The organism is Micromonospora sp. NPDC047187, from assembly GCF_040643355.1.
Classification (GTDB): Bacteria; Actinomycetota; Actinomycetes; order Mycobacteriales; family Micromonosporaceae; genus Micromonospora; species Micromonospora salmantinae.
On the sequence record NZ_JBEYUF010000022.1, the window covers coordinates 1 to 57,671 of the forward strand.

The 57,671-nt window shown below is 71.2% G+C and carries 49 protein-coding genes, 1 tRNA gene and 3 pseudogenes (1 of these 53 running past the window's edge); 36 read left to right on the top strand and 17 right to left on the bottom strand.

Annotation, left to right across the window (positions count from 1 at the left end; translation table 11 throughout):
* Positions 1-156 precede the first annotated feature (156 nt).
* The 8 genes from ABZ794_RS26525 to ABZ794_RS26560 form a co-directional block, all read right to left on the bottom strand.
* Positions 157-324 carry a hypothetical protein gene (locus tag ABZ794_RS26525; protein WP_210786980.1) on the bottom strand — a complete coding sequence of 56 codons (168 nt, stop codon included), beginning with the start codon at positions 322-324 and terminating at the stop codon, positions 157-159.
* Between the two features lie 173 nt (positions 325-497).
* Positions 498-1,106 carry a hypothetical protein gene (locus ABZ794_RS26530; protein ID WP_238690470.1) on the bottom strand — a complete coding sequence of 203 codons (609 nt, stop codon included), beginning with the start codon at positions 1,104-1,106 and terminating at the stop codon, positions 498-500.
* A gap of 79 nt (positions 1,107-1,185) precedes the next feature.
* A complete protein-coding gene (locus ABZ794_RS26535) occupies positions 1,186-1,584 on the bottom strand; it encodes a Fur family transcriptional regulator (protein WP_091409697.1) in 399 nt (132 codons plus the stop codon).
* Positions 1,581-1,880: a metalloregulator ArsR/SmtB family transcription factor gene (locus tag ABZ794_RS26540; RefSeq protein ID WP_030338189.1), complete on the bottom strand. Its 300-nt coding sequence runs from the start codon at positions 1,878-1,880 to the stop codon at positions 1,581-1,583. Before ABZ794_RS26540 ends, ABZ794_RS26535 begins: the two co-directional genes overlap by 4 nt.
* Before the next feature lie 43 nt (positions 1,881-1,923).
* On the bottom strand, positions 1,924-2,790 hold the full coding sequence (locus ABZ794_RS26545) for a metal ABC transporter permease (RefSeq protein ID WP_210786984.1): 867 nt from the start codon (positions 2,788-2,790) through the stop codon (positions 1,924-1,926).
* 3 nt (positions 2,791-2,793) lie between these two features.
* Entirely contained in the window at positions 2,794-3,555 is a 762-nt protein-coding gene (locus tag ABZ794_RS26550) for an ABC transporter ATP-binding protein (RefSeq protein ID WP_091409689.1), read from the bottom strand.
* Positions 3,552-4,496 carry a metal ABC transporter substrate-binding protein gene (locus ABZ794_RS26555; RefSeq protein WP_210786993.1) on the bottom strand — a complete coding sequence of 315 codons (945 nt, stop codon included), beginning with the start codon at positions 4,494-4,496 and terminating at the stop codon, positions 3,552-3,554. Before ABZ794_RS26555 ends, ABZ794_RS26550 begins: the two co-directional genes overlap by 4 nt.
* A 54-nt stretch (positions 4,497-4,550) precedes the next feature.
* Positions 4,551-4,808, bottom strand: a complete 258-nt coding sequence (locus tag ABZ794_RS26560) for a hypothetical protein (protein ID WP_210786995.1) — start codon at positions 4,806-4,808, stop codon at positions 4,551-4,553.
* Between the two features lie 29 nt (positions 4,809-4,837).
* On the opposite strand from ABZ794_RS26560, the gene ABZ794_RS26565 reads away from it, so the two are divergent.
* The 4 genes from ABZ794_RS26565 to dusB all read left to right on the top strand — a co-directional run bounded on the left by ABZ794_RS26565 (position 4,838) and on the right by dusB (position 8,414).
* Positions 4,838-5,179 carry an antibiotic biosynthesis monooxygenase gene (locus ABZ794_RS26565; RefSeq protein WP_210786997.1) on the top strand — a complete coding sequence of 114 codons (342 nt, stop codon included), beginning with the start codon at positions 4,838-4,840 and terminating at the stop codon, positions 5,177-5,179.
* Positions 5,180-5,203: 24 nt separating this feature from the next.
* Complete coding sequence (locus ABZ794_RS26570; RefSeq protein ID WP_210786999.1) at positions 5,204-5,683, top strand: hypothetical protein; 480 nt, start codon at positions 5,204-5,206, stop codon at positions 5,681-5,683.
* 114 nt (positions 5,684-5,797) lie between these two features.
* Positions 5,798-7,177, top strand: a complete 1,380-nt coding sequence (locus ABZ794_RS26575) for a glycine--tRNA ligase (protein WP_091409675.1) — start codon at positions 5,798-5,800, stop codon at positions 7,175-7,177.
* 64 nt (positions 7,178-7,241) lie between these two features.
* Positions 7,242-8,414 carry a tRNA dihydrouridine synthase DusB gene (gene dusB / locus ABZ794_RS26580; protein WP_112677424.1) on the top strand — a complete coding sequence of 391 codons (1,173 nt, stop codon included), beginning with the start codon at positions 7,242-7,244 and terminating at the stop codon, positions 8,412-8,414.
* Positions 8,415-9,020: 606 nt separating this feature from the next.
* Here dusB and ABZ794_RS26585 read toward each other — a convergent pair.
* Positions 9,021-9,683, bottom strand: coding sequence for a C39 family peptidase (locus ABZ794_RS26585; RefSeq protein ID WP_357518080.1), 663 nt, complete (start codon positions 9,681-9,683; stop codon positions 9,021-9,023).
* Positions 9,684-9,969: 286 nt separating this feature from the next.
* On the bottom strand, positions 9,970-11,637 hold the full coding sequence (locus ABZ794_RS26590; protein WP_357518082.1) for a beta-N-acetylhexosaminidase: 1,668 nt from the start codon (positions 11,635-11,637) through the stop codon (positions 9,970-9,972).
* 316 nt (positions 11,638-11,953) lie between these two features.
* Here ABZ794_RS26590 and ppdK point away from each other — a divergent pair, with 316 nt between their 5' ends.
* The gene (gene ppdK / locus ABZ794_RS26595; RefSeq protein WP_357518084.1) at positions 11,954-14,662 is read left to right on the top strand and encodes a pyruvate, phosphate dikinase; all 2,709 of its coding nucleotides are present in this window, start codon (positions 11,954-11,956) and stop codon (positions 14,660-14,662) included.
* 42 nt (positions 14,663-14,704) lie between these two features.
* Here the strand turns inward: ppdK and ABZ794_RS26600 are convergent, their stop codons facing one another.
* Entirely contained in the window at positions 14,705-15,205 is a 501-nt protein-coding gene (locus tag ABZ794_RS26600; protein ID WP_210783881.1) for a roadblock/LC7 domain-containing protein, read from the bottom strand.
* 253 nt (positions 15,206-15,458) lie between these two features.
* On the opposite strand from ABZ794_RS26600, the gene ABZ794_RS26605 reads away from it, so the two are divergent.
* The 3 genes from ABZ794_RS26605 to ABZ794_RS26615 are packed head-to-tail and all read left to right on the top strand — an operon-like array spanning position 15,459 to position 17,981.
* Positions 15,459-15,812: a VOC family protein gene (locus tag ABZ794_RS26605; RefSeq protein WP_112590341.1), complete on the top strand. Its 354-nt coding sequence runs from the start codon at positions 15,459-15,461 to the stop codon at positions 15,810-15,812.
* 42 nt (positions 15,813-15,854) lie between these two features.
* Entirely contained in the window at positions 15,855-17,117 is a 1,263-nt protein-coding gene (locus ABZ794_RS26610; protein ID WP_357518087.1) for a deoxyguanosinetriphosphate triphosphohydrolase, read from the top strand.
* Positions 17,118-17,132: 15 nt separating this feature from the next.
* A complete protein-coding gene (locus tag ABZ794_RS26615) occupies positions 17,133-17,981 on the top strand; it encodes a siderophore-interacting protein (RefSeq protein WP_357518089.1) in 849 nt (282 codons plus the stop codon).
* Between the two features lie 7 nt (positions 17,982-17,988).
* Here the strand turns inward: ABZ794_RS26615 and ABZ794_RS26620 are convergent, their stop codons facing one another.
* Positions 17,989-19,194, bottom strand: a complete 1,206-nt coding sequence (locus tag ABZ794_RS26620) for a low temperature requirement protein A (protein ID WP_210783884.1) — start codon at positions 19,192-19,194, stop codon at positions 17,989-17,991.
* A gap of 113 nt (positions 19,195-19,307) precedes the next feature.
* Here ABZ794_RS26620 and dnaG point away from each other — a divergent pair.
* Positions 19,308-21,210 (top strand): annotated as a pseudogene (dnaG, locus tag ABZ794_RS26625) (DNA primase).
* Positions 21,211-21,747, top strand: a complete 537-nt coding sequence (locus ABZ794_RS26630; RefSeq protein WP_210783886.1) for a hypothetical protein — start codon at positions 21,211-21,213, stop codon at positions 21,745-21,747.
* Positions 21,748-21,756: 9 nt separating this feature from the next.
* Here ABZ794_RS26630 and ABZ794_RS26635 read toward each other — a convergent pair whose 3' ends face one another.
* Both ABZ794_RS26635 and ABZ794_RS26640 read right to left on the bottom strand, forming a co-directional pair.
* A complete protein-coding gene (locus ABZ794_RS26635; protein ID WP_357518091.1) occupies positions 21,757-22,776 on the bottom strand; it encodes a TAXI family TRAP transporter solute-binding subunit in 1,020 nt (339 codons plus the stop codon).
* A complete protein-coding gene (locus ABZ794_RS26640; protein ID WP_357518093.1) occupies positions 22,773-24,887 on the bottom strand; it encodes a TRAP transporter fused permease subunit in 2,115 nt (704 codons plus the stop codon). Before ABZ794_RS26640 ends, ABZ794_RS26635 begins: the two co-directional genes overlap by 4 nt.
* Before the next feature lie 309 nt (positions 24,888-25,196).
* Here ABZ794_RS26640 and ABZ794_RS26645 point away from each other — a divergent pair, with 309 nt between their 5' ends.
* Complete coding sequence (locus tag ABZ794_RS26645) at positions 25,197-26,129, top strand: ABC transporter ATP-binding protein (protein WP_238690478.1); 933 nt, start codon at positions 25,197-25,199, stop codon at positions 26,127-26,129.
* A gap of 173 nt (positions 26,130-26,302) precedes the next feature.
* Here the strand turns inward: ABZ794_RS26645 and ABZ794_RS26650 are convergent, their stop codons facing one another.
* Entirely contained in the window at positions 26,303-26,539 is a 237-nt protein-coding gene (locus ABZ794_RS26650) for a flavin reductase (protein WP_357518096.1), read from the bottom strand.
* A 252-nt stretch (positions 26,540-26,791) separates the two neighbouring features.
* Between ABZ794_RS26650 and ABZ794_RS26655 the strand changes: the two genes are divergently transcribed.
* The 13 genes and pseudogenes from ABZ794_RS26655 to ABZ794_RS26715 all read left to right on the top strand — a co-directional run.
* Positions 26,792-27,595, top strand: coding sequence for a helix-turn-helix transcriptional regulator (locus ABZ794_RS26655; RefSeq protein ID WP_357518098.1), 804 nt, complete (start codon positions 26,792-26,794; stop codon positions 27,593-27,595).
* Positions 27,586-27,777: a DUF397 domain-containing protein gene (locus ABZ794_RS26660; protein WP_357518100.1), complete on the top strand. Its 192-nt coding sequence runs from the start codon at positions 27,586-27,588 to the stop codon at positions 27,775-27,777. The genes ABZ794_RS26655 and ABZ794_RS26660 overlap by 10 nt, the downstream gene beginning before the upstream one ends.
* Positions 27,778-28,206: 429 nt before the next feature.
* Complete coding sequence (locus ABZ794_RS26665) at positions 28,207-28,995, top strand: ABC transporter permease (protein WP_238690481.1); 789 nt, start codon at positions 28,207-28,209, stop codon at positions 28,993-28,995.
* A 33-nt stretch (positions 28,996-29,028) separates the two neighbouring features.
* The gene (locus tag ABZ794_RS26670; RefSeq protein ID WP_238690482.1) at positions 29,029-29,838 is read left to right on the top strand and encodes an ABC transporter permease; all 810 of its coding nucleotides are present in this window, start codon (positions 29,029-29,031) and stop codon (positions 29,836-29,838) included.
* A gap of 64 nt (positions 29,839-29,902) precedes the next feature.
* The gene (locus ABZ794_RS26675) at positions 29,903-30,928 is read left to right on the top strand and encodes a YihY/virulence factor BrkB family protein (RefSeq protein WP_238690483.1); all 1,026 of its coding nucleotides are present in this window, start codon (positions 29,903-29,905) and stop codon (positions 30,926-30,928) included.
* 289 nt (positions 30,929-31,217) lie between these two features.
* Complete coding sequence (locus ABZ794_RS26680) at positions 31,218-32,396, top strand: ROK family protein (protein WP_210783894.1); 1,179 nt, start codon at positions 31,218-31,220, stop codon at positions 32,394-32,396.
* A 133-nt stretch (positions 32,397-32,529) separates the two neighbouring features.
* Positions 32,530-34,038 (top strand): sugar ABC transporter ATP-binding protein, encoded by a 1,509-nt coding sequence (locus tag ABZ794_RS26685; protein WP_238690682.1) that lies wholly within the window; start codon positions 32,530-32,532, stop codon positions 34,036-34,038.
* The gene (locus ABZ794_RS26690; RefSeq protein ID WP_210783895.1) at positions 34,035-35,162 is read left to right on the top strand and encodes an ABC transporter permease; all 1,128 of its coding nucleotides are present in this window, start codon (positions 34,035-34,037) and stop codon (positions 35,160-35,162) included. Before ABZ794_RS26685 ends, ABZ794_RS26690 begins: the two co-directional genes overlap by 4 nt.
* Positions 35,163-35,260: 98 nt before the next feature.
* Complete coding sequence (locus ABZ794_RS26695) at positions 35,261-36,313, top strand: substrate-binding domain-containing protein (RefSeq protein WP_357518104.1); 1,053 nt, start codon at positions 35,261-35,263, stop codon at positions 36,311-36,313.
* Between the two features lie 21 nt (positions 36,314-36,334).
* Positions 36,335-37,543: a Gfo/Idh/MocA family oxidoreductase gene (locus ABZ794_RS26700; RefSeq protein WP_210783897.1), complete on the top strand. Its 1,209-nt coding sequence runs from the start codon at positions 36,335-36,337 to the stop codon at positions 37,541-37,543.
* Between the two features lie 644 nt (positions 37,544-38,187).
* Positions 38,188-39,354, top strand: coding sequence for an inositol-3-phosphate synthase (locus ABZ794_RS26705; protein WP_210783898.1), 1,167 nt, complete (start codon positions 38,188-38,190; stop codon positions 39,352-39,354).
* A complete protein-coding gene (locus ABZ794_RS26710) occupies positions 39,338-40,297 on the top strand; it encodes an SCO3242 family prenyltransferase (RefSeq protein ID WP_210783899.1) in 960 nt (319 codons plus the stop codon). Before ABZ794_RS26705 ends, ABZ794_RS26710 begins: the two co-directional genes overlap by 17 nt.
* A pseudogene (locus ABZ794_RS26715) lies at positions 40,294-41,145 on the top strand (sugar phosphate isomerase/epimerase family protein); the annotation flags it as partial. The gene ABZ794_RS26710 and the pseudogene ABZ794_RS26715, both read left to right, overlap by 4 nt.
* Before the next feature lie 105 nt (positions 41,146-41,250).
* Here the strand turns inward: ABZ794_RS26715 and ABZ794_RS26720 are convergent.
* Positions 41,251-41,361: pseudogene (locus ABZ794_RS26720) on the bottom strand (hypothetical protein); the annotation flags it as partial.
* Positions 41,362-41,424: 63 nt separating this feature from the next.
* On the opposite strand from ABZ794_RS26720, the gene ABZ794_RS26725 reads away from it, so the two are divergent.
* The 9 genes from ABZ794_RS26725 to ABZ794_RS26765 all read left to right on the top strand — a co-directional run bounded on the left by ABZ794_RS26725 (position 41,425) and on the right by ABZ794_RS26765 (position 53,651).
* Positions 41,425-42,033 carry an EboA domain-containing protein gene (locus ABZ794_RS26725; RefSeq protein WP_357518107.1) on the top strand — a complete coding sequence of 203 codons (609 nt, stop codon included), beginning with the start codon at positions 41,425-41,427 and terminating at the stop codon, positions 42,031-42,033.
* Entirely contained in the window at positions 42,034-42,891 is an 858-nt protein-coding gene (locus ABZ794_RS26730) for a TatD family hydrolase (RefSeq protein ID WP_210783901.1), read from the top strand. It begins immediately after the preceding gene.
* Positions 42,891-44,090, top strand: coding sequence for a metabolite traffic protein EboE (gene eboE / locus ABZ794_RS26735; RefSeq protein WP_357518109.1), 1,200 nt, complete (start codon positions 42,891-42,893; stop codon positions 44,088-44,090). Before ABZ794_RS26730 ends, eboE begins: the two co-directional genes overlap by 1 nt.
* Entirely contained in the window at positions 44,087-45,502 is a 1,416-nt protein-coding gene (locus ABZ794_RS26740; RefSeq protein ID WP_357518111.1) for a nucleotide pyrophosphatase/phosphodiesterase family protein, read from the top strand. Before eboE ends, ABZ794_RS26740 begins: the two co-directional genes overlap by 4 nt.
* Positions 45,499-46,566, top strand: a complete 1,068-nt coding sequence (locus ABZ794_RS26745) for a polyprenyl synthetase family protein (protein WP_210783904.1) — start codon at positions 45,499-45,501, stop codon at positions 46,564-46,566. The genes ABZ794_RS26740 and ABZ794_RS26745 overlap by 4 nt, the downstream gene beginning before the upstream one ends.
* A 219-nt stretch (positions 46,567-46,785) precedes the next feature.
* On the top strand, positions 46,786-49,641 hold the full coding sequence (locus ABZ794_RS26750) for a PQQ-dependent sugar dehydrogenase (protein WP_210783905.1): 2,856 nt from the start codon (positions 46,786-46,788) through the stop codon (positions 49,639-49,641).
* A gap of 75 nt (positions 49,642-49,716) precedes the next feature.
* Complete coding sequence (locus ABZ794_RS26755) at positions 49,717-51,822, top strand: ThuA domain-containing protein (protein WP_210783906.1); 2,106 nt, start codon at positions 49,717-49,719, stop codon at positions 51,820-51,822.
* Positions 51,823-51,927: 105 nt separating this feature from the next.
* The gene (locus ABZ794_RS26760) at positions 51,928-52,431 is read left to right on the top strand and encodes an ATP-binding protein (protein ID WP_238690492.1); all 504 of its coding nucleotides are present in this window, start codon (positions 51,928-51,930) and stop codon (positions 52,429-52,431) included.
* 212 nt (positions 52,432-52,643) lie between these two features.
* Positions 52,644-53,651 carry a sugar phosphate isomerase/epimerase family protein gene (locus tag ABZ794_RS26765; protein WP_030488695.1) on the top strand — a complete coding sequence of 336 codons (1,008 nt, stop codon included), beginning with the start codon at positions 52,644-52,646 and terminating at the stop codon, positions 53,649-53,651.
* A 64-nt stretch (positions 53,652-53,715) separates the two neighbouring features.
* On the opposite strand, the gene ABZ794_RS26770 is transcribed toward ABZ794_RS26765, so the two are convergent.
* Positions 53,716-54,120, bottom strand: a complete 405-nt coding sequence (locus ABZ794_RS26770) for a hypothetical protein (protein ID WP_091409037.1) — start codon at positions 54,118-54,120, stop codon at positions 53,716-53,718.
* A 261-nt stretch (positions 54,121-54,381) separates the two neighbouring features.
* Here ABZ794_RS26770 and ABZ794_RS26775 point away from each other — a divergent pair.
* The 3 genes from ABZ794_RS26775 to ABZ794_RS26785 all read left to right on the top strand — a co-directional run.
* A tRNA-Asn gene (locus ABZ794_RS26775) sits at positions 54,382-54,454 on the top strand.
* Between the two features lie 107 nt (positions 54,455-54,561).
* Positions 54,562-56,679: an MMPL family transporter gene (locus ABZ794_RS26780; RefSeq protein ID WP_357518115.1), complete on the top strand. Its 2,118-nt coding sequence runs from the start codon at positions 54,562-54,564 to the stop codon at positions 56,677-56,679.
* On the top strand, positions 56,669-57,671 hold the 5' portion of the coding sequence (locus ABZ794_RS26785; protein WP_357518117.1) for an FAD-dependent oxidoreductase. Its footprint extends 236 nt past the window's final position; the window shows 1,003 of its 1,239 coding nt (coding positions 1-1,003); its start codon is at positions 56,669-56,671; its stop codon lies off the right edge, out of view. The genes ABZ794_RS26780 and ABZ794_RS26785 overlap by 11 nt, the downstream gene beginning before the upstream one ends.

Here is a 57,671-nt window from a genome sequence, read left to right on the forward strand (position 1 = left end):
CCGCGCCGACCGGCCTGCCGCCACGCGGGCGGGCCGCCACGCGGGCGGGCCGCCACGGGGGCTGGCCGCCACGCGGGCTGGCCGCCACGCGGGCCGGGCGGTGCGCGGGCCGGGCGGTGCGCGGGCCGGGCGGTGCGCGGGCCGGGCGGTGCGTGATCAGCGGGAGACCGCCCAGGCCAGCACTCCCGCCAGGATCAGACCGTTGAGCCCGGCCAGGGCCAGGTACGCAGCGGGTGGGATCTTCTTGCCCCGGCGGACGAAGTAGACCAGGACGGCGGCGTAGCCGAGCAGCAGGACGGCGATGACGACGAGGAAGTAGAACACCCGACGACCTTAACGACACCTTCGTCGGGCTGACCCTGCGCCCGGCCTGCTCGCGCTCCGCGATCTTGCACTTGCTGTCCCGACGAATGGGGCATCCCACTCATGTCGACAACCGAAACTGCAAGATCGGCGCGGCGGGGGATGCCGCAGGGGCGTGCCGGCGGACGGGGACCTTAGCGGCCCCGGCCGCGTAGGCCGAGTTGGCGCAGCTCCAGGGCGGCCAGGGCGTCGACTGTCGCGTCGTCGCCGCGCCGCCACGCCTCGGCGACATCCGGACCGATTCGGGTCAGTTTGCCCAGTGGCTGGGTGGCCAGCGCGCGCAGGGCGAGCAGGTCCCGGCCGGCTGGCCCGGCGGCCAGCTTCGTCGCCGATCCGGCCCGGCGCATCCAGCGGACCCGCAGCGGCAGCCAGCCGAACAGCACGATGCCGAGCGGGAAGATCAGCACCGCGATGGCGAGGGCCAGGGCGAGCTGGTCGACCAGCTGCTGCTGGTCGCGGCCGGCGTCGGCGAGCGACCGGGCGGCGTCGGCGGCGCGCTGGAACGGTGCGGTGAGTTCGTCGCCGACCAGTGGCACCCGGCCGACCTTGCTGCCGGCGTCGCCCAGGTTGTCGGCGAGCCCGCTGCCGGCGCCCTCCAACTTCTGCCCCGGCACGGCGAGCTTCTGCACCAGGTCGTGCAGCCACAGCGCGCCGCGGATCGCCGCGTACACCCAGGCGACGACGAGCAGGTCGGTGAGCAACTGACGGGCGGCGGTCGGAAACCGATCGGCATAGATTTTCACGCCGGCCAGCGTGCCACGAACGCCTGGCCCGGTGTAGCCGTGAAGTGAGCCCGGATCGCGACCGACAGGGCGCTGGTGGTCAGCGCGGGCAGGTCGGGCAGGTGCCGAAGATTTCCAGGGTGTGGCTGACGTCGGCGTAGCCGTGCTGGGCGGCCACCCGATCGGCCCAGCTCTCCACGGCCGGGCCGGCCACCTCGACCGTGCGCCCGCACACCCGGCAGACCAGGTGGTGGTGGTGCCCCTCGCTGCACCGGCGGTAGAGGTGCTCGCCGCCCGGCGGACGCATCACGTCGATCTCACCGGCGTCGGCGAGCCCCTGGAGGGTGCGGTAGACGGTGGTCAGGCCGACCCGCTCGCCGCGCTGCCGCAGCATGGCGTGCAGGTCCTGGGCGCTGTGGAAGCCCTCCATCTCGCCCAGCAGCGCGCTCACCGCCGAACGCTGCCGGGTGTTGCGTACCGCGGCGCTGCTCTCGCTCATGATCCCTCCCCGGCGTGGCTGACCGCGTCCGCCACGATGTGCGCGACGTGCTCGTCGACCAGGCTGTAGGCGATCTCCCGGCCTCGGCGGGAGCCGCGCACCACGCCCGCTCCGCGCAACACCCGCAGGTGCTGCGAGACCAGTGGTTGCGCCGCGCCGAGCTTCTCCACCAACTCGTGCACGCACCGCTCGCCGCCGGCCAGCTCACTGACGATGGCCAGTCGAATGGGAGCGGACAGGGCGCGGAGCAGCTCGCTGGCCCCGTCGAACCCGTCGTAGCCCGTCGCGCTGGTCATCCTGCAACGGTAACCAATACCACCGAGGTCGCGCTGAGCAGGCTCAGCTCAGCACGACCTCGTGAGGTTCCGGTGTCGGTGCGGCGGTCGGCGTCGTCCGACGGCGCACGGCCCGCCAGACGGCGCCGGCCACGGCCACCACCAGGAACGACGCGATCGCCACCAGCACCACCGAGGCGCCCGGTGCGGTGTCCGCCGTGGCCGCCACCCAGACACCCGAGCCGGCAGCGAAGAGCCCGAGCGCCATCGCGGCGGCCATCGTGCTGCGGAAACCCCGGGTGACCTGCTGGGCGGTGGCGACCGGCACCACCATCAACGCGCTGATCAGCAGCACGCCGACGGCCCGCATGGCGATGGTCACGGTGACCGCTGTGGCGACCGCGATCAGCAGGTTCAGGGTGCGGACCGGCAGGCCGGAGACCCGGGCGTACTCCTCGTCGTGGCTGACCGCGAAGAGTGCCGGCCGCAACCCGATCATCGTGACCAGGATCGCCGCGCCGAGCACCGCGATGGTGGTCAGGTCGGCGGGCGAGATGGTGGTCAGCGACCCGAACAGGTAGGCGTTGAGGTTCGCGCTGGTCGCGTCGGAAAGGCCAACCAGGAGTACGCCGCCCGCGATGCCGCCGTAGAAGAGCAGGGCCAGAGCCAGGTCACCGGAGGTACGCCCACGGGCCCGGACGATCTCGATGGCGATCGCGCCGATGGTGGCGGCGATCACCGCGACCAGCACCGGCGAGCGGTTGAGCAGCAGCCCCGCGCCGACGCCGGTCAGCGCCACGTGCCCCACACCATCGCCGATCAGCGCCAGCCGGCGCTGCACCAGGTAGATGCCGAGCGCCGGCGCGGCCAGGCCGATCACCAGCGCGCCGATCAGGGCGCGCTGCATGTAGGGGTACTGGAAGAGTTCCATCTGTCAGTTGCTCCACAGCCCGGCGGGCTCGTCGTAGCAGTGCGGGTGCACGTGGTCGTGGTCCGGCTCCGCGTGATGGCCGGCCGGGTCCGGCACCGCGCCGTCGTGGGCGATGCGACCCTCGTGGACGACGACGGCCCGGCTGATCACCGGTCGCAGCGGGCCCAGCTCGTGGGCGACGAGAAGCACAGTTCCGCCGTCGCCGACGAAGTCGCGCAGCGCGCCGGCGAACGCCTCCTGGCTGGCCGCGTCCACCCCGGCGGTGGGCTCGTCGAGAACCAGCAGCTCCGGCTGGCCGGCCAGGGCGCGGGCGATCAGGGTGCGCTGCTGCTGGCCGCCGGAGAGCGTGGACACCGGGTCACCGGCCCGGTCGGCGAGCCCGACCGCGCCCAGCGCGGCGTCGACGGCGGACCGGTCGGCTCGACCCGGCGGACGCAGCACCCCGCGACGGGCCAGCCGGCCGGAGGCCACCACCTCGCGGACGGTCGCCGGTACGCCGCCGCCGGCTCCCAGGCGTTGCGGGACGTACCCGATGCGTGCCCACTGCCGGAACCGGCGCAACGGCCGGTCGAAGAGGGTGACCGAGCCGGCGCTGATCGGCACCAGCCCGAGCACGGCGCGGATCAGGGTGGACTTGCCCGAGCCGTTGGCGCCGAGGATCGCGACCACCTCGCCGGCGGTCACCGTGAGCGAGATGTCCCGGAGCACGGGGCGGCCGTCGTAGCCGACCACCCCGTGCTCGACGGTGATGACAGGTGAGGTCACGAGCAGCTCAAGGCCGTCTGCAGGGTCCGCAGGTTGGTGCGCATCACCGAAAGGTAGTCCCCGTTGCTGCCGGCGGCGAGCCCTTCGATCGGGTCGAGGACCGCGGTCTTCGCGCCGACCTGACCGGCGATGGTCTCGGCCACCTTCGGGCTGACCAGGGTCTCGAAGAAGATCGTGGTGGCCTGGTGCTCCTTCGCCTCCTCGATCACGTGCGCGAGGCGCTGCGGCGAGGGCTCGACGTCCGGGCTCAGCCCGGTGATGCCGACCTGGTCCAGCTGGTAGCGGTCGGCGAGGTAGCCGAACGCGGCGTGGCTGGTCACGATCTCCCGCCGCTGACAGGTCGCCAGACCGTGCTTGAACTCGCCGTCCAGGGTCGTCAGGTCGGCGCGCAGGGCGACCGCCCGGGCGGTGTAGTCGGCGGCGTGGTCCGGGTCGGCCTTGCCGAGCCGCTGGGCGAGTTGGTCGCCGATGCCGGCCAGTCGGGTCGGGTCGAGCCAGACGTGCGGGTCCTTGCCGCCGCTCTCCTCGGCGTGCCCCTCCTCGCCCTCGTGGTCGTGCCCGCCGGCGGACGCGTCCAACAGCGGCTGGACGCTGGTCACGTCGAACGCCCGGTCGCCGCCGTTCTGGGCCACGGCGTCGTCCACCGCCGGCTGGAACCCCTTGAGGTAGACGATCAGCTCCGCCTCGCTGACCTCACCGACCTGGCTCGGGTTGAGTTCCAGGTCGTGCGGCTCGGCGCCGGGCTTGGCCAGGTTGGTGACCCGGACCGCGTCGCCGCCGATCCGTTCGGCCAGGAACTGGAGGGGGTAGAACGCGGCCACCACGTCGACTCGCTGGGGGTCGGCGCCGGCGGCGCCGCCGGTGGAGCAGCCGGCCCCGGCGCCCAGGGCGAGGAGGGCGGTCGCGGCGGCCAGGACACGGTACGTGGCGCGGTTGGTCATGTCGTCAACTGTCCGTGGCAACGATAATGATTGTCAAAAACGCATGATTGCATGTCAGAGGAGCTTCGCGAGGCCCACAGTCACCAGCAGGGCGAGCATCACCAGTCGGATCAGCCGGGTCTGTGGCGCCTGAACCGCCCAGGTCGTCGCCAACAGGGCGATCAGGACCCCGGCGAGCGCGAGCGTGAGCAGCCCGCCGATCACCCCGGGCGTGAAGAACGCCACCAGCACCACCACCAGGGTGAGCAGGAACACCGACGTCGGGTTCGCCCCGGCCAACCGGGCGAGCAGAGGGCGCTGCGTACGCTGCATCCCACAGACTCTACGAGGAGGAACCCCCGGTGCTGGTGACCAACCGGTTCGTGGTCGACGTCGATGCCGCCGACGGCTTCACCGAACGGGCGCACGCCGCCCTCACCGCGCTGGCCGCCCGGCCCGGCTACCTGCGCGGCCAACTGGTCCGGGCGCTGGACGACCCCCGGTACTGGTCACTGGTCACCGAGTGGGAGTCGGTCGGCACGTACCGGCGGGCGCTGGGCGCCTTCGAGGTCAAGGTCAGCGCCGTGCCGCTGCTCGCCGAGTCCGTCGACGAGCCCTCCGCCTACGAGGCGCTGGCCACCGCCGCCCCCGGCGGGGCCGTGGTCGTCGCCGAGAGTGATCGGGCTGCGGGTCCTTACCGCTGAGCCGCCGGACACTACGCTGCTCCTATGACCGCACCCGCCCCGCCACCCGGTCCCGGGGTGGCTCCGCCGTTCGCCGCGCCGCCCACCGAGGGCCGCCGGACCCGGCTCTGGATCGGCCTCGGCGTCGGCGCGCTCGCCGTGGTGCTCTGCTGTGGCGGGGGTGGCACCGCCGTCGTCGGCCTGGCCGTCAGCGGAGTCCAGGCGATCCGGGAACAGGCCCGCACCGTGACCGGCGACTACTACCAGGCGCTGGTCGAGCGAAACTACGGGCGGGCGTACGACCAGCTCTGCGACGACGCGCAGCGGCGGGAGTCCCGGCCGGAGTTCGAGCGACGGGCCGCCGCCGAACCGCAGGTGACCGCGTTCCGGGTGGGTGAGGTGGACACCACCTACCTGACCGTGCCGGTCGACGTGACCCTCGACGGTGGCGACCGGGAGCGGCAACAGGTCAGCCTCGGCCAGGACGGGCAGAGCGGCGGCGTGGAGGTCTGCGAGGTCAGCTGACCCGTCCCCGGTATTCTGCTGGGCTCGGGGGGACGGTGGTCGTACCGTTGTCCCGAACCGACCGTTCCATCCACATCTCGCCCCCGCCGACCGCCAGCCGGCGTAGGAGGAAACATGCCAGCCGACCGTATCGATGCCGTCGTCAGCCTCGCCAAGCGCCGAGGCTTCGTCTTCCCCTCCAGTGAGATCTACGGAGGCACCCGATCGGCGTGGGACTACGGTCCGCTCGGCGTGGAACTCAAGGAGAACGTCCGCCGGCAGTGGTGGAAGACAATGGTCCAGCAGCGCGACGACGTCGTCGGCCTGGACTCCGCGGTGATCCTGTCCCGCAAGGTGTGGGAGGCGTCCGGCCACATCGCCGAGTTCGTCGACCCGCTCACCGAGTGCCAGTTCTGCCACAAGCGGTTCCGGGCGGACCATCTGGAAGAGGCGTACGCCGAGAAGCACGGCAAGCCGCTCACCTCACTGGCCGAGCTGAACTGCCCCAACTGCGGCAACAAGGGCACCTTCACCGAGCCGAAGATGTTCAACGGCCTGATGAAGACCTACCTGGGTCCGGTGGAGAGCGACGAAGGGCTGCACTACCTGCGCCCGGAGACCGCGCAGGGCATCTTCGTCAACTACAAGAACGTCGAGACGGTCGCCCGCAAGAAGCCCCCGTTCGGCATCGCGCAGACCGGCAAGTCGTTCCGCAACGAGATCACCCCGGGCAACTTCATCTTCCGGACCCGCGAGTTCGAGCAGATGGAGATGGAGTTCTTCGTCGAGCCGGGCACCGACGAGCAGTGGCACGAGTACTGGCTCCAGGAGCGCTGGAACTGGTACCTCGACCTTGGCCTCTCGGCGGACAATCTGCGTCTGTTCGAGCACCCCAAGGAGAAGCTGTCGCACTACTCGAAGCGGACGGTGGACATCGAGTACCGCTTCCAGTTCGGTGGCACCGAGTTCGCCGAGCTGGAGGGTGTCGCCAACCGCACCGACTTCGACCTCTCCACGCACAGCAAGCACTCCGGCGTCGACCTGTCGTACTTCGACCAGAGCAAGAGTGAGCGCTGGATGCCGTACGTCATCGAGCCGGCCGCGGGTCTGACCCGCGCGGTGCTGGCCTTCCTGTTGGAGGCGTACGACGAGGACGAGGCGCCGAACACCAAGGGCGGCGTGGACAAGCGCACAGTGATGCGGTTCGACCCGAGGCTCGCCCCGGTCAAGGTGGCGGTGCTGCCGCTGTCCCGCAACGAGGCGCTGTCGCCCAAGGCCAAGGACCTCGCGACCCTGCTGCGCAAGCGCTGGGTGGTGGAGTTCGACGACTCGCAGGCGATCGGGCGTCGCTACCGCCGGCAGGACGAGATCGGCACCCCGTTCTGTGTGACCGTCGACTTCGACACCCTGGACGACAACGCGGTGACGGTGCGCAACCGGGACACCATGGCCCAGGAGCGCGTCTCCCTGGACCAGGTCGAGCGCTACCTGATCGAGCGTCTCCCCGGCTGCTGAGACTCTGCGCACGGGGCCTCGGCCGACGCGATAAGCGCCGGTCGGGGCCCCGTACACTTGTCCGGTGACTGCCTCGACCGTGCCCGCGCTGCGCCCGCTGACTCTCGGCCAGCACCAGGTGTGGCCGCCGGTGGTGCTCGCGCCGATGGCCGGGATCACCAACATCGGGTTCCGTCGGCTCTGTCGCGAGCAGGGTGGCGGCATCTACGTCTGCGAGATGATCACCACCCGGGCGCTGGTCGAGCGCAACCCGAAGACGCTGCGCATGATCGCGTTCGGCGACGACGAGAAGCCCCGCAGTCTCCAGCTCTACGGCACCGATCCGGAGATCACCGCCGCCGCCGTGCGGATCGTCGTCGAGCGCAACCTGGCCGATCACATCGACCTCAACTTCGGCTGCCCGGTCCCCAAGGTCACCCGACGTGGGGGCGGCGCGGCGCTACCGTGGCGGCGCCGGCTCTTCGCACGACTCGTGCGGGCCGCGGTGGCTGCCGCGTCACCGTCCGGCGTGCCGGTCACTGTCAAGATGCGCAAGGGCATCGACGACGACCACCTGACGTACGTCGAAGCCGGGCTCGCCGCCCAGGAAGCCGGCGTGGCAGCGGTGGCCCTGCACGGGCGCACGGCGTCGCAGCGCTACTCGGGCACCGCCGACTGGGACGCGATCGCCACCCTGAAGCAGGCCCTCGACGTGCCGGTGCTCGGCAACGGCGATATCTGGGAAGCCGACGACGCGCTGCGCATGGTGGCCCACACCGGCGTGGACGGCGTGGTCATCGGGCGCGGCTGTCTGGGCCGACCGTGGCTCTTCGCCGACCTGGAGGCCGCCTTCAACGGTCGGCCGGAGCGGCGGCTGCCCACCCTCGGCGAGGTGGCGGTGACCATGCGCCGGCACGCCGAGCTGCTTGTCGACCAGTTCACGGCCGGTGCCCGCAACCCGGCCCGAGGTGAACGGGACGGCTGCACCGACTTCCGCAAGCACGTCGCCTGGTACCTCAAGGGCTTCCCGGTCGGCGGTGAGCTGCGGCGCTCGCTGGCGATGATCGAAAGCTTGGCGCAGCTCGACGACCTGCTCGGCAAGCTCGACCCGGCCGAGCCGTTCCCGGTCACCGCCCTGGGTCAGCCGCGCGGGCGTACCAACTCGCCCGGCAAGGTCTTCCTGCCCGAGGGCTGGCTGGCCAGTCGAGACGACGACACGGTCCCCGAGGGCGCCGAGATGGACGACTCCGGCGGCTGAGCCCTTGGCCGGTCGGCCGGAGGTGCCCCGCGACCATCCCTCCGGAACGCAGGCTCGCCGCGGAGTCGTGCCGGCGCGCCGGTCACCCTCGAGCCCTCGGGTCGTGGCACTTGGTCTTCCTCGCCACTCCGTGCGGGCTGGGCAGATGAGTTCGGCGCCCTATCGAGCTGATGTCGTGAACGAATCACCAGTTCGGCTCGGGCGGGCGGCCCTGCCTCTGATTCGTCTACGGCATCAGCTCCAAAGGACCCGTGGGCGCGGTCAGTGGGGTTGCCCGCTGTGGGGTTGCCCGCTGTGGGTAGGCGCGGCTTGGTCCGGTGGGCGGCGTGCCGGGGTGAGTGGCTGGGGTTGCCCGCTGTGGGGTGGCCCGCTGTGGGTCGGCGCGGCTCGGTCCGGTGGGCGGCTTGCCGGGGTGAATGGCTCGGTCGGCTCGGATGCCCGTCGACTTCGTTCGCGCCTGACGGCGGGCGCGTGGACTTGGCTCGTCGCGCTGCCCGTGCTGCCCGTGCTCGGCCGGCGGGGCTAGTGGCCCGGGCATGCCGAAGGGCCGGACCCTGGTGGGGGTCCGGCCCTTCGGTGTGTGCTGGGTGTGTGTGGTGCGGGGGGTCAGCTGGTGGCGTAGCCGCGGGTGGCGATCCAGTCCGCGAGGTGCTCCACGCTGATCCAGTAGGAGGCGGTGTTCGCATCGGCGGAGTCGGCGATCTTGACGGTGTTGCCGTTGTCGCGGTAGCCGACGACGCTGATGTAGTGCCCGCCTTCGTAGGAGTGGGTGACGCCGTCGGTGTCGGTGCTGGTGCCGGCGATGTTGGCGACCACGGCGCGGCCGTCGTCGACGGTGCGGACGATGTCGGCGCGCAGGGTGTCGGTCTGCTTGGTGTCGGCGGCGGGGGTGCTGATCTCGACGGACCGGTAGGCGTCGTTCTTACCGGTTTCCTTGTTCAGCACGGGGGTGATGTCGTTGATGGAGTTGGTGCCGGCCTCGGTGGTGCCCATCTCCTTGGCCATGTCGTCGACGTTGATGTTCTTGCCCTGCACGGACAGGGCGTTACGGGTCGCGGCGGGCCCGCAGTAGTAGAAGTTCGGCTGGGCCTCGTAGCGCACGCCCAGTTCCCGTTCGCCGTGGCCCTTGCGGTCGGTCTGGGTTTGCGCGGCCGGGGTGCTGGTGGTGGGTGCGGCGAACGCGGTGGTGACGGGGCCGGCGATGGCGCCACCGGTGAACGCGAGACCAGCGGCGGTCAGGGCGGTCTTACGGATCAGATCGGTACGCATGATGGCGTGCTCCTCTGCATCGGGGGTGCCCGCACCACACCCGGGGGTGGGTGGTGCGGGAAAGTTCGTGGCGACGCCGGCGATCCGGGGGGACCTGCTCGGGCGTTGCGGGGGATGTAACCGGGGCGGCCTGCCGGGTGTTCCCGGGCGGCTGCCGCGCCCCACGACCGGGACAGTCGCGGTGGTCTGCCAGGTATAACGACCCGGCCCGGCCCACGATTCCGCCACGGGGGTGCCCCCGACTACCCGACACCAGCGGTCAAACCGGACAACCCGAACGCCGGGGTCAGGGCTTGGCGGTGTCGGTTTGGGGTGTGGTGCGTTGTGTCGGGATGGTCGGTGCGGTGGGCCAGGGGATCTCGGGCGCGCGGTGGAAGGTGATCCCGGCCGTCGTCCAGCGCGGGCCCTGGCTGGCCAGGCGGTCGCGGAAGCCGGCCCAGTCGTGGCTTGCCCGGGGTGACCAGCCCAACTCGGCGATGGCCGGGAGGCGGGGCAGGAGCAGAAGTTCGATGTCGGCCAGCGAGGTGACCGATTCGGTCCAGAGTGGGGCCTCCACACCGAGAACCGCCTCGGCGGGTACGCCGGCGACGTGCATGCCCGGATCCCAGTCGTACGCCTTTCGCACGTCGATGAGGCCGGCCCAGTCGTGCCCGATCGGGGTGTCCGGGGCGTACTTCATGTCCAGGTAGGCGTGGTTGCCGGGGGAGACGATCAGCCGGGCACCCCTGCGTACGGCGTCGACGGTGGTGGGGTCTTCGCCGTTCGTGCCCCACCACTGCAGGACCCGCCCGTCGAGGTGGGCGGCCGGCGCGAGCTGGTGCCAGCCGACGACTGTCTTGCCGAGGTCGGCCACGATGCGCTGGACCCGCTCGACGAAACCGGTGTAGACCTCGCCCTTCACCTTGAACGCCTCGTCGCCGCCGATGTGCAGCCAGGGGCCGGGGGTGAGCGCGGCCACCTCGCCCAGCACGTCGGCGACGAAGTCGTACGTCCGCTCGTCGGCCGGGTCGACGTAGCTGAAGCCGACCTCGGTGCCGGTGTACGGCGGCGGCGCGGTCTTGTCCGGTGCCAGCTCCGGGTACGCGACCAGCGCCGAGTTGGTGTGCCCCGGGAGGTCGATCTCCGGGACGACGGTGATGTGGCGGGCGGCCGCGTAGGAGACGATCCGCTGGTAGTCGGCCTTCGTGTAGTGCCCGCCGGGGCCGCCGCCGACCTCGGTCGTCCCGCCGACGGTGGTCAGCTTCGGCCAGGAGTCCACGGCGATCCGCCAGCCCTGGTCATCGGTGAGGTGCAGGTGCAGGTGGTTGAGCTTGTAGCGGGCCAGGTGGTCGACCACCCGCAGCACGTCCTCCACGGCGAAGAAGTGCCGCGCGACGTCGAGCATCGCGCCCCGGTAGGGGAACCGGGGTGCGTCGGTGATGGTCCCGCCGGGCAACGCCCAGCGTTCGGTGACCGGGCTGGGGCTCTCGATGGCCGCCGGCAACAGTTGGCGCAGCGTCTGTACGCCGTAGAAGAGGCCGGTGCCGGTGGCGGCGGTGACGCGTACCCCGTCGGTGGCGATGTCGAGGCGGTAGCCCTCCGCGCCGAGGTCGGCGGTGTCGTCGAGCACCAGCGCGATGCCACCGGCGGGCTCCGGCGTGGTGGCGTCGGTGACCGGCAGCGGGTAGCCGGTGGCCGGACGCAGGAGCTGGGCGAGCTGCTCGGCGACCGCGAACGCGGCGGGGTCGGCGCTGGACACGATGACCGCTTCGGCCGGGAGCGCCCAGTCGGCGGTCGGGTCGGGCCGGGCCTGCTGTGGGGCGGGCACGACGTCGGTCAGCCGGTGCGGGGCCGCCGGGGCGAGCAACATGCCCGCGGTCTGCTCGGCCGTGCGGGCCAGCGTGGCCGCGTCCGGTTCCTCCGCCGACAGCGGCGCGGGGACGGCGGTGGGGCCGGGGGAGGGGGTGGTCGACACGGCGGCGACTCCGGGGGTGTATTCGCGTCGGTTATGGCAAAAGTGAGGTTCACCGGCTGGCGTGGCGTCAAGCGTACGACGCTCGGCCGGGATGCGTGATGGTGCGCATGGAAGCGTTCCCAAAAACCGGTACGAACACGGATAGTCGTGATGGCTGTGCCAATTGTCACCGAACGGTCCCAGGTCACTCGATGTTCGCTTAACCTTCGCCCACCGATCGACGTTGACCCCGGGATTACCGGTGGTCCGTCCCGGGGAAGAAGAAAACTGAACCTTCGTTAAGTGTCAATCCGGCGCGTGTGTTGTGGAGGCTCTGGTGGCAGCGCAAGAGACCGTCGATCACAAGTACGTCTACGACTTCTCCGAAGGCAACAAGGAACTCAAGGAGCTGCTCGGCGGCAAGGGGGCAAACCTCGCCGAGATGACCAACCTGGGCCTGCCCGTTCCGCCCGGCTTCACCATCACCACCGAGGCGTGCCAGGTGTACCTCGCGACGGGACGGGAGCCGGACGGGCTCGCCGGTCAGATCGAGGCACACCTGGAATCGCTGGAGCGCGCGATGGGCAAGCGCCTCGGTGACCCACAGGACCCACTGTTGGTCTCCGTCCGCTCCGGTGCCAAGTTCTCCATGCCCGGCATGATGGAGACGGTCCTCAACGTCGGTCTCAACGACCAGAGCGTGGTGGGGCTCTCTGCCCAGGCGGGACAGAACGACAGGTTCGCCTGGGACTCCTACCGGCGACTCATCCAGATGTTCGGCAAGACCGTCTGCGAGGTGCCGGGCGAGGAGTTCGAGCACGCGCTCGACGAGGCCAAGCACGCCAGGGGCACCCACAACGACCTGGATCTGGACGCCGACGACCTGCGTGGGCTGGTCGACGCGTACAAGAAGATCTTCTTGAAGCACACCGGTCGGGAGTTCCCGCAGCAGCCACGCGAACAGCTCGACCTGGCCATCCGGGCGGTCTTCGAGTCGTGGAACGCCGAGCGCGCGGTGCTCTACCGCCGCCAGGAGCGCATCCCGGCCGACCTCGGCACCGCGGTCAACGTGGTGACGATGGTCTTCGGCAACCTCGGCCCGGATTCCGGCACCGGGGTCGCGTTCACCCGTGACCCGGCCAGCGGGGCGCAGGGCATCTACGGCGACTACCTGGCCAACGCCCAGGGCGAGGACGTGGTCGCCGGCATCCGCAACACAGTGCCGTTGCAGGAGTTGGAGCAGCTCGACAAGGCCTCCTACGACGAGCTGCTCGGCATCATGGCCCGGCTTGAGGAGCACTACAAGGACCTCTGCGACATCGAGTTCACCATCGAACGCGGCAAGCTGTGGATGTTGCAGACCCGGGTCGGCAAGCGCACCGCCGCCGCCGCGTTCGTCATCGCCGGGCAACTCGTCGACGAGGGTCTGATCGACCTGGACGAGGCGCTGCACCGGGTCAACGGCGCGCAACTGGCCCAGCTGATGTTCCCGCGCTTCCAGCTCGACCACGAGTTCCAGCCGGTCGCCAAGGGCATCGGCGCATCGCCCGGCGCGGCGTCCGGCACCGTGGTCTTCACCTCCGCGCGGGCCGTCGAGCTGGCCGCCGAGGGGGAGTCGGTGATCCTGGTGCGCCGGGAGACCAACCCGGACGACCTGAACGGCATGATCGCCGCGAAGGGCATCCTCACCTCGCGCGGCGGTAAGACCAGCCACGCCGCGGTGGTGGCCCGGGGCATGGGCAAGACCTGCGTCTCCGGTGCCGACGAGATCGAGGTGAACGTGCCGGCGAAGCGGTTCACAGTGGCCGGGCAGACCGTCACCGAGGGCGACGTCGTGTCCATCGACGGCACCACCGGCAAGGTCTACCTCGGCGAGGTGCCGGTCATGCCCTCCGAGGTGGTGCAGTACTTCGAGGGCAGCCTCGACCCCGAGCACATCGACAACGCGCTGGTCCGGGCCGTACACCGGATCATGACGCACGCCGACGGGAAGCGGCGGCTGGCGGTCCGCACGAACGCCGACACCGGCGCGGACGCCGCTCGGGCCCGGCGCTTCGGCGCCGAGGGCATCGGGCTGTGCCGCACCGAGCACATGTTCCTCGGTGAGCGGCGGGAGCTGGTCGAGCGGCTGATCCTGGCCCGGGCCCCGGGCGAGCGGGAGTCGGCGCTGGCGGCGCTGCTGCCGTTGCAGCGGGCCGACTTCGAGGAGATCTTCCGCGAGATGGACGGCCTGCCGGTCACCGTCCGGCTCATCGACCCGCCGTTGCACGAGTTCCTTCCGCCGTTGGAGCAGCTCGCCGTCAACGTGGCGGTCGCCCAGGAACGCGGCGAGGACGTGGCCAAGGAGGAGGCGCTGCTCGCCGCCGTCCGGCGGATGCACGAGGAGAACCCGATGCTGGGGCTGCGGGGCGTACGCCTCGGCCTGGTCATCCCCGGCCTGTTCGCGATGCAGGTCCGGGCCATCGCCGAGGCGGCGGTCAGTTGCGCCCGCGACGGGGGCGTGGCCAAGCCGGAGATCATGGTGCCGCTGGTCGGTGCCGTGCAGGAGTTGGAGACGGTCCGCGCCGAGGCCGAGAAGATCATCGCCGAGGTGGTCGGGGACAGCGGCGTCGAGGTGCTGATCGGCACCATGATCGAGGTGCCCCGGGCGGCGCTGACCGCCGGGCAGATCGCCGAGGCCGCCGAGTTCTTCTCCTTCGGCACCAACGACCTGACCCAGATGGGCTGGGGCTTCTCCCGCGACGACGTCGAGGGCGCGTTCTTCTGGCGCTACCTGGAGTTGGGCATCTTCGGCATCTCGCCGTTCGAGTCGATCGACCGCGACGGCGTCGGTCGGCTGGTGCGGATCGCCGCCGAGGAGGGTCGGGCCGCCCGCCCCGGGCTGAAGCTCGGTGTCTGCGGTGAGCACGGCGGCGACCCGGACTCGGTGCACTTCTTCCACGAGGTCGGCCTGGACTACGTGTCCTGTTCGCCGTTCCGGGTGCCGGTGGCCCGGCTGGAGGCAGGTCGGGCGGTAGTGGAGACCGGCGGGTCGGACAGCCGCTGACGCACGTCGGCGGCGGCCTGGTCACCCGGCCGCCGCCGGCGCTCAGATCGGCGGACGACGCCAGGTGGGTCGGGACGAGCGGCGCAACTGCGCCGGCAGGGTCGCCATCGGGGTACGCGTGGCCAGCGGGGCGTGCGCGTCCGGTACGGAGGTCGCGCCGATGCCTCCGCCACGAACGTCCAGGAACGACCCGGCGCGGCGGGCCACCGCTCGCGCCTCCTCGTGCAGCGCCTCCAGGTCCCCGGCCGCCGAGATGGTGACGAGGGTCAGCAGGGCGCTGCGCCCGGCCGGATAGGTGACCACGCAGCCTGCTGTGGTGCAGACGAACGACTCCCGGAACTCACCCTGCCGGACGGTGTCGGCCACCCGGTGCCCGAGCCCGAAACTCGCGGCGGCGAGCGCGGCGAGATGGGTGGCGTCGGTGCTGGGTAGGTCGCTGGAGATGAGCAGGCCGTCCGTGCCCGCGAGCACCGTGCCGGCGATGTCGGGTCGGCGCTGGCGCAGCAGGCGTAGCTCCGTTCCCATCACCGTGTCTGCGTCCACGAGCGTTACCCCTCACCGGTCGGCTCTGCGTGTCAGTCGGCTGGCTACGTTCCGCGCTGGGAAGGCTACCGGTGGCGACTTCCGGCCGCGAGCCCGTAACCCTCGGCGATCGGTCGGCAACTGGGGGCCAATCGGTGGTTGTGCGCCCTTCATCGATGCGTCGTGAGCCTGTCGAGCAGTGCTGGCGGGCGTAATCTTGGCTCGCTCGCACACGGCCGATTGGGCGCCGCGTCGAACGGGAAGAGGTGACTGCATGACCAGTGTCTGGGAGAGCCTGACTGTCGACGCCCGCGATCCGGCCCGACTGGCTCGTTGGTGGGCCGAGGCGCTCGGCTATCAGGTCGTCACCGAGACACCGAGCGGAGTGGAGATCCGCCAGTCCCCGGACCAGTTGCCCGCCCTGTTCTTCGGCCCCGTGGCCGAGGGCAAGGAGCGCAAGAACCGGCTGCACCTCGACCTGCGCCCCGCCAATCAGGAGGCTGAGGTCGAGCGCCTGGTCGACATGGGCGCCCGGCACGTCGACATCGGTCAGGGCGACGTCGAGTGGACGGTGCTGTCCGACCCGGAAGGCAACGAGTTCTGCGTTCTCCGTGAACGCGAGGAGTGAGCCGGTCTTGCGAGCCCCGCAGTCGCGAACTATGGCGGCTCCGTGAACGCGAGGAGTGAGCCGGACGCGCGGTTGGTCGAGGAGCCGCCCAAGGACACCGGACATCGCCGGTCGCCGTACGAGCGCGACCGGGCCCGGGTGCTGCACTCGGCGGCGTTTCGCCGACTTGCCACCAAGACCCAGGTGCACACCGCCGGCACCGACGACTTCCTGCGTACGCGGCTGACCCACTCGTTGGAGGTGGCCCAGATCGCCCGGGAGATGGGTGCCCGGCTGGGCTGCGACCCGGACGTGGTGGACGTCGCGGGGCTCGCGCACGACCTCGGGCACCCGCCGTTCGGGCACAACGGTGAGGCTGCGCTGGATCTGCTCGCCACGCCGTGCGGTGGCTTCGAGGGCAACGCGCAGACCCTGCGGGTGTTGACCCGTCTGGAGGCGAAGGTGCTCGCCCCGGACGGCTCGTCCGCCGGGCTGAACCTGACCCGGGCGTCGCTGGACGCGATCGGCAAGTATCCCTGGCCGCGCCGGCCGGGGGAGCGCAAGTTCGGGGTGTACGCCGACGACGCGGCCGTCTTCGACTGGATCCGCGCCGGTGCGCCCGGCGACCGGCGCTGCCTGGAGGCCCAGGTGATGGACTGGGCCGACGACGTCGCGTACTCGGTGCACGACGTGGAGGACGGCATCCACGGTGGCTACGTCACGTTGCACCCGCTGCTCACCGACGCCGACGAGCGGGCCGCGCTCTGCGCCGACGTGGCCGCCGCCTACTCCGGGGAGTCCGCCGCGGACCTGGCCGAGGTGCTCGTCGATCTGCTGGCCGGTCCGCTGCTCGCCCCGTTCGCCGGGTACGACGGCAGCCATCGCGCGCAGGTCGCGTTGAAGGCCACCACCAGCGGGGTGACCGGGCTGTTCGTGTCCGCGGCGGTGGCGGCCACGGAGGAGCGCTTCGGTCCGGGCCCGCACCGCCGCTACGCCGCCGACCTGGTGGTGCCCCGCCTGGTACGGGCGCAGTGCGCGCTGCTCAAGGGCATCGCGCTGCGCTACGTGATGCGTCGCAGTGGCTTCCGGGGCCGCTACGAGCGGCAGCGGACGATGCTGGCGGAGTTGGTCGCCGCGCTGGTCCGGCGTGCCCCGGACGGGCTGGACCCGATCTTCGCCCCGCTGTGGCGGGCTGCCCCGGACGACCGGGCCAGGCTGCGGGTGGTGATCGACCAGGTCGCCTCGCTCACCGACCCGGCGGCGGTGACCTGGCACACCCGGCTGGTCGGCAAAGGGACACCCCCGGGTGATCACGAGCCAGCTTAGGCTAACCTAACTGACATGACGGAACGCTCCAGGAACGTCACCTCGGTCCGGGTGCTGCGCACCGAGCGGCCCACCCCGCACCTGATCCGGCTCGTCCTCGGTGGGGACGAACTGATCGGCCTGCCGGTGGGCGAGTTCACCGACCACTACATCAAGGTGGTGTTCCCGCAGTCGGGGGTCGCGTACCCGCAGCCGTTGGACCTCGCCGCGATCCGCCGGGACCTGCCCCGGGAGCAGTGGCCCCGGCTGCGCGCGTACACGGTGCGGCGCTGGGATCCGCTGTCCGGCGAGCTGACCGTCGACGTGGTGCACCACGGCGACGAGGGGTTGGCCGGCCCGTGGGCCGCCGCGCTGTGCCCCGGCGATCCGGTGCACTTCGTCGGCCCCGGCGGCGCGTACGCCCCGAGCCCGGACGCGGACTGGCATCTGCTGGTCGGTGACGAGAGCGCCCTGCCGGCGATCGCCGCCGCGTGCGAGCGCCTACCGCTGGGCACCCCGGCCCACGTCTTCGTGGAGATCGCCGACCCGGCGGAGGAGCAGAAGCTGCTCAGCCCGGGGGCCGTGGAGCTGACCTGGTTGCATCGCGGCGACCGCCCGGTGGGCCAGGCGCTGATCGAGGCGGTGCGGGCGTTGGAGTTCCCGGCCGGCCAGGTGCACGCGTTCGTGCACGGCGAGGCCGCCTTCGTCCGGGAGCTGCGCCGGCTGCTGCGCGGCGAGCGGGGCGTGCCCCTCGACCGGCTCTCCATCTCCGGCTACTGGCGGCGCGGCATGGACGACGAGGGCTGGCGCTCCACCAAGGCCGACTGGAACCAGCAGGTGGCGGCCGAGGAGACGGCCATCCCTCAGCCCGCCGCGGCGGCCTGAGCGCCGCTCACCCCTCGGGGGTGTTCATCTCCCTGCCGGCCCGGGCAAGGCGCCGGCTGAGCAGGACGGCGTACCCGACGACGGCCAGGGAGAGCAGCGACAGCATCACCTTCGGCTGGTGCACCGTCGCGGTGATCAGGCTGACCGAGAGCACCCCGTAGGCGGCGATCGCCAACCGGGCGGCGCTCGGTCGGGTCCACAGCCAGTACAGGGCGAGCCCGCAGGCCGTCCACACCACCATCGAGGCGCCCAGCAGCAGCCGCAGCTCCAGCGGCAGCCGGCTCGCGTTGTCGTCGACCAGCCGCACCACCTGCCCGAGCGACCAGCCGAGCAGCAGCAGCGCGCCGCCCAGCGGAATGTGCAGGTAGCTGTACGCCTGCCCGCCGCGCAGCCGGCTCTGGAGCAGCCGGGTGGTCACGAAGGTGGTGTAGACCCACCAGACCGCCGCCGGGATGAGGAAGGCCATCGCGGCGGTGAGGATCATGTGTGGCGGGGGGTGGTCCGGCACGGCGAAGAGCAGGCTGGCCAGCGCGCTACCCAGGACGATGATGGTGAACTGGCCGATCCGTTCCGGCAGGTGCCTGTTGTCCACCGGCCAGCGGTTGAGCCAGCGCACCCCCGCCCAGGGTGTGGCCAGTTCGATGACCATCGCGACGATCCACAGGACCGGGCGCAGCTCGGTGGGCACTGTCAGCGACACCAGCCAGATCAACCAGCCCGACCCGAAGCCGATCAGGTAGACAGTCGTCACCATTCGGGCCTTCGCGCTGGTCGGCCAGGCGCGCAGGTACAGCAGGAGCAGCACGCCCCGCACGATCAGGTACCCGACCGGCAGCAGCACGCTCTCCGGGACCTCGTCGACGCCGAGGGTCATCGCGCCCGCGCCGACCAACGCGACAAGCACCAGCAGTCGGTGCAACGCGTCGTCCGGATCGAACCGGGTGTCGTAGTACACCTGCCCCATCCAGGCCCACTGGATCACCACGAAGAGCCCGATCACGGCCAGCACGGCCCTCGGCGACGGGGACGGTTCGTTGCCCAGCCGGGCCACCACCGCCGCCAGCGCGTACACGAAGATGAGGTCGAGGAAGAGCTCCAGCCAGGTGGCGTGCCGGTGGCCGGCCTCGTCCGTCTGCGGGGTCTGCCCGGGTAGCCCCATCCGAGCGGCCAGCCATCTCGGCAGGCGGGGGGCTTCGGTCCGTACCCGGCGCATCTGGTCATGGTCCCCGTGCGGACCCGGCCTGCGGGCCGGAACCGCCCAGCCGGCAGCGGCCGCCGCCACACCGGCGTCCCCCGGCCGGCGTGTCGTCGGTCCGGCAGGGCAGGATGTACGGCGAGGGGGTGGCACATGGCTGGGCGGATCCGGGACGAGGACATCGCACTGGTCCGGGAACGCACCTCGATCGGGGATGTGATCTCCGAGACGGTCACCCTGAAGTCCGCCGGCGGCGGCAACCTCAAGGGCCTGTGCCCGTTCCACGACGAGAAGAGTCCGTCGTTCAACGTGTCCCCGGCCCGCAACGTCTGGTACTGCTTCGGCTGCGGGGCCGGCGGGGACGCGATCAAGTTCCTGATGGACGCCGACCACCTCAGCTTCGTGGAGTCCGTCGAGCGGCTGGCCGGCCGCGCCGGCATCCAACTGCGCTACATCGAGGACGACAAGGGCACCCCGCGCCCCCGCCCGCAGCAGGGTCAGCGGCAGCGCCTGGTCGCCGCGCACGCCGCCGCCGTCGAGTTCTACTGCGCGCAACTGAGCACCGCCGGCGCCCGGCCGGCACGGGAGTTCCTGGCGCGACGGGGCTTCGACAGGGCCGCCGCCGAGCGCTACGGCTGTGGCTTCGCGCCGGAGGGTTGGGACCCGCTCACCAAGCACCTGCGCCAGCAGGGCTTCACCCACCAGGAGTTGGTCACCGCCGGGCTGTCCCGGGAGTCCCGTTCCGGCACCCTGATCGACAGGTTCCGTCGCCGGTTGCTCTGGCCGATCCGCGATCTCGCCGGCGACGTGATCGGCTTCGGCGCGCGCAAGCTCTTCGATGACGACGACGGCCCGAAGTACCTGAACACCCCCGAGACGCCGATCTACAAGAAGTCGCACGTGCTCTACGGCATCGACCAGGCCAAGCGGGAGATCGCCAAGCAGGGTCGGGCGGTCATCGTCGAGGGTTACACCGACGTGATGGCCTGTCACCTGGCCGGGGTGACCACGGCGGTGGCGACCTGCGGCACCGCCTTCGCCGCTGACCACATCTCCGTCCTGCGTCGGCTCCTGTTCGACAGCGACGAGGTGGCCGGCGAGATCATCTTCACCTTCGACGGCGACGCCGCCGGGCAGAAGGCCGCGCTGCGCGCCTTCGAGGACGACCAGCGCTTCGTCGGGCGCACGTTCATCGCGGTCAGCCCGGACAACATGGACCCGTGCGACCTGCGGTTGGCCAAGGGCGACCTGGCGGTGCGTGACCTGGTCGCCCGCCGCGAGCCGCTGGTCGACTTCGCGCTGCGGCACGTGATCAGCCGCTTCGACCTGGACACCGTCGACGGCCGGGTCGAGGCGATGCGTCACGCCGCGCCGCTGGTCGCGCGCCTGAAGGACCGGGAGAAGCGCCCGGAGTACGTCCGTAAGCTCGCCATGGACCTCGGCATGGAGATCGAGCCGGTGCAGCGGGCGGTGCTCGCCGCCGGCAACACTCCGCCGTCCAGCGCCCGCGACGCGGCCCCCGCCGCCCGGCCCACCTCGGCCCGCCCCGAGCCGGCGGTGGACAGCCCGCAGTCGATGGTCGAGCGGGAGGCGCTCAAACTCGCCCTCCAGCAACCGGTCCTCGCCGGGCCGATGTTCGACGCGGTCGAGGCCACCGAATACCGCCACCCGGTGCACATCGCGGTCCGTACGGCCATCACCGCGGCCGGTGGTGCCGCGTCGGCGACCGGCGGCGCGGTCTGGATCGAGTCGGTCCGCGACGCCTGCGAGGACCTGGCGGCCGCGGCGCTGGTCGGTGAGTTGGCAGTCGAACCACTGCGGATCGACGGCGAACCGGACCCGCGCTACGTGTCGATCACGATGGCCCGGGTGCAGTTCGGGTCGGTGACCGCCCGGGTCCGGGACCTCAAGTCACGCATCCAGCGGATCAACCCGGTCAACAACAAGGACGAGTACTTCGCCGCCTTCGGTGAGCTGCTGTCCCTGGAGCAGCACGCCCGGGCGTTGCGCGAGCAGGCCGCGGGAGGCCTCTAGATGGGACTGTTCAGCCGCAAGCCGAAGCTGCCGCCGGCCGACCGGCCGCCGCTGACCGCCGACGAGCGGGTGCTGGCCTGGGCCGCCGCCGGCAACGGCGAGGGCGACGGGGTGGTGGTCGCCACCAACCTCGGGCTGTGGTTGCCCGGTCGAGGGCACCGGTTCGGTTGGCACACCATCCTCAAGGCGGTCTGGTCCGGCCGGGAGCTGACAGTCACCCCCGCCGAGCCGCTCGTCGAGCGGGACGGCTACACGGTGGTCGCTGACGGCCCGGCCGAGACGTACCTGCTGCTCGACCCGGGGGAGTTGCCGCACCAGGTGCGGGCCCGGGTGACCCGTTCGGTCGCGTACACCGAGCACCAGCCGGTGCCCGGCGGCGCGGCGCGGGTCGCGGCCCGGCGCGTGGCCGGAGTCGACGGTCTGACCTGGACGGTCCGACTCGACCCCGGCACTCCGACGGGCGACGAGGCAGTGCTCGCCGAGGCCGACCGGCTGGTCGGCGTGGCCCGCGCCGCCACCGCGCCGGCCGACGTCTGACCGGCCGGGTCAGTTCGCGCCCAGGTCCTTCAGCGCCTTCTCGGCGCCGCGGTGCAGCGGCACCGGCTCGGTCCTGCGGGCGGTCTCCAGCGAGATGCCCCGGGCCGCCGGGTTCGCCTGGGCCAGCGTGTCCCGCTTGTCGAAGACCGTCCGGGTGATCGCGCAGGCGACGTTGGCGTCCAGGTCCTTACGGACCAACAACACGTTGGGTACGACGATGGTCGGGGTGTCGGTCGCCGTCCGGTACGCGTCCCGGCCGATCGTCCCGGCCTGGTAGGCGGGGCTCAACGCGGTCATCTTCGGCAGCAACGGCGAGATGTCGACGAACTTCACCGAGTCGCCGGCAGTGGTGAACAGGTCGGTGAGGCCCCCGGTGGGCAGACCACCGGACCAGAAGAAGCCGTCGACGCTGCCGTCCTTGATCCCCTCGACGGTCTTGGTCAGGTCCAGTCGCTGCGCCCGGATATCCTTTGCCGGGTCGAGGCCGGCGGCCTCCAACAGCCGGTTGGCGATCACCTCCGTGCCGGACTTCGGTGAGCCGGTGGAGATCCGCTTGCCCCGCATGTCGGCCACCGAGGTGATCCCGGAGTCGTTGCGGACCACCACCTGGGTGTAGTTGTCGTAGATGCGGGTCAGCGCCTGCACCGGCTGCGGCGCGGTGAAGCTGCCCTTGCCCTCGACCGCGTTGACCGCCGTGTCGAACAGCGAGAACGCCACGTCGTACTGGCCGCCGACCAGTTGCTCGACGTTCTGCACCGAGGCGCCGGTCTCGGCGGCGGTGCCGGTGAGCTTGCCACCGGTCGCCCCGGACAACTGCCCGGCCAGGGCGTTGCCGACCACGTAGTAGACGCCTGTCGCGTTGCCGGTGGCGATGCCGACGCGGGTCTCCTTCGTCACCTCGCAGGTGACCTCGCTGGCAGTGTCGTCAGTGGCCGCGCCGCCCTGCTGACCTCCGCAACCCGCGGCACCGACCGTGACGAGGGCGAGCACGCTCAGGCCCGCCGCGAGCCGTACGTCGATTCGTCTCACAGTTGTTCCTCCACAGGATTGGCTGGTGATCCGGACGATGACCGGTTGGCGGCGCCGCGTCGGACGAACACGCCCGCCGCCGCGACGACGGCCAGCGCCGCGCCGACAGTGACCGGGACGGGTTCGAGCCAGAGCAGTGTGACGCCGGCGAGGGCGCCCAAGACCCGTTCCGGGGCGCCGGCCGGGCCAACGCCGGGCAGCCAGCCACCGGCGGCGACGGCGAGCACCGCCACGCTGAGCGCTGTGACTGCGGCGGCGAAGGCGATCCGCTGGACGCCACCGATGCCGAGCAGACCGAGCCCGGCCGGCGTGATGACGAACGCGATCGGGGTCAGGTACGCCGGCAATGCGTACCGCAGGGTCTGCCACATGGTCGGCACCAGCCGGCCGCCGGTGACCGCGGCGGCGGCCACCGCGGCGAGCGCTGTCGGTGGGGACACCTCGGACAGCACCGCGAAGTAGAAGACGAACATCGCCGCCGCCGGCGCGGCGACGCCCAGGTCGAGCAGGGCCGGACCGACGATCACCCAACCGATCACGAACGACGCGGTGACCGGCACGGCCAGGCCCAGCAGGCTGAGCGCGACGGCGGCGAGCAGCGCGGTGAGCACCAGCACCAGCGTCGGGTCCGAGGTGGCCGCCTGCGCCCCGCCGATCAGCAGCGCCGCCGCCTGCGGCCCGAGGCCGGTCTTCGTGGTGGTCGCCGTGATGATGCCGGCGGCGGCGCAGACAGCGGTGACGGCGAGGACGCCGCGTACGCCGGTGACGAGCGCGGTCACCAGCCGGCCCGGGGCGAGCCGGTGCGCGCGCTCCTCGTTCCTGGGGGCCAGGAACGACAACGCGACGGTGAGCACGACGGCGAAGACGACGGCTCTCGTCGCGGACACACCGATCGCGAGGAACACGATGATGGCGATCAGCGAGGCGAAGTGGTAACCGAACCGGGCCAGCAGCCGCCAGGGCGAGTCGACGTCGATCACCACGGGGCGCACGCCGGAACGGCGAGCGTCGATCTCCACGGCGAGCAGGATGCCGAGGTAGTAGAGCACCGTCGGTACCGTCGCCCAGCCCAGCACCTGGAGGTACGAGACGCCCAGGTACTCGGCGATGATGAACGCCGCCGCACCCAGAGTGGGCGGGGAGAGGATGGCGCCCACCCCGGCCGCGGCCAACATGCCGCCGGCCCGCTCCGGCGGGTAGCCGGCGCGGCGCAGCAGCGGCCAGGTGACCGCGCCGATGCTCACGGTCGTCGCCGCGCCGGAGCCGGAGACGGTGCCGAGCAGGAAACCCGAGGCCACCGCCGTCCGGCCGGCGGCGGTACGGGAACGTCGGAACGCCGCGGCCGACAACTCGACGAAGAACCGCCCGGCCCCGGACAACTCCAGCACCGCGCCGTAGATGGTGAACAGCACGATGTACGAGGCGGCCACGTCGAGTGGCGTGCCGTAGAAGCCGCTGTCGGAGTTGTAGAACGCGTCGACCAGCTGACTGAAGTCGAGGCCGGCGTGCGCGACGGGCCAGGACTGCGGCAGCAGGCCACCGTAGTAGCCGTAGCCGAGGAACAGCAGGCAGACCGCGGGCAGGATCCAACCGGTGGTACGTCGACACGCCTCGAGCAGCAGGAGCAGCAGGACGGTGCCCAGCACCAGATCCGTCGGCGCCAGCAGGCCCTGCCGGTCGAGGAACGCGTTGTAGCCGCCGCCACCGCTGCCGATCCGGATCGGCAGGACGGGGTAGAGACAGGCCGCGACGGCCAGGGCGCCCAGAGCCCAGTCGGTCACTGTGGGCCCCGACGACGCGAGTGCCGGGACGCGCCTGTCGCTCTCGGTGGTCTCGGCGTGGTTGGCGCGTCGTCGCCGGGCGCGGAGGCGGGCCGGTAGCCGCAGGTCGGCCGGGTAGGCGAGGAAGACCAGCGGGAGTACGCCGGCCAGGAAGATGATCAAGTAGTACTTGCTGCCCTGCGACAGCGGGCGGAACACCTGCCACAGGGCGAGAGCGCCGACCGCCAGCGCCGCCGTGGTGAGGAGCAGACCCGCCGGCCCGGAGAGCACCCGTCCCGGTTTCTCGTCCTCGAACTGGGCGGCCAGGTCCCGAGTCGTCCGCTCGGCCACGCCCGTCCCGCTCGCGTCTGGCCTGCTCGCGCCGGGCTCTGTCGGCTCGGCTTCCGGTCGTGGTCGGGGTGGCCCGCCGCCGGGGCTCGCTGCGGGCCCATCAACGGGAGAGTTGGCTGGTCGGGCAGGTGACGGCGAACCATCGGGCGAGCTGATGGGCGACACAAAAGGACGATACACGTCGATTGGCTGACGGGTGGGGCATCGATCGGCGTTTCGCCGCCGGTGGTACGGACACAGTGGCGGCCGACTGGTCGCCGGCGAATATTTGCGTGGAGGGCTGTCGGACCCGGCGGTTAGGGTCGGGCGGTGACTTCGGGGCGACCACTGATTCAGGCTCGCGGGCTGGTGAAGCGGTTCGGCGATTTCACCGCCGTGGCCGGCATCGACGTCGAGGTTCGCCCGGGTGAGGCGTTCGGCTTCCTCGGGCCCAACGGCGCGGGCAAGTCGTCCACCATGCGGATGATCGGCTGCATCTCCCCACCCAGCGGGGGTGAGCTGCGCATCCTCGACATGGATCCGGTGGCTGATGGGCCGGCGATCCGGGCGCGCCTCGGGGTGTGCCCCCAACTGGACAATCTCGATCCGGAGTTGACCGTCCGGGAAAACCTGACCGTCTACGCCCGCTACTTCGGCATCTCCCGCCGGGCGGCCCGGGAGCGCGCCGCCGAGCTGCTCGACTTCGTCCAGCTCACCGAGCGGGCCGACAGCAAGGTCGAGCCGCTCTCCGGTGGCATGAAGCGTCGGCTGACCATCGCCCGCGCGCTGGTGAACGATCCGGAGATCGTGCTGCTCGACGAGCCGACCACCGGGCTCGACCCGCAGGCCCGGCACCTGGTGTGGGAGCGGCTGTTCCGGCTCAAGCAGCAGGGCGTCACGTTGGTGCTCACCACGCATTACATGGACGAGGCCGAGCAGCTCTGTGACCGCCTGGTGGTGATGGACGGCGGCCGGATCGTCGCGGAGGGCTCGCCCCGCGCGCTGATCGAGCAGCACTCGACCCGTGAGGTGGTCGAGCTGCGCTTCGCCGCCGAGTCGCAGGAACCGTTCGCCGGCAAGCTCGACGGGTTGGGGGAGCGGGTCGAGGTGTTGCCCGACCGGGTCCTGCTCTACGTGCCCGACGGCGACGCGGCGGTCGCCGAGGTCACCGCGTTGGGGCTCCAGCCGGCGAACGTGCTGGTCCGGCGCAGCGGCCTGGAGGACGTCTTCCTGCACCTGACCGGCCGCACCCTGGTCGACTGACCGGCGCCCGGCCGTTCCTTGGCTGCGGCGTAGGCGGTTTTCCGGGTCGGCCCCAACGTGCCCGTGCCTGAGCCCACCGCTCGATTCTGCCCATGCGGCCACGGCACCCCTAAGACGCCGGAATTGGGCGACTTTGGGCGCGGTCGCACCGCTGACCTGCCGGCGGTCGCCGCTCAACGGGCTCTGGCCCAGGTGATGAATCGGTCGGTCAGTCGGTCGTGACCGGCCTGGCCGGCGAGGTCTCCGGCCGCCTCGTACAGCAACGCGGCGAGGTAGATGAGCAGGCCGATCCGGTCCTCGCGGTACTCGCCGAGCAGCGCCAGGCGGGCCGGCGAGCAGGGCCACGCCGCGCCGCAGACCCGGCAGCGCCAGGACGGGCGTGCCGCTACGTGTGGGCGGTACCGCGGCATCAGCGCCCGCCGCCGTCATGAGCCGACCAGGTGAGTCGCACGAGGGAACCTCCGTCGGGTGGGAGGGAGCGCCCCGGATCGGGGGTCACGGGGCGCTCCCGGCCTGGTTCCGCCCGCCGTCTGGATCCCGTGAGCGGTTCCGCTGCGTGACAGTCTGGTGAAGACCCGACTACGGTGGGAGGTTCCGCACGCCGACGACCAGCGCGTACGGCAATCGGCCCGGCACGGTACGGGAATGTACGGAGGGTGTCCGTGGAGAGTTCGTCCATGCTGGAGCACTTCGCCGAGGAGTTGCGACTGGCCCGGGCCGCCAACGGGATGTCGCAGACGGCGCTGGCCGAGGCGTTGAGCTATTCCGGGGCGCTTGTCGCCAAGGTGGAGACATCCGAGCGCCGGCCAAGTCTGGACTTCGCCCGCCGGTGCGACGCCGTGTTCTCAGCCGACGGTCGGTTCGAACGCATCCAGCGGCGGATCAGCCGGGAGGCAGTGGTGCCGTGGTTCCGCGATTGGGCCGGCGTCGAGCAGGAAACCACAGCGCTGCGCTGGTTCGAGCCGCTCTACGTGCCAGGTCTGGTGCAGACCGAGGGTTACGCCCGCGCCATCCTGGCCGGTGCAGGGCTTTTCGCGGCGGACGAGGTCGAGCAGCAGGTGACCGCCCGGCTCGACCGGCAGGGCGTGCTCACCCGGAACCGGCCGCCGCTGCTCAGCGTGGTCGTCGACGAGTACGTGCTGCGCCGCCACATCGGCGGGCCGGAGGTGATGCGCGAGCAGTTGCGTCACCTGGTGAAGCTCGGCTCGGCCCTGCCCCGGGTCCGAATCCAGGTCGTGCCGCTGTCGGCCGGTGCGTACGCTGGGCTCGATGGTCCCTTCGTGATCGCCACCGCCGCCACCGGTGAGGATGTCGTCTACCTGGACGGGCAGCGCCACGGGCAGGTGATCGACCGGTCCGAGTACGTCCGGCAGATGGTCGAGGTGTGGGAGTCGATCCGGGGTGAGGCACTATCGCAGCAGCAGTCCCTCGACCTGATCGCGGAAGTGGCGGAGACATGGAGCTGACCGGCGCCCGGTGGCGCAAGAGCACCCGCAGCAACGGCAGCGGCGGCGCGTGCGTGGAGGTTGCCGGCAACCTGCCCGGGCTGGTGGCCGTCCGCGACTCCAAGGACCCGACCGGTCCCGTGCTGGTCTTCCCGCCTGACGCGTGGCGGGCGTTCGTCGGTGCCGACTCCTTCCGCCGGTAGTTAGCGCTCAGTCTCCGGCTGCTTGATCGGCCGCCCTTACCCATCGGCTCATATGCTGATCGATGACCTCCCGTACCTGGCGACGGAGGCCCGTGCCGCTCGTATCGCCCATCCCCTCGGCCGCGAAGACCGCATCGGTAAAGCTGTCCGCGTCGTTGGGAGAGGACTCGCGGAGCCGAAGGTTCTCTGCAGGGGGCAGGCAGAAGCCCAGCTTGACGCACAGCTCTTCGAGGAGTCGTTGGACTTCAGAATTCCTGTCATGAGGGTGGCCCATGGTGGACAGCGTGGTGACTCCTGCCGCGAGTCGCCAACCCTGACGCGCACAAATCCGGGCGACACGTCGGCGGGGTCGTCGTAGGGTGACCGCGGTCTGTCGTACCCCGGGGGTAGACAGGTCGTGGTGGTCGGCGCGGTGGGCGGGGTGGTCGGGTGAGTGCGGCGGGATCGGCGCGGTTCCCATGGGTGCCGGCGTACGCGGTGTTCGAGCACTACCTGGTGGGGCTTCGGCGCACCTGGCGGGCCGGGGTGTTCTCCTCGTTCCTGCTGCCGGTGCTGACGGTCCTCGGGTTCGGGGTGGGCGTCGGCGCCTACATCGACCAGGGCGTCGGCGGGGTGCGTTACCTCGACTGGCTGGTCCCCGGGCTGATCGCCTCGACAGCGCTCCAGGTGACCGTCGGTGACTCGACCTGGCCGGTGTTCAGCAACTTCCAATGGGTCAAGACCTACTTCGCGCAGGGCGCGTCGCCGCTGCGGGTGGGTGACATCGTGGCCGGGCACCTGGCCTTCGTGCTGTTCCGCGTGCTCACCACGATTGTGGCGTTCCTACTGGTCACCGGGCTGTTCGGGGCGTTGCGGTCGCCGTGGGCGGTGGCCACCCTGCCGGTGGTGGCGTTGCTCGGGCTGGCCGTCGCCGCACCGACCTTCGCGTACGCCGCATCGGTGTCGAGCGACAGTTGGCTGGCGATGCTGTTCCGGTTCGCGGTCATCCCGATGACGCTCTTCGCCGGGGTGTTCTTTCCGGTCGAGTCGTTGCCCGAGGCGCTGCGCTGGCTGGCGTACGCGACACCGTTGTGGCACGCCGTGGACCTGTGCCGCGCGGCCACGCTCGGCGTCGCCCCACAGTGGTCGATCGTCGGGCACCTGCTCTACCTGGCCGCCTGGGCGGTCGCCGGCTGGTTGCTGGCGGTGCGCGCGTTCCGTCGCAAGCTCGTCGTCTGAACAGCAACCCGAAGAGCAAGCAGAGAGGATGCCGTGGTCACGCTGATCCTGCCCCGGCTGGTCGACGTCTCCGCCGCGTCCCGGCGGTCGGCGTCGGTGGTCGGGCGCAACGTCGCGGCGCTGAAGTCGGCCTACTGGCTGCTGCTGCTCTCCGGCTTCGTGGAGCCGCTGCTCTACCTGCTCTCCATCGGGGTGGGCGTCGGCGCGCTGGTCGGCGACCTGCCGCTGCCCGACGGGCGGCTGGTCTCGTACGCCGAGTTCGTGGCCCCGGCGATGCTCGCCTCCTCGGCGATGACCGGTGCGCTCGCGGAGACCACCTTCAACTTCTTCGGCAAGATGAAGTACATGAAGCTGTACGACGGGATGATCGCCACCCCGGTACGGCCGTTCGAGATCGCCGTGGGCGAGTTGGGTTGGGCGATGCTGCGGGGCAGCGCCTACTCGGCGGCGTTCCTCGGCGTGATGGTCGCGCTGGAGTTGACGAGCGTCACCCGCGCGTTGACCGCTCTCCCGGCCGCGGTGCTTGTCGGGTTCGCGTTCGGGGCGCTCGGCATGGCGATCTCCACCTTCATGCGCAGCTGGCAGGATTTCGACCTGATGGCCTCCGCGCAGTTCACCCTCTTCCTCTTCTCCGGCACCTTCGTGCCGGCGCAGGCCTACCCGACAGTGCTGCACTGGCTCGTCGAGATCACCCCGCTGTACCGGTCGGTGCACCTGCTCCGCGGGGTCGCGCTGGGCAGTGGTGGTTGGCTCTGGCTGCTCGACGTGCTCTACCTGCTGGCGATGATGGCGATCGGTCTGCTGGTGGCTTCCCGCCGAATGGCGAGGTTGCTCTACAAGTAGGGGTTATCCGCGCCCGTCCACGGGGCATGTCCGGAGGTGACACCGCCGACCAGGAGGAGGGGCGATGACCTCGGACGAGTCTTCCGCCCAGCGTGAGCGCGAGGGTGATCCGGCCACCACGCCGGTCGGGCCCGACGCGGGCCCGGACAGCCCCACCGACCTGCCCGGCAGCGGCTGGAAGGCGGCGATGCGCCGGACGATCACCGAATTCCAGGACGACAGCCTCACCGACTGGGCCGCCGCGCTTACCTACTACGGGGTGCTGTCAATCTTCCCCGGCCTGCTGGTGCTGATCTCCCTACTCGGGCTGCTCGGCGAGAGTGCCACCCAGGGCGTCAAGGACACCGTCAACCAGGCGGTGCCGAACGACAGCGTGCAGGAGATCATCGAGGGCGCGATCAACACCGCCCAGCAGAACGGCGGCCTGGCCAGCGTCGCGGCGATCATCGGTCTGGTGGCCGCGTTCTGGTCCGCGTCCGGCTACATCGGTGCTTTCATGCGTGCGTCGAACACGATCTACGACGTGCCGGAGGGTCGGCCGATCTGGAAGACGCTGCCGATCCGGGCCGGTGTGACAGCGGTGATCGGCGTGCTGCTGCTGGTGTGCGCGGTGATCGTGGTCTTCACCGGCCGCCTCGCCGAGTCGGTCGGTGACGTGATCGGGCTCGGTTCGACGGCGGTCGCGGTGTGGGACGTCGCGAAGTGGCCGGTGCTGCTGATCCTGGTCAGCCTGATGTTCGCGATCCTCTACTGGGCCTCACCGAACGCGCGGCACGGCGGCTTCCGCTGGATCAGCCCCGGCGGGGTGCTGGCCGTGGTGATCTGGCTGGTGATCTCCGGCCTGTTCGCCTTCTACGTGAGCAACTTCGGCTCGTACGACAAGACGTACGGGACGCTGGCCGGGGTCATCATCTTCCTGGTGTGGCTCTGGCTGAGCAACATCGCGATCCTGCTGGGGGCGGAGTTCGACGCCGAGTTGGAGCGGGGTCGCGCCATCTCGGCCGGGCACTCGGTCGACGACGAGCCGTACGTCGAGCTGCGCGACGACCGCAAGCTCCGCAAGAAGCGAAATTCTGCCGGCCGCCGCTGACGGCTCAGCCCTGATCGCCCTGCGGCCACCGCCCCGCGCCAAATTGCCCCGCCACCGAGGATCGGCTGGCGGGGCGTTTGCGTGTCCGTCGATGGAACTGCGGGCGAGGGGACGCGGGCCGTCCGTGATCCTTTCCATGATCGACTAGTAGCTTTTGTTCTTTCGGACAAAAGTTGGTCTCGGAACGGTTGAAGCTCTGGACAGGCGGCGTGGAACGCTCTTACTGTGTCGGACACAACACATCGGCATTGCGTCGATGTGAACGCTGCCAAAGAAGAGGGGGCCCCGGGTGCGCACCGTCGACCCCCTACACGTGCGCCTGTTGCGGCTGCTCCGCGACGAGGGTGCCGTGTCCCGGGCCGAGCTGGGCGACCGGCTCCAGATGCCGCGTCCGCGCATGCTGGCCGAGCTTGATCGCCTGGTGACGCTGGGCTATGTGGCCGAGGCCGGGCTCGCCGCATCCCGAGGCGGGCGTCGCTCGACTCTCGTCGAGCTGAACCCGAAGCTGCGCTTCGCCGCCGTCGACCTCGGCGCCAGCTCGATGGACGTCGAGGTGGTCAACGGCCGCCTCGAACCGGTGGCCCACTACGCCGAGGCGGCCGACATCCGCAACGGCCCGAAGGTGACCCTGCAACGGGTCAACGAACTGCTGCACAAGGCCCGGGTCGACGGCGCGTACGAGCGACTGGACGCGGTCGGCATCGGCGTACCCGGCCCGGTCAGCTTCCGCGACGGCGTTCCGGTCTCACCACCGATCATGCCGGGCTGGGACCGGTTCCCGGTGCGTGAGCTGCTCAGCCGGGAGCACGGCTGCCCGGCGGTGGTCGACAACGACGTCAACATCATGGCGATCGGCGAGCGGCACGGTGGTGTCGCCCACTCGGTGGACGACTTCCTCTTCGTGAAGATCGGCACCGGCATCGGGTGCGGCATCTACCTCACCGGCGAGGTCTACCGGGGCACCGACGGCTGTGCCGGCGACATAGGCCACATCCAGGTCGACTCGCACGGTCCGATGTGCTCCTGCGGCAACATCGGCTGCCTGGAGGCGCTGTTCAGCGGCGCCGCGCTCGCCAAGGACGCCGCAGCCGCCGCCCGCAGTGGCACGTCGCCGGCGCTGGCCGAGCGACTGGCGCTGCGGGGTGTCGTCACCGCGCTGGACGTCGCCGAGGGCGCCGTCGAGGGCGACGTGACCTGCATCCAGTTGATCCGGGACGGCGGACGGCGGGTCGGCGGAGTGCTCGCCGGTCTGGTCAGCTTCACCAACCCGTCCATGATCGTGATCGGTGGAGGGCTGGCCCAGCTGGGCCACATCCTGCTCGCCGAGATCCGCAGTGTGGTCTACCGCCGGTCACTGCCACTGGCCACCGGCAACCTTCCCGTCGTCCTGTCCGAGCTGGGCGGCCGTGCCGGTGTCACCGGCGCGGCGGTGCTCGCGAGCGACGTCGCCTTCGGGGAAGCCGCATGAAGCTGTTCGAGATTCCGTCGTGAGCGAGGAGGAGACTGTGGCTCTGCCCGAGGATGACCCCGCCACCGCGTCGGCCGAGGCCGTCGCCGAGGCGCCGCTGGTCGAGGCTCCCGCCGACACCGTCGCGGGCGAGGTGGTCCTGCGCCTCACCGATCTGGTGAAGACCTTCCCCGGCGTACGCGCGCTCGACGGCGTGCAGCTGGAGGTGCGTGCCGGCGAGGTGCACTGCCTGCTCGGGCAGAACGGCGCCGGCAAGTCCACCCTCATCAAGGTGCTCGCCGGGGTGCACCAACCGGATTCCGGGCAGGTGGAGTGGCGCGGTGAGCCGGCCACGTTCGCCAACCCGCAGGCCGCCATGAAGGCGGGCATCGCCACCATCTACCAGGAGCTCGACCTCGTCGAGGATCTGTCGGTGGCGGAGAACGCGTTCCTCGGACACGAGTACCGCAACTTCGGTTTCGTCCGGCGCGGTCGGATGGCCCGGCACACCCGGCAGATCCTCAGCCGGCTCGGCCACGGTGAGATCCCGCCGGGGCGGATGGTCCGGTCACTGCCGGCGGCCGGCAAACAGATCGTCAGCATGGCGCGGGCGCTGTCGCACGAGGCCCGACTGATCATCATGGACGAGCCGAGCGCGGTGCTGGCCCACGACGAGGTCGGCAACCTGTTCCGAATCATCCGAGAGCTGACCGCGCAGGGCATCGCCGTCATCTACATCTCCCACCGGTTGGAGGAGATCCGCGAGATCGGCGACCGGGTCACCGTACTCAAGGACGGCCGGACCACGGCGGCGAACCTGCCGGCGCGCGACACCCCGACCCGCGACCTGGTGAGCCGGATGACCGGCCGCACCATCGAGTACGTCTTCCCGGACCGGCCGACCGACGACCCCGCTGGCGCCGACCTGCTCCAGGTGCAGGGGTTGACCCGCACCGGCGAGTTCGCCGACGTGTCGCTGAACGTGCGTGCCGGGGAGATCGTGGGCATCGCGGGGCTGGTCGGCTCCGGTCGTTCCGAACTGCTGGAGACGATCTACGGCGCCCGCCTCCCGGAGGCCGGCACGGTGCAGATGGACGGCAAGGTCCTGCGGCCCGGCGTCGGCGCGGCGGTTCGCGCCGGCATGGGAATGGCCCCGGAGGAACGCAAGAGCCAGGCGCTGCTGCTCGGCGAGCCGATCTACCGCAACGTCACGCTGGCCACCTTCGGCCGGTACGCGCGGCTCGGCTTCACCAACGCCGCCAAGGAACGCGCCGAGGCGGACCGGATCGCGGAGACCCTGGAGCTGCGGCCCCGGGACGTCGACCGGCCGGTACGCACGCTGTCCGGCGGCAACCAGCAGAAGGTGGTGGTCGGGCGTTGGCTGCTCGGCGGCACCAAGTTGCTGCTTCTCGACGAGCCGACCCGGGGCGTGGACGTGGGCGCCCGGGCCGAGCTCTACCAGGTCATCCGGGGATTGGCCGCACAGGGCGTTGGGGTGCTGCTGGTCTCCAGCGAGGTGCCCGAAGTGCTGGGTCTGGCCGACCGGGTGCTGGTGATGCGGGAAGGGCGGGTCGTCCGCGAAGCCGCGGCCGGCGAACTCGACGAGAACACTGTGCTTGACCTCGTGATGGCGGGGTCCTTGATGGAAGGCGCACCGGCATGAGCGACGCGACTCCCACTCCCACCGCGACACCGGAGCGCCCGCAGCTTCCGGCGCAGTCGCCGCCGGTGGACCCGGCGGAGACGGCGGTGGCAAATAACAAGGCAGGATCCGGGGGCAAGCTCTCCTGGTGGCGGGGTGACGGTGGCGACGGCGCCAAGCGCAACCTCGGCCTGATCGGGGTGCTGGCCGCGCTCATCGTGGTCGGCGCGGTCACCAAGCCCGACCTGTACGGCGACCCGAACTGGGTCTGGAACAACGTCCTGGCCATTCTCCAGTTGGCCTCGGTCGTCGGCGTGGTCACTGTCGGGATGACCTTCGTGATCATCGGTGGTGGCATCGACCTGTCGGTCGGCGCGATCGTCGCGCTGGCCGGGGTCTGGTGCACCACTGTGGCCACCCAGAGCTACGGCGCCGGCGGCATGATCTTCACCGCCCTCGCGGTCGGCATCTGCGTCGGTCTCGTCAACGGTGTGCTCATCTCGTACGGGCGGCTGGTCCCCTTCATCGCGACGCTCGCGATGCTGGTGGCCGCGCGAGGGCTCGCGGCGTCGATCTCCAACAAGCAGACCCAGGTGTCGAGCAGCACCTTCATCAACGACATCGCCGCGCGCAAGGTGATCGGGATCCCGATCCTGGTTTACATCCTCGGCGCTGTCGTGCTGGCCGGTTGGGTGGTGCTCAACCGCACGACCTTCGGCCGGCGGACCATCGCCGTCGGTGGTAACCCGGAGGCGGCGCGGCTGGCCGGCATCAACGTCCGGCGGCACACCATGCTGCTCTACGCGCTCTCCGGTCTCTGCTGCGGTATCGCCGCCATCATGCTCACCTCGCAGGCGACCTCGGCGCAGGCGGCGATGGCCAACCTGTACGAGTTGGACGCGATCGCCGCGGCGATCATCGGCGGGACTCTGCTCAGCGGCGGCCGGGGCACGATCGTCGGCTCGCTGCTCGGCGTCATCATCTTCGCCACCATCACGAACCTCTTCGCCATCAACGGCCTCTCCATCGAGGCGCAGAACATGGTCAAGGGCGGCATCATCGTCGCCGCCGTCCTGGTCCAGCAGTTCCAGTTCAAGTCAGTCACTCGGCTCCTCGCGCGGAACAGGGTCACCACCGCAACCTGACGCACCGCACCGTTGTCCTGGCGACGTCGAGAAAGTTCGACGGTGGCCGGGCCCCGCACACCCTCAATAAGTCAAATCCCGCTCCCAGGAGGTCATTAATGACCCAGCACAGTCGCGACCTGTCGCGCCGCCGGTTGCTCTTCGGTGGAGCCGCAGTGGGCGCTGCCACCCTCCTCACCGCCTGCACCAGCAACGAGACCCCGGCCGCCAGCACCCAGACCAAGGCCGCCGGAAACAGTGAAGGCAACAACGCCCCGGGCAAGAAGGTCGTCATCGGCTTCTCCGCCCCGGCCGCCGACCACGGCTGGATGGGCGCGATCCACGCCAACGCCAAGGCGCAGGCCGCCGCCTACTCGGACGTGGAGTTCAAGGAGGTCGACGGTGGGTCGAACTCCGAGGCCCAGCGCTCCACGCTCGGCACGCTGATCGCCCAGAAGCCGGACATCATCGTCGTGCTGCCGCACGACGGCAAGGAGGTCAACGCCGTTGCCCTCCAGGCGATGCAGGCGGGCATCCCGATCGTGAACCTCGACCGGGCGTTCCCCGACGCGCTGGCCTCGCGGCTGGTCATCAAGGGCGACAACTACGGCATGGGCGTCTCGGCCGGGCACTACATCGGCAAGATGCTCAAGGACAAGGGCGTCGCCAACCCGGTCATCGGTGAGATCGCCGGTCTGGAGATCCCGCTGACCGTCGAGCGCAGCGAGGGCTTCAAGGCCGCCCTGGCGACCTACGGGTTCACGGTACGGAACCGTCGTTCGGCCGAGTTCACCTCGGACAGCGGTCAGCGCGAGGCGTCCCAGCTGCTCCAGGCGCTGCCGAAGATCGACGCCATCTGGAACCACGACGACGACCAGGGCATCGGTGTGCTCGCGGCCATCAAGCAGGCCAACCGGTCGGAGTTCTTCATGGTCGGCGGCGCGGGCTCCAAGCTCGCGATCGACGCGATCAAGGCCGACAACACCGTGCTCAAGGCCACTGTCACCTACAACCCGTCGATGGCCTCCTCGGCGGTCTCGCTCGCGCGGCTCATCGCGCAGGGTCGGGGCCTGGGCGACCTGACGGAGCTGCAGGTGCCCAAGGAAGTGACCCTGGCCTCGGAGACGATCACCAAGGAGAACGCGAGCAGCTACGACAAGCTCGGGTTCTGACATACCGGGGGGAGACCCACCTTGTCCACGACAGACAAAGAACTGCGGGTCGGCATGGTCGGCTACGCGTTCATGGGCGCCGCGCACTCACAGGCGTGGCGCACCGTGAACCGCGTCTTCGACCTGCCGGCGCGGGCCCGGATGGCGTTGATCTGCGGCCGAGACACAGCGAAGGTGGCTGACGCCGCCGACACACTCGGCTGGGACGCGTACACCACCGACTGGCGTGACCTGATCAACCGGGACGACATCGACGTCGTCGACATCTGCACCCCGGGCGACAGTCACGCCGAGATCGCTCTCGCCGCGTTGGCCGCAGGCAAGCACGTTCTGTGCGAGAAGCCGTTGGCCAACTCGGTGGAGGAGGCACGGGCGATGACCGCTGCGGCGGACGTCGCCCGGGCCTCCGGAGTGCGGTCGATGTGCGGGTTCAACTACCGCCGGGTCCCCGCGGTCACGATGATGCGCCAGTTGGTCGCCGACGGACGGCTCGGGGTGATTCGACACGTCCGTGCGACGTACCTGCAGGACTGGATCGTGGACCCGCAGTTCCCGCTGGTCTGGCGGTTGCAGAAGGACAGGGCGGGCTCCGGCGCGCTCGGTGACATCGGTGCGCACATCATCGACCTGACCCAGTTCGTCACGGGTCAGCGGATCAGCGGCGTCAGCGCGGTCACCGAGACCTTCGTCAAGGAGCGGCCGTTGCCGGCCGAGTCGAGCGGTCTGGCGGCCTCGGTGGACGGCCACACGGCGCCCACCGGGACTGTCACCGTCGACGACGCCGCGGTCTTCGTGGCGCGACTCGACGGTGGCGCCCTGGCCACGTACGAGGCGAGCCGGTTCGCGACCGGCCGTAAGAACGCGCTGCGCGTCGAGATCAACGGCTCGCTGGGCAGTGTGGTCTTCGACCTGGAGCGCCTCAACGAGCTGGAGTTCTACGACGCGACCCGCCCGGCCGTGGAGCAGGGCTTCAGCCGCATCCTGGTGACCGAGGGCGAGCACCCGTACATGTCGGCGTGGTGGCCGCCGGGCCACATCATCGGCTACGAGCACTCGTTCACGCACGAGATGCGCGATTTCATCGAGGCGGTCGCCACCGGTGTCGACCCGACTCCCTCCTTCGCCGACGCGTTGCAGGTCCAGCTGGTGCTGGACGCGGTGGCCCGCTCGGCGGAGCTCGGCTCCTCCTGGGCCGAGGTGGAACCGACGCTGACCGCGGCGACCGTCTGACCATTGACCATCCGCGACGGCGGTGTTCGCACCGCCATCGCCCGACCGGCTTTCCGAAGCCGACCGGCGAGGGACCAGCCACGGATTGCGCCCCGTGGCCGGGACAGAGGTCGGCTTCGGAGAGCGTGCGGCCGGGCTTTTACGGCCCGGTGGCGCACGAGCAGGACGGTCGTCCGGTGCGACCGGACCGGGATTCCCCGGTCGCACCGGAGGACCGCCACCACCGGTGACCTCCGGAGGACCTGATGACACCGCCCGCCGCCGCCCCCACCCGTACCGCATCCGCTCGCCGGTTCCCGGCGGGTAGTGGTTCGGTCGGTGTTCCGGTGGGCGCGGCGGCCTGAGACGCCCGGCCGAGGCATGCCAATGCCTCGACCGGCCGGATGCGGGGGAGGCAGGGTCGAGACGCCGACCCGACCCTGCCTACCAGCCCCGTCTGCTCGCACCTGCCGGGATCCGGTCCGGCGTCGTCGCCGCCGACGCCGACGTCGGAAGCCGGTGCTGTTCCGGTGCGGGGCGAGCGGACGGGGCCCATCCACCCCGGCCCGAAACTTTCCGAAACTGGCCCGTATCTTTCCGAAACATATTCTGATATTCCTATATTTAGCGGTACCGACGGTTCCTCGTGAAGGGGAAGGAGCACCATGCGAACAGGTGTCTGGCTGGTAGGAGCGCGCGGTTCGGTCGCGACCACCAGCATCGTCGGGGGGCTCGCGCTGCGGGCCGGCCTGGCCGGGCCGACCGGCTGCGTCACCGAGCTTCCCGAGCTGCGCGGCCCGGCCCTGCCGGCCTTCACCGATCTGGTCTTCGGCGGACACGATCTGGCCACCACTCCGCTGTGCAAGCGCGCCGAGGCCCTCGCCGACGCCGGTGTCATCCCCTGGCGACTGGTCGCCGCGCTCCGCGACGAGCTGGGCGTGGTCGAGCAGGAACTGCGCCCAGCACCGGTCGGCGACACCCAGGCCGACCGGGCCGAGGCAGTGGTCCGCGACCTGACCAGCTTCCGCGAGCGGCACGAACTGGACCGGGTGGTGGTGGTCAACGTCTCCGCCACCGAGCCGGCCCCCGAACCGCACCCCGCGCACGCCGACCCGGCCGCGCTACGCGCCGCCCTCGACGGCCCGGACGAGGTGCTGCCGGTCAGCTCCCTCTACGCGTACGCCGCAGTGCTCGCCGGCTGCCCGTACGTCGACTTCACCCCGTCCACCGGGCTGCGGTTGCCGGCGCTGGCCGCGCTGGCCGAGGAGGCCCGACTGCCGTACGCCGGGCACGACGGCAAGACCGGGGAAACCCTTGTCAAGTCGGTGCTCGCGCCGATGTTCGCGATGCGCAACCTGGCCGTGGGCTCCTGGTCCGGGGTCAACCTGCTCGGCGGTGGCGACGGCGCCACCCTCGCCGACCCGGCCGCGAACGCGGCGAAGGTGCAGAGCAAGCAGCGGGTGCTCGGCGAGACGCTGGGCTACGTCCCGCAGGGCGGCACCCGCATCGAGTACGTCGAGGAGCTGGGCGACTTCAAGACCGCCTGGGATCTGATCACCTTCAGCGGCTTCCTCGGCACCGGCATGCGGATGGAGTTCACCTGGCACGGCTGCGACTCCGCGTTGGCCGCGCCGCTGGTGCTCGACCTGGCCCGGCTCACCGCCGCCGCGCACGCCGCCGGGCAGGTGGGGCCGCTGGCCGACCTGGGCTTCTTCTTCAAGGACCCGCTGGGCGCGCCCACCCACTCGCTGGGTGAGCAGTGGGCCCGGCTGACCGCCTTCACCCGGCAACTGCACGACGGCGGAGACGGTGACCATGACAACGTTGGCTGATCTCGCCGAGCTGGTCCGGGCGCCGGCCGCGCTCTCGGTGCCCGGCGACGTGATCGCCGGGGCCGCGGCGGCCGGCGCGTTGAGCCCGCGTACCCCGGCCCTGGCCGGCGCATCGGTGCTGCTCTACTGGGCCGGCATGGCCGCCAACGACTGGGCCGACCGACGCCTGGACGCCGAGGAACGGCCCGAGCGGCCGATCCCGAGCGGGCGGATCACCCCGGCCGCCGCTGTCGGCCTCGCGGCGGGCCTCACGGCCGCCGGCGTGGGCCTGGCCGCCGCCGCGGGCGGTCGCCGCGCCGCCGCGCTCGCCGTGCCGCTGGCCGCCACCATCTGGGGGTACGACCTGCTGGCCAAGAACACCGCGGCCGGCCCGGCCGTGATGGCCGCCTGCCGAGGGCTGGACGTGCTGCTCGGCGCGTCCGGCGGCCGGATCACCCGGGCGTTGCCGGCGGCGGCCACCGTCGCCGCGCACACCTGGACGGTCACCGCGCTGTCCCGCCGGGAGGTCACCGGCGCCGACGCCACCCTGCCGATGCGCACCCTCGCCGGCACCGCGTTGGTCGCCGCCAGTGCCGCCGTCGCCGTGCCGGGCGCCCGACGCGCAGCCCACCGATCGACGAACCAGCCCGGGGCCACCGACCGGGCCGACACCGTCGACGAGACCGGCGTGCGCGCGGGTCGCAGCCGGTCGGCCACGATCGCGGCGCTGCTGCCCGCGGTGCTGGCCGGCTGGTACGCCGCCCGGTACGGCGCGGCCCAGGCCGAGGTGGTCCGGGACCCGTCGGCCGGGCGGGTCCGCGCGGCCGTCGGCGCCGGGATCACCGGGTTGCCGGCCCTCCAGGGAGCCCTCACCGCACGGGGTGGGGCGGGTCTGCTCGGGGTGGCCGTCGCGGCGGCCGCGCCGCTGGGTCGACGGCTGGCCCGGAAGGTCTCCCCGACATGAGCGTCCCCGAGCCCCGGCCCGGTGCGTCGGCCGCCGACGCCACCACGCTGCGCCTCGGGTACGGCACGAACGGCTTCGCCAACCACCGCCTCGACGACGCGCTCGCCGTCATCGCCGACCTCGGTTACGACGGGGTGGCGCTCACCCTGGACCACGACCACCTGGACCCGTTCGCGCCCGGGCTCACCCGCCGGGTCGCCGCTGTCGGTCGACGGTTGGAGTCGCTGGGCCTGGCGGTGGTCATCGAGACCGGTGCCCGCTACCTGCTCGACCCGTGGCAGAAGCACGCCCCGACGTTGCTGCACGACGACCCGACCCGACGGATCGAGTTCCTGCGCCGGGCCGTGCGGATCGGCGCCGACCTGGGCGCGGAGGCGGTCTCGTTCTGGGCCGGTGTCCGACCCGAGGCGGTGTCACAGCAGTGCGCCTGGGACCGGCTGGTGTCCGGCTGCGCCACAGTGGTCGACGCGGCCGACACCGCTGGCGTCACACTCGGCTTCGAACCGGAGCCGGGCATGCTGGTGCAGGACATCGCCGACTGGCGTCGGCTGCACGCGGCACTCGACAACCCGGCTCGTTTCGGCATCACCCTCGACATCGGCCACTGCCGGTGCCTGGAGCCCTGGCCGGTGCCGCAGTGCGTCGCCGAGGTGGCCGATCACCTGGTCAACGTGCAGATCGACGACATGCGCCGAGGTGTGCACGAGCACCTGGAGTTCGGCGTCGGCGAGATCGACTTCCCGCCGGTGCTGGCCGCGCTGCGCGACGCCGGCTACCGCGGCCTGGTCGCCGTCGAATTGCCCCGCGACTCGCACGCCGCGCCCGCCGTGGCCGCCCGGTCGATCGAGTTCCTGCGGGCCGCCGCGGCTACCGAATACGACCCTGCCCACACCCTTTGCTCTGCACCCGCCGAAGCGACACCCGCCGAGGCGACACCCGCCGAGGCGACACCCGCCGAGGCGACACCCGCCGAAGCGACACCCGCCGAGGCGACACCCGCCGAGGCGACACCCGCCGGGGCGACACCTGCCGAGGCGCGACCTGCCGAAGAGGCCCCGGTGCATATATAGGTGCAGAGCAAAGGGTGGTGGCGGGGCACCGGGGAGCAGCACAAGGGAGGAGACGGGATGACACCGGATTCACTGCGGGCCGCGCTGGGAGGCGTACCCGATCCCGATTGGCTGGACACGGCGCTGCGCCGGGTCAGCACCGAGCCCACCGCGATCACCCGGCTGTTTCCCGCCGTCGGCCGACGCTGCGGGCGGGCCGCACTGCCCGACGCACCCGGCTGGACCGCCGACGACGCGGCCCGGGTGCTGCTGCTCACCAGCCTGCAAGGCGAGCACGCGACGTACGCCGAGCGCCTCTACCAACACGGTGACGCGGCCGAACGACGAGCCGTGCTGCGCGCCCTGCCGCTGCTGCCGATCGGCGCCGACGCGGTTCCGTTGCTGCACGACGCGATCCGGACCAACGACACCCGGCTGGTCGCCGCCGCGCTCGGCCCGTACGCCCGGCACCTCGACCAGGCCGCCTGGCGGCAGGCGGTGCTCAAGTGCGTGTTCAGCGGCGTTCCCCTGGCCAACGTGGCGGACCTGGACACCCGGGCCGACGGCGAGCTGACCGCGATGCTGGCCGCGCTGGCCGCCGAACGGCACGCCGCCGGCCGGGAGTTGCCCGCCGACGCCAACGACCTGCTCCACCGGCTCACCGCCGCACTGCCCCGGGAGGCGTGAATGCGCATCTTCGACCCCCACATCCACATGACCTCGCGCACCACCGACGACTACGAACGGATGGCCGCCGCCGGAGTGCGCGCGGTGGTGGAGCCGGCGTTCTGGCTGGGTCAGCCGCGCACCAGCGCCGCCTCGTTCACCGACTACTTCGACTCGTTGATCGGCTGGGAGCCGTTCCGGGCCGGGCAGTTCGGGGTGCGCCACTTCGCCACCATCGCGCTGAACCCCAAGGAGGCCAACGACCCGCGCTGCCGGCCGGTCCTCGACCTGCTGCCCCGCTACCTGGACAAGGACGCGGTGGTGGCGGTCGGCGAGATCGGGTACGACTCGATGACGCCCGAGGAGGACGAGGCGTTCGCGGCGCAGCTCGCCCTCGCGGTGGCGTACGACCTGCCGGCGCTGGTGCACACCCCGCACCGGGACAAGGCGCGCGGCTGCGAGCGGACCCTCGCCGTGGTCGCCGAGTCCGGCATCGACGCGGGTCGGGTGGTCGTCGACCACCTCAACGAGGTGACGGTGAAGCTGGTCCGCGACAGCGGCTGCTGGCTGGGTTTCTCCATCTACCCGGACACCAAGATGACCCCGCAGCGGATGGTGGAGTTGCTGCGGGAGTACGGCACGGAACGGATGCTGGTCAACTCGGCAGCCGACTGGGGGCGCTCCGACCCGCTGCTGACCAGGGCCACCGGCGAGGCGATGCTCGCGGCCGGCTTCAGCGACGACGACGTCGACAAGGTGCTGTGGCGAAACCCGGTGGAGTTCTACGGTCAGTCGGGGCGGCTCGACCTCAGCGACCTGGACACCGCCGCCGCGGTGGACCCGCAGACCGGCAACTCGATCCTGCGCGGCGGCAGCTGATGCGGCTGCGACATGCCGGCGGCGAGACCGTCCACCTGGGCTACTGCACCAACGTGCACCCGGCCGAGGACCTCGCCGGAATCCTCGGTCAACTGGACACCTACGCGGTGCCGGTCCGCGAGACGCTCGGCAGCGACCTGCTCGGGCTCGGACTGTGGCTGGCCGCCCCGGTCGCCGCCGAGCTGGCCGCCGACCCGACGCTCCGCCGCCGGTTGCGCACCGAGCTGGACGCGCGCGGCCTGGAGGTGGTCACCCTCAACGGCTTCCCGTACGCGGCCTTCCAGGCCCCGGTGGTCAAGCAGGACGTGTACCACCCGGACTGGACCACCGAGCAGCGCCTGACGTACACACTGAATTTGGCCAGGGTGCTCGCCGACCTGCTGCCCGACGACGCCGCCCGGGGCTCGATCTCCACGCTGCCGCTGGCCTGGCGTCGACCGTGGGACACCGACCGGGCCGACGCGGCCCGACGCCGCCTGGACCAACTGGCCGCCGGCCTGGCCGACGTGCAGCGGGACACCGGCCGTGAGGTGCGCGTCGCCTTCGAGCCGGAGCCCGGCTGTGTGGTGGAGAGCACCGGTCAGGCGGCCGAGCTGCTGTCCGGAATGGACACCGACCGGTTGGGTGTCTGCCTCGACCTGGCCCACCTGGCCTGTGCCTGGGAGGAGCCGGCCGAAGCACTGCAACGACTGCGGGCGGCCGGACTGCCGGTGGTGAAGGTGCAGGTCTCGGCCGCTGTCGAGGCCGCCGACCCGGAGGGCGGGGCCGAGGCGTTGCGCCGCTGGGTGGAGCCGCGCTTCCTGCACCAGACCCGGGGCGCCGGTTGCGCCGGTCTGGCCGACCCGGCCGACCCGACGTACGCGGCCGACGACCTGGACGAGGCGCTGGACCGGGCGCTGCCCGGCCCGTGGCGGGTGCACTACCACGTGCCGCTGCACGCCCCACCCGAGGAGCCGCTCGGCTCGACCCTGCCGGTGCTCCGCGCGGCCCTGAGAGCGCTCTTCGACGGCCCGACCGCCGGCTGCGACCACCTCGACGTCGAGACGTACACCTGGGGGGTGCTGCCGGCCGCCCGACGGCCCGGCACCGACGCGGAGCTGGCCGCCGGCATCGCCGCGGAGCTGGCCTTCGCCCGGGACGAACTGGTCGGCCTCGGCCTGACCGCAGAACGAACCGTGAGCATGGGGGTGACGCGATGAGCCGACGACTGGTGGTCCTCGACGTGGTGGGGTTGACGCCCCGACTACTGGCGCACATGCCTCGACTGCGGGGGGTGGCCGACGGCGGCTTCCGGGCCGAGCTGGGCACCGTGCTGCCCGCCGTGACCTGCTCGGTGCAGTCCACCTTCCTCACCGGCGAGCAGCCCAGCGGGCACGGGATCGTCGGGAACGGGTGGTATTTCCGGGAGCTGGGCGAGGTGCTGCTGTGGCGGCAGCACAACGCGCTGGTCGGCGGGGACAAGCTCTGGCAGGCCGCCCGTCGGGCCGAACCCGGCTACACGGTGGCCAACGTCTGCTGGTGGTACGCCATGGGCGCCGACGTCAACTGGACGGTGACGCCCCGCCCGGTCTACTACGCCGACGGGCGCAAGGAACCGGACTGCTACACCGACCCGCCGGAGCTGCACGACGCGCTCACCGGGCGGTTGGGCACCTTCCCGCTCTTCACCTACTGGGGGCCGACGGCCGGGTTGCCGTCGTCGCGGTGGATCTGCCAGGCGGCCGAGCAGATCCTCGCCGACGTGTCACCCGACCTGACCCTGGTCTACGTTCCGCACCTGGACTACGACCTGCAACGCTTCGGTCCCTCGTCGGCCCAGGCCGCCGCGGCGGCAGCCGAGCTGGACGCGGTGCTCGGCCCGCTCCTTGACGCCGCCCGGGCCCGGGACGTCACTGTGGTGGTGCTGTCGGAGTACGGCATCACCGACGTGTCCCGCCCGGTGGACGTCAACCGGTTGCTGCGCGCCGAGGGCCTGTTGCGGGTGCACACCCAGGCGGGCATGGAGTACCTCGACCCGTGGACGTCGAAGGCGTTCGCGGTCGCCGACCACCAGATCGCGCACGTCTACGTCAAGGATCCGGCCGACGTGCCGGCGGTGGCGAAGCTCTGCGCCGGCCTGCCCGGGGTGGCCGAGGTGCTCGACGCCGAGGGCAAGGCCGCACACGGGCTGGACCATCCGCGCGCCGGTGAGCTGGTGCTGGTGGCCGAGCCGGACGCCTGGTTCACCTACTACTACTGGCTGGACGACGCCCAGGCACCCGACTTCGCCCGGCTCGTGGAAATTCACCGGAAGCCGGGCTACGACCCGGCGGAGCTGTTCTTCGACCCGGCCAACCCCGGTGCCGCGAAGGCCCGGGCCGGGGTCGCCCTGGCCCGCAAGAAGCTCGGCATGCGGTACCTGATGAGCGCCGTCGGCCTCGATGCCGGCGCGCGGGCGGTGCGCGGCTCGCACGGGCGGCTGCCGGACGACCCGGCGGACGGCCCGGTGCTGCTCTGCTCCGACCCGACGGCGGCCCGGGACAAGATCGCGGCGACCGAGGTCAAGGCGCTGCTGCTGGAGCTGGCCGGGCTGAGCCCCGGCGGTGCGGGCGGGTCGGGGGAGGGCTCATGACGGTCACCGTCGCGCCCACCGACGCCAGCGAGCTGCGGGCGCGCTTCGACGCGGAGCTGGCCGGGTTTCTCAGCCGGCAGGGCCCGGACTGGCCGGACGGGGCGCCGCGGGGCGTGTTCACCGCGCTGCAGCGGTTCGTGCTGGCCGGTGGCAAGCGGTTACGACCGCTCTTCTGCTACTGGGGTTGGCGCGGCGCGGGGGCGGCCGACGGCACCCCGATCGTGGTGGCCGCGGCGGCCCTGGAGCTGTTCCACGCGTTCGCGCTGATCCACGACGACATCCTGGACGGCAGCGACCGCCGCCGGGGTGAGCCGTCGGTGCACCGGCTCTTCGCCGACCTGCACGCCCGCTCGTCGTGGCGCGGTGACCCCGAGGCGTACGGCCGCAACACCGCGCTGCTCTGCGGGGACCTCTGCGCGGCCTGGTCGGATCAGATGTTCCACGAGTGCGGGCTGAGCACCGAGCAGGTGCACCGGGGGTACGGCGTGTTCGCGCTGATGCGTACCGAGGTGATCGCGGGGGAGTACCTGGACCTGGTCTCGGGCGTGGGTGACGGCTCGGTGGCCAGCGCGCTCACAGTGATCCGGATGAAGGCCGCCCGGTACACGGTCACCAGGCCGTTGCAGATCGGTGCTGCCCTGGCCGGCGCGGAGCCGGAGCTGATCGCCGCGCTGGGCGAGTTCGGTGACCCGCTGGGTGACGCGTTCCAGCTCCGCGACGACGTCCTGGGCGTGTTCGGTGACCCGGCGGTCACCGGGAAGTCGGTCCTGGACGACCTGCGTGAGGGCAAGCCCACAGTCATGATGGCGCTGGCCCGCAGCGCCGCCGACCGGCCGCAGACCATCCGGTTGCGGGAGCTGTTCGGCAACCCGGCGTTGGACGCCGAGGGCGCGGCGGAGCTGCGCGACATCATCGAGGCGACCGGCGCGCGGGAGCGGATCGAGCAGATGATCCGGGTCCGGACCGAGGCCGCGCTCTCCGCCCTGCAGAACGCCGTGGTGGCCGATGACGCCCGCGCGGCCCTGGTTGCGCTGGCCGGGCAGGCGATCGACCGACGCGCCTGACCGGCGACTTTCGATCAAATCGACGAAAGTTGATGCTGAACCGCCGGAAGGTATGGACACATCGACACGTGCGACTTAGTGTCGTGACCAACACGACAATGTTTCGTCGAGGTGAACCGGCGGCGCGGTAACCCATCGACCCCCCCACCACCGCTACGGCATCCGGCGCGACGGCGCGCGCCCGGCCTGGCAGTCACACGTCAGGAAGGGACAGCACAGATGTCCATGAAGGACGCTCCCAGACAACGGTCCCGACGATGGTTCTCCGCCGGATCCGCGCTGCTCCTGGCGGTCGCCGCCGGCACTGTCACCTTCGCCGCCGGCTCGGCCCCCGCCCAGGCACACACGATCGTCGCCAGCGACTTCCAGCAGGTCGAGCTGGCTCGCGGCGTGACCGACATGGGTGAGCCGATGTCGCTGGCGGTGCTGCCGGACCGCTCGGTCCTGCACACCGCCCGCAACGGCACCCTGCGCCGCACCGACGCCAACGGCACCACCTCCGTGATCGGCACCCTGTCGGTCTACAGTCACGACGAGGAGGGGTTGCAGGGCGTCGGGATCGACCCGGGCTTCGCCAGCAACCGCTACATCTACCTCTACTACGCCCCGCCGCTCTCCACCCCCGGCGGGGACGCGCCGGCCACCGGCACCGACTTCTCGGCCTGGAACGGCGTCAACCGGCTCTCCCGGTTCACCCTCAACTCGGACTTCACGCTCAACCAGTCCAGCAAGGTCGACGTGCTCGACGTCCCGGCCAGCCGGGGCGTGTGCTGCCACGTCGGTGGGGACATCGACTTCGACGCCGCCGGCAACCTCTACCTGTCCACCGGCGACGACACCAACCCGTTCGAGTCGTCCGGCTACTCACCACTGGACGAGCGGACCAACCGCAACCCCGCGTACGACGCGCAGCGCAGCGCCGGCAACACCAACGACCTGCGCGGCAAGATCCTGCGGATCAAGGTGAACGCCAACGGCACGTACTCCATCCCGTCGGGCAACATGTTCGCCCCCGGCACGGCCAGGACCCGGCCGGAGATCTACGCGATGGGGTTCCGCAACCCGTTCCGGATCAGCGTGGACAAGGCCACCGGCGTGGTCTACGTCGGTGACTACGGGCCGGACGCCGGCTCCACCAGCTCCACCCGCGGGCCGTCCGGCCAGGTGGAGTTCAACCGGGTCGCGGCACCGGGCAACTACGGCTGGCCGTACTGCACCGGCACCAACACCAGCACCGAGACGTACAACGAGTTCGACTTCGCGACCAGCGCCAGCGGCGCGAAGTACAACTGCACCGGCGGGCCGACGAACAACTCGTTCCGCAACACCGGCCTGACCACTCTGCCGCCGGCCCAGCCGGCCTGGATCCGGTACGCCGGTGACGCCGGCACCCCGACCGAGTTCGGCGGCGGCTCCGAGTCGCCGATGGGCGGCCCGGTCTACCGGTACAACGCCTCGTCGACCTCCACCACCAAGTTCCCGCAGTCGTTCGACGGGCAGTTCTTCGCCACCGAGTTCGGCCGGGGCTGGATCAAGCCGATCCACGTCAACTCCGATGGCTCCCGGGGCACCATCGACACCTTCCCCTGGGTCGGCAAGCAGGTGATGGACTCGGCGTTCGGCCCGGACGGCGCGTACTACGTGCTCGACTACGGCACCGGCTACTTCAACGGTGACGCCAACTCGGCGCTCTACCGCTTCGACTACGTCGGCGGCGGCAACCGGGCGCCCACCGCGAAGGCCAGCGCCAACCGCACCTCCGGCGCGGCCCCGCTCGCTGTGACGTTCTCCTCGGCCGGCTCGGCCGACCCTGAGGGCGGCGCGTTGACCTACTCGTGGGCGTTCGGTGACGGGACCACCTCGACCGCCGCCAACCCGACGAAGACCTACAGCGCCAACGGCACCTACACCGCCACGCTGACGGTGCGCGACCCGCAGGGCGCCACCGGCAGCAGCAGCGTGCAGATCAGCGTCGGCAACACCGCGCCCACCGTCACGATCAACAACCCGGGCAACGGTCAGCTGTTCGGCTTCGGGGACACGGTGCCCTACAGCATCACCGTGACCGACCCGGAGGACGGCACCATCGACTGCACGAAGGTCAAGATGACCTACGTGCTCGGGCACGACCAGCACGGGCACCAGATCACCTCGAAGACCGGCTGCTCGGGCTCGATCACCATCCCGGTCGACGGTGAGCACGACGACGCGGCCAACATCTTCGCGATCTTCGACGCCGAGTACACCGACGCCGGTGGGCTGACCACGCACACCCAGCACACGCTGCCGCCGCGGCACCGCCAGGCCGAGTTCTACGGCACCTCGTCGGGGATCAACGTGTTCAGCAAGACCCCGGCCGAGGGTGGCAAGACCGTCGGCGACATCAACAACGGCGACTGGATCGCGTTCCAGCCGTACCGGCTGGGCAACGTCACCTCGTTCAACGCCCGGGTCTCCTCGGCGGGCGCCGGCGGCACCCTCCAGGTCCGAGCCGGCTCGGCCACCGGCACCGTGCTCGGCTCGGCCACGGTCCCGGTGACCGGCGGCTGGGAAACCTTCACCACCGTCACCGGGACGATCAGCAACCCGCCGACCGGCACGACCACGCTCTACCTGACCTTCGCCGGGTCGGGCACCGGGGCGCTCTACGACCTGGACGCCTTCACCTTCGTCACCGGGACGCCCCCGGCCGGTGGGCCCGGGGCGATCAAGGGCCTCGGTGGCAAGTGCCTGGACGTGCGCAACGCCGCCACCGCCGACGGCACGCAGATCCAGATCTACACCTGCAACGGCAGTGCCGCGCAGACCTGGGCGGTCACCCCCAACTCCACGATCAAGTCGTTGGGCAAGTGCCTGGACGTGTCGGGCGGCGCCACCGCCGACGGCACCAAGATCCAGCTCTGGACCTGCAACGGGACGGCCGCGCAGAACTGGGCCGCCCAGGCCGACGGCACGCTCCGCAACACGTCGTCGGGCAAGTGCCTCGACGTCTCCGCCAACAGCTCCGCTGACAGCACGGTGGTCCACCTCTGGACCTGCACCGCCGCCGCCAACCAAAAGTGGACCCTGCCCTGAGCTGGCGGGAGGGGCCCTTCGACAACGCCTAGTGTGAGGCGAGGGGCCCCTCCTAACCGCAATTAGGAGAGCGATATGCGCAGACGCCTGCGACCCGTCCTCGGTGCGGCCATGGCCGCACTCGCCGTCATCGCCTGCACCACCCCGGCCACCCCGGCCAGCGCCGCCGACGCCCCCTACGACGTGCTGGTCTTCTCCAAGACCGCTGGTTTCCGGCACGACGCGATCCCGGTCGGCATCCAGACCATCCGCGACCTGGGTGCGGGCAACAACTTCACGGTCACCGCGACCGAGGACGCCGCCGCGTTCACCACGAGCAACCTCAACCAGTACGAGGCGGTCGTCTTCCTCAACACCACCGGCGACGTACTCAACGCCAGCCAGCAGACCGCCTTCGAGTCGTACATCGGCTCCGGCCGCGGATACGTGGGTGTGCACGCCGCAGCCGACACCGAGTACGACTGGCCGTTCTACGGCAACCTCGTGGGGGCGTGGTTCGCCTCGCACCCCGCGATCCAGCAGGCCAACATGAAGGTGGAGGACCGGGGCCACGCGGCCACCGCTCACCTGCCGCAGACCTGGACCCGCACCGACGAGTGGTACAACTACCGCACCAACGCCCGGTCGAGCGCCCACGTGCTGGCCACCCTCGACGAGTCGTCGTACTCCGGCGGCGGGATGGGCGCCGACCACCCGCTGAGCTGGTGCAAGAGCTACAGCGGCGGCCGGTCCTTCTACACCGGCGCGGGGCACACCCAGGCGTCGTACGCGGAGGCGGGGTTCCGGAACCACCTGCTCGGCGGCATCCGGTACGCCTCCGGTCGGAGCAAGGCCGACTGTCGGCCCGAGACCGGCTACACCCCGCTGTTCAACGGTTCGACGGCCGGTTGGTCACAGGCCGGCCCGGGCAGCTTCACCAACACCGACGCCACCCTGACCTCGGTGGGCGGCATGGGGCTGTACTGGTACAACGCCAAGCAGTTCACCAACTACTCGCTGAAGATGGACTGGAAGCTGGCCGGTGACGACAACTCCGGCGTCTTCATCGGCTTCCCGCCGTCGAGTGACCCGTATTCGGCGATCAACAACGGCTACGAGGTCCAGATCGACGCCACCGACGCGGTCGACCGCACCACCGGCGCGATCTACACGTACAAGGCCGCCGACATCGCCGCCCGCGACGCGGCGCTCAACGCGCCGGGGGAGTGGAACACCTACGAGCTGCTGGTCGAGGGGGAACGGCTGCAGGTCTTCCTCAACGGAGTGAAGATCAACGACTTCACCAACACCGACCCGGTCCGCTCGCTCGCCGGACACATCGGCATCCAGAACCACGGCACCGGTGACGACACCTCCTTCCGCAACATCCGGATCAAGGAGTTGGGCACGACCCCGCCGCCCACCGGCACGATCCAGGCCGAGACCTTCAGCTCGGCCAACGGCGTCTCCGCGTTCACCAAGGAGGGCGCCAACGGTGGGCAGACCCTCGGCTACATCGAACCGGGTGACTGGGCCGCCTACAACGGGGTCAACCTGACCGGGGTCACCTCGTTCACGGCCCGGGTCGTCTCCGGCGGCGCGGGTGGCGCCATCCAGGTGCGCACCGGTTCGGCCACCGGCCCGGTGCTCGGCACCGTCGCGGTGCCGAACACCGGCAGTTGGACGACCTACGCCAACGTCTCCACGGCGCTGACCAACGTCCCGTCCAGCACCCAGAACCTCTACCTCACCTTCACCGGTAGCGGCACGGGGCTCTTCGACCTGGACGACTTCACACTGGTCAAGGGCGGCGGCGGCACTCCCGGGGTAGGCCCGGTCAAGGGTCTCGCCGGCAAGTGCCTGGACGTGCGCAACGCCGGCACCGCCGACGGCACCCAGATCCAGATCTACACCTGCAACGGCAGCACCGCGCAGACCTGGACCGTGGCCGGCTCGACGATCAAGGCGCTGGGCAAGTGTCTGGACGTCTCCGGTGGTGGCTCTGCCAACGGCACCAAGATCCAGCTCTGGACCTGCAACGGCAGCGGAGCGCAGAACTGGGCTGCCGCGTCAGACGGCACCCTGCGCAACCCGTCGTCGGGCAAGTGCCTGGACGTCTCCGGCAACAACTCCGCCGACAGCACCATCGTGCACCTCTGGACCTGCCTCAACGCGGCCAACCAGAAGTGGACCCTGCCCTGACCGACTGACCCCGGAGGGGCCACGGCTCACGTCGTCGGCCCCTCCGGCCCAGCCGGCCTTACCGCCGCCGACCGGCTCACAGCGGGCTGCCGTACCTTGACCTGCATGGGGTTGTTCGCGCAGTGGCGTGGGACGGTGCTGGCGCGAGGCCATCAGCTGCTCGGTGCGCTGGGCCGGGCCGACGAGCCCGACGACCCGTCCGAGCCGGCGCCCAGCCTGAACCGCCTCGACGCGCTGGTGGAGGGCTTCACCGCCGGTCAACCGGTGCGCTGGACCATGGCCGGGCAACCCCGACCGCTGCCCGGCCCGGTCGACGTGGTGGCGTACCGGATCATCGAGGAAGCGCTGACGAACGCGTGCCGGCACGCGCCGGGCGCTCCGGTCGGGGTCCGCCTGCGCTACGACGCCGCGGGCATCACCATCGAGGTCCGCGACGAGGGCGCCGGTCCCGCTCCGTCCGGCGGCGGCAGCCAGGGCGTCGGTCGGGGTCTGCTCGGGGTACGCAGGCGCGCCGAACGGCTCGGCGGCACGTTCTCCGCCGGCCCACGCGTCGGTGGTGGCTTCACCGTACGGGCTGTCCTGCCCGCGCCCGAGGAAATGATCGGATGATCGGCCGACCGCGGGGCTTCCCCGATGGGGTGCTGCGGAAATAGGGTGGGGGTCGGCGACCGTGCTGGTGGCCGGTGACCCGGTGGGAGGCGCAACCCGCCGGGCTCAGGTGTGTTCCGCACCCACCGGTGACCGCTCGGGTGCCGCGCACGTCCGGTCACCCTCGCCCCGGTCCGCACAAGGAATCCCCATCACACTAGGGGAGAAGGACAATGGCGCGACCCATCACGCTCTTCACCGGCCAGTGGGCCGATCTTCCGTTCGAGGAGGTCTGCCGGCTCGCCTCCGAGTGGGGCTACGACGGTCTGGAGATCGCCTGCTGGGGCGACCACTTCGAGGTCGACAAGGCGCTCGCCGACGACTCGTACGTCGAGCGCAAGCGGGAGACCCTCGCGAAGCACAACCTTGAGGTCTTCACGATCTCCAACCACCTGGTTGGTCAGGCGGTCTGCGACCACCCGATCGACGAGCGGCACCAGGACATCCTGCCCGGCCGCATCTGGGGCGACGGGGAGCCCGAGGGGGTTCGTCAGCGGGCCGCCGAGGAGATCAAGGACACCGCGCGGGCGGCGGCGAAGCTCGGGGTGAAGACGGTCGTCGGCTTCACCGGTTCGTCGATCTGGCACACCCTCGCGATGTTCCCGCCGGTGCCGCCGTCGATGATCGAGCGCGGCTACCAGGACTTCGCCGACCGGTGGAACCCCATCCTCGACGTGTTCGACGAGGTGGGAGTGCGGTTCGCGCACGAGGTACACCCCAGCGAGATCGCGTACGACTACTGGACGACGAAGCGCACGCTGGAGGCGATCGGCAACCGGCCCGCGTTCGGGCTGAACTGGGACCCGTCGCACTTCGTCTGGCAGGAACTCGACCCGGTGAACTTCATCTTCGACTTCGCCGACCGGATCTACCACGTGGACTGCAAGGACGCGAAGGTGCGTACCGGCGATGGCCGGCGTGGCCGGCTCGCCTCGCACCTGCCCTGGGCCGACCTGCGGCGCGGTTGGGACTTCGTCTCCACCGGCCACGGCGACGTGCCCTGGGAGGACTGCTTCCGCGCGTTGAACGCGATCGGCTACACCGGCCCGATCTCGGTCGAGTGGGAAGACGCCGGAATGGACCGGCTGGTCGGCGCCCCGGAGGCGTTGCAGTTCGTCCGCCGGCTCGCCTTCGACGCACCGAGCGCCGCCTTCGACGCGGCGTTCAGCAGCAAGGACTGACCGCACGTCGGACAGACCACGGGCCGGTCGCCCTGCGGCGACCGGCCCGTCGACGTGCGATTGGTCAGAGCGTGCTGGCGTTCGTGCCCGAGCCGGACGGCTTGGTGCGGGGGTTCGTGGACGACGGCGACCCGGAGGTCGTGCCGACCGTGCTGGTGCCCGCCTTGGCGCCCACTGTGGCGGGCGTGCCGGCGAACGCGTCGTCGGCGGCGGTCAGCTCCTGCTTGCCGGTGCTGCCGTTGGTGGTGCCCAGCTTCTCGCCCAGTTTGGTCTGGCCGAGCTTGTCCTTGCCCTCGCTGTAGAGCTTGTTGGCCTGGGCCTGCGCGACCCCGGCCGCCTCCTGGACGGTCGGGTGGTCGAGCACCTTGCGGCCCTTGACCACAAGCTCCTCGTACTTTTCCCGGCCGGCACGGGCGCCCAGGACGAATCCCGCAGCCAGCCCGCCAAGAAACATGATCTTTCCGCGCATGGCGGCTCCTTCCGTACCTGACGCGCCGTCACCCCGGCGAGTTGCCCCGTCGGAAGGCGACCTGTTCGCGCCTGCGTCCTCTGTCCGCAGCTAACTACCCATCCTGCTCTCCGCTCAAGCATTGTTGTGCCGGGATGGCGATTTACCCCTATTGTCAATGCGACGGCGGGGAGGCAACCCACTGGACCACCACCGGGGGATGTCCTGTACTCTTGTCCCGTCGCAAGGCGTCGGGGAGATCCGAAGTCGGGCGGAGCACGATCCCCTGTAGCTCAATTGGCAGAGCAGCCGGCTGTTAACCGGCAGGTTATTGGTTCGAGTCCAATCGGGGGAGCTTTTCCACGTACGCCCGTCAGCCACCGGCCGACGGGCGTTTTCGTGTGTGTGACCCGGTTTCACCCACCCTCGACCTGCTTGCCCGGCAGGATGGGGTGAGTGCGGATGTCCGGACGAGGCGGCAAGGCCACGCTGATCGCGGTGGCGGTCGTGCTGGCCTGGTTGGTGATCGGCGGCGTGTCCGGCCCGTACGCGGGGCGCCTCAGCGAGGTCGCCACCAACGACAACGCCGCCTTCCTGCCCACCGACGCCGAGGCGACCCGTGCCCAGGACCTCGCCGGCAAATTCGTCGACCGGCAGACCATCCCGGCTCTGGTCGTCTACGAGCGGCCCTCCGGGATCACCGACGCGGACCGGCAACGGGTCAGCGCCGACGCCGCCCGGTTCGCCCAGATACCCGGCGTGGTCACCCCACTGCCCCCGCCCATCCCGAGCGACGACGGCCAGGCACTCCAGGTCGTCGTACCGGTGGACGACGCCCAGGGCGAGGAGATCGGCACTGTCGTCGAGCGACTGCGCGACATCACCGGCGGTGACCGCGACGGCCTCACCGTTGACGTCTCCGGCCCGGCCGGTCTGCTCGCCGACCTGATCGAGGTCTTCTCCGCCATCGACGGACCACTGCTGCTGGTCACCCTGGTCGTGGTGCTGGTCATCCTGCTGATCGTCTACCGCAGCCCGGTCCTCTGGATCTTCCCGCTGCTCGCCGCCGGGATGTCGTACGCCCTCGCCTCGGTCTTCGTCTACCTGCTCGCCGACGCCGACGTGGTCAAGCTCAACGGGCAGGCCCAGGGCATCCTCACCGTGCTGGTCTTCGGCGCCGGCACCGACTACGCGTTGCTGCTGATCGCCCGCTACCGGGAGGAGCTGCACCGGCACGACGGCCCGTGGGACGCCATGAAGACCGCCTGGAAGGGCGCCGCGCCAGCCATCATCGCGTCCGGCGGCACCGTCATCGTCAGCCTGCTCTGCCTGCTGCTGTCCAGCCTCAACTCCAACCGGGCACTCGGCCCGGTCGCCGCCATCGGCATCGCCGCCACCCTGCTGGTGATGCTCACCTTCCTACCCGCGCTGCTGGTGCTCGGCGGACGGTGGGCGTTCTGGCCCCGACGGCCCCGAGCAGACCAGGCCGACCCGCGCGCCGAACACGGCATCTGGAGCCGGGTCGCCGGCTTCGTGGCCCGGCACGCCCGCCCGATCTGGCTGACCACCGCAGTCGTGCTGGCCCTGCTGACGCTCGGCCTCACCCAGCTCGGCGCCACCACCCTCGGCCAGTCCGACCTGTTCACCCAGCGCACCGACTCGGTCGACGGCCAGGAGGTGATCTCCCGGCACTACCCGGCCGGCACCGGCAGCCCGGCCACCATCTTCACCACCGAGCAGACCGCCCGACAGGTCGCCCAGGTGGCGAAGGACGTGCCCGGGGTCGCCGACGTCCGCCCCCTTCCGGCCGGCCCGCAGACCGGCCCACCCGAGGAGAACGCCGCCCCGAAGGTCGTCGACGGGCGGGTGCAACTGGAGGCGACCCTGGCCGACCCACCCGACAGCGACGGCGCCGAGCGGACCATCCGCGAGCTGCGGGTGGCCGTACACCAGGTGCCCGACGCCGACGCGGTGGTCGGCGGCTTCACCGCGATCAACGTGGACACGTCGGACGCCGCGAAGCGCGACCAGAACGTCATCATCCCGGTGGTGCTGGTGGTCATCGCTGTCATCCTGGCCCTGCTGCTGCGCGCGCTGCTCGCCCCGCTGCTGCTGATCGCCACAGTGCTGCTCAGCTTCGCGGCGACCCTCGGCCTCTGCGCGCTGCTGTTCCGCCACGTCTTCGACTTCCCCGGCGTGGACTCGTCGTTCCCGCTGTTCGCGTTCGTCTTCCTGGTCGCGCTCGGCATCGACTACAACATCTTCCTGATGAGCCGCGTCCGCGAGGAATCGGTCAAGCGCGGCACCCGCGCCGGAGTGCTCGCCGGCCTCGCCGTCACCGGCGGGGTGATCACCTCCGCCGGAATCGTGCTCGCCGCGACGTTCTCCGCCCTCGCCGTCCTGCCACTGGTGGTGCTCGTCGAGTTGGGTACGGCGGTCGCGATCGGGGTACTGATCGACACCATCATCGTCCGGTCGCTGCTGGTGCCCGCACTCGCGTACGACATCGGGCCGAAGATCTGGTGGCCGGACCGGTTGTCCCGGGCGAACGGTGAGCGGGAGGCGCGCGGTGCTGGCTGAAACCGATGTGGTCATCGTCGGCGGCGGCCTGGCCGGCCTCGCCGCCGCCCGCCGGCTGCACCGCGCCGGCGTGCCCTGGCTGCTGGTGGAGGCCGAGGGCCGGCTCGGCGGCCGGGTCGCCACCGACGTGGTCGACGGTCACCTCATCGACCGGGGCTTCCAGGTGCTCAACACCGCCTACCCCCGGCTCGGCACGCTGCTCGACACCGACCAGCTCAACCTCGGCCACTTCACCTCCGGCGTGCTGGTCCGCAAGGGCGACAAGCTGCTGCGCCTGGTCAACCCGCTGCGCGAACCGACCGGCGGTCCCGGCACCGCGCTCGCCGGGGTCGGCTCCCTGCTCGACCGGCTGCGCTTCGCCGCGCTCGCCACCGGGTGCGCCACCCTCCCCGCGTCCCGGCTGCTCGACGCGCCGGAGACCAGCACCGAGACGGCGCTGCGCCGCGCCGGCCTCTCCGACGCCATCATCGAGGAACTGCTGCGACCGTTCCTGTCCGGTGTGTTCATCGACCGGGAACTCTCCACCTCAAGTCACGTGCTGGCGATGGTGCTGCGCTCCTTCGCCCGCGGCCGGATCGGCCTGCCCGCCGAAGGGATGGCCGCGCTGCCCCGGGCCATCGCCGCGCCGCTGCCGGCCGACCTGCTCGACCTGGACACCCCGGTCGCCGAGGTCACCCCCGGCCGGGTCCGCACCCAGGCCGGCGACATCCGCTGCCGGGCCGTCGTGGTCGCCGTCGACCCGCCCGCCGCGGCCGCGCTGCTGCCAGCCCTGGCGACGGTACGCATGCACAGCTACACCACCTACTACCACAGCGCTCCCGAGCCGCCGCTCACCGAACCGATCCTGCTCGTCGACGGCGACCGACGCGAACTCGTCGCCAACACCGCGGTGCTCAGCAACGCCGCCGCGACGTACGCGCCCGCCGGACGGCACCTGATCGCCACCTCGGTGGTCGGCCCCACGGCCCCACCCGAGCCGACCATCCGGGCCG

Bases quoted from the DNA above. Each gene is read 5' to 3' on its own strand.
- ABZ794_RS26745 (WP_210783904.1), top strand. From the start codon at position 45,499: ATGACGGTCACCGTCGCGCCCACCGACGCCAGCGAGCTGCGGGCGCGC.
- ABZ794_RS26710 (WP_210783899.1), top strand. From the start codon at position 39,338: ATGACAACGTTGGCTGATCTCGCCGAGCTGGTCCGGGCGCCGGCCGCG.
- ABZ794_RS26545 (WP_210786984.1), bottom strand. From the start codon at position 2,790: ATGGAACTCTTCCAGTACCCCTACATGCAGCGCGCCCTGATCGGCGCG.
- ABZ794_RS26585 (WP_357518080.1), bottom strand. From the start codon at position 9,683: ATGCGTACCGATCTGATCCGTAAGACCGCCCTGACCGCCGCTGGTCTC.
- ABZ794_RS26725 (WP_357518107.1), top strand. From the start codon at position 41,425: ATGACACCGGATTCACTGCGGGCCGCGCTGGGAGGCGTACCCGATCCC.
- ABZ794_RS26535 (WP_091409697.1), bottom strand. From the start codon at position 1,584: ATGAGCGAGAGCAGCGCCGCGGTACGCAACACCCGGCAGCGTTCGGCG.
- eboE (WP_357518109.1), top strand. From the start codon at position 42,891: ATGCGGCTGCGACATGCCGGCGGCGAGACCGTCCACCTGGGCTACTGC.
- ABZ794_RS26650 (WP_357518096.1), bottom strand. From the start codon at position 26,539: ATGCCGCGGTACCGCCCACACGTAGCGGCACGCCCGTCCTGGCGCTGC.
- ABZ794_RS26575 (WP_091409675.1), top strand. From the start codon at position 5,798: ATGCCAGCCGACCGTATCGATGCCGTCGTCAGCCTCGCCAAGCGCCGA.
- ABZ794_RS26695 (WP_357518104.1), top strand. From the start codon at position 35,261: ATGACCCAGCACAGTCGCGACCTGTCGCGCCGCCGGTTGCTCTTCGGT.
- ABZ794_RS26740 (WP_357518111.1), top strand. From the start codon at position 44,087: ATGAGCCGACGACTGGTGGTCCTCGACGTGGTGGGGTTGACGCCCCGA.
- ABZ794_RS26760 (WP_238690492.1), top strand. From the start codon at position 51,928: ATGGGGTTGTTCGCGCAGTGGCGTGGGACGGTGCTGGCGCGAGGCCAT.
- ABZ794_RS26555 (WP_210786993.1), bottom strand. From the start codon at position 4,496: ATGACCAACCGCGCCACGTACCGTGTCCTGGCCGCCGCGACCGCCCTC.
- ABZ794_RS26730 (WP_210783901.1), top strand. From the start codon at position 42,034: ATGCGCATCTTCGACCCCCACATCCACATGACCTCGCGCACCACCGAC.
- ABZ794_RS26615 (WP_357518089.1), top strand. From the start codon at position 17,133: ATGACGGAACGCTCCAGGAACGTCACCTCGGTCCGGGTGCTGCGCACC.
- ABZ794_RS26675 (WP_238690483.1), top strand. From the start codon at position 29,903: ATGACCTCGGACGAGTCTTCCGCCCAGCGTGAGCGCGAGGGTGATCCG.
- ABZ794_RS26570 (WP_210786999.1), top strand. From the start codon at position 5,204: ATGACCGCACCCGCCCCGCCACCCGGTCCCGGGGTGGCTCCGCCGTTC.
- ABZ794_RS26540 (WP_030338189.1), bottom strand. From the start codon at position 1,880: ATGACCAGCGCGACGGGCTACGACGGGTTCGACGGGGCCAGCGAGCTG.
- ABZ794_RS26620 (WP_210783884.1), bottom strand. From the start codon at position 19,194: ATGCGCCGGGTACGGACCGAAGCCCCCCGCCTGCCGAGATGGCTGGCC.
- ABZ794_RS26770 (WP_091409037.1), bottom strand. From the start codon at position 54,120: ATGCGCGGAAAGATCATGTTTCTTGGCGGGCTGGCTGCGGGATTCGTC.
- ABZ794_RS26750 (WP_210783905.1), top strand. From the start codon at position 46,786: ATGTCCATGAAGGACGCTCCCAGACAACGGTCCCGACGATGGTTCTCC.
- ABZ794_RS26780 (WP_357518115.1), top strand. From the start codon at position 54,562: ATGTCCGGACGAGGCGGCAAGGCCACGCTGATCGCGGTGGCGGTCGTG.
- ABZ794_RS26660 (WP_357518100.1), top strand. From the start codon at position 27,586: ATGGAGCTGACCGGCGCCCGGTGGCGCAAGAGCACCCGCAGCAACGGC.
- ABZ794_RS26705 (WP_210783898.1), top strand. From the start codon at position 38,188: ATGCGAACAGGTGTCTGGCTGGTAGGAGCGCGCGGTTCGGTCGCGACC.
- ABZ794_RS26605 (WP_112590341.1), top strand. From the start codon at position 15,459: ATGACCAGTGTCTGGGAGAGCCTGACTGTCGACGCCCGCGATCCGGCC.
- ABZ794_RS26630 (WP_210783886.1), top strand. From the start codon at position 21,211: ATGGGACTGTTCAGCCGCAAGCCGAAGCTGCCGCCGGCCGACCGGCCG.
- ABZ794_RS26765 (WP_030488695.1), top strand. From the start codon at position 52,644: ATGGCGCGACCCATCACGCTCTTCACCGGCCAGTGGGCCGATCTTCCG.
- ABZ794_RS26560 (WP_210786995.1), bottom strand. From the start codon at position 4,808: ATGCAGCGTACGCAGCGCCCTCTGCTCGCCCGGTTGGCCGGGGCGAAC.
- ABZ794_RS26690 (WP_210783895.1), top strand. From the start codon at position 34,035: ATGAGCGACGCGACTCCCACTCCCACCGCGACACCGGAGCGCCCGCAG.
- ABZ794_RS26755 (WP_210783906.1), top strand. From the start codon at position 49,717: ATGCGCAGACGCCTGCGACCCGTCCTCGGTGCGGCCATGGCCGCACTC.